The sequence below is a fragment of the Acetoanaerobium pronyense genome, from assembly GCF_017874355.1.
Lineage (GTDB): Bacteria > Bacillota > Clostridia > Peptostreptococcales > Filifactoraceae > Acetoanaerobium > Acetoanaerobium pronyense.
Map to the genome: position 1 here is coordinate 1 of NZ_JAGGLI010000007.1, position 57,671 is coordinate 57,671.

Below are 57,671 nucleotides of genomic sequence, written 5' to 3' on the forward strand. Positions count from 1 at the left end.
AGAAAATAGAAAATCCCTATTTTAGGGAAAATTATATTCCAAAAAATAGGGAAAATTATTTGCCGAAATTTATACAAAAATGCTTGCCGGTAACATTTTTCTTATTGGAATTCATATACAGGGACAAGTAGCTATAATTAACTCAACTTTCCCACCCTCAAATCATTCACAGATGTTGATATACAGATAAGAAGTTTTCTTAAAAAATAAATATTGCAATAAAAATGCACCAGTCTGTCTGATAGAATTAAGTTAACCAAAACCAAATTCAAGACAAGAAAGGTGCATGCATATATGATACAATACAACAACTCATCTGAACAGACTAAAATTGAATTGTTTAAAGCTTTTTCTACACTCGGCATTGCAAAATTACTGAAAGAATCCGGTATTCGTAAGGCGTGTGGTCACTCTGCCTATAGTGTTTTTAAATTTTTGTTTTCTCTCGTATTTCAAGGTAAGAACCTATTTCGATTTCTGGATTCTTCTCGTTCAGGCGAGGCTGTTTCAAAGAATACCTACTATAGATTCTTAAATGAACCCACATACAACTGGAATAAATTTTTATCTTTGCTGGCATCAAAAGTTATTCATGCCTTCTCACGACTCACTAGACGAGAGAGAGTCAAAGTACTGATTTTAGATGACTCTATCGTTACAAGAAATCGAAGCAAATCCGTTGAATTGTTGGCTAGGATTTATGATCACGTTACTCACAAATATCAAAAGGGATTTACTATGCTCACGCTTGGATGGTCAGATGGCTACAGTTTTGTTCCAACTGGATTTACACTGCTTTCATCAGCTAACGAGAAGAATCGTTATCAAGAAATTAATGACGACATCGACAAACGTACTAATGGTTATAAACGTCGAAAAGAAGCACTCACTCAAAAACCGGAAGCGGCTATAAAACTCATCAAAAATGCATTGGCTTATGGCATTGAAGCTGATTATGTTCTTATGGACACCTGGTTTACTAATGAGCCCTTAATCAAGTCAATCCTCAAAGAGGGGCTTGATGCCATTGGAATGGTTCGAAAAGGCAATGCAAGATACCATTATCAAAATCAAATGTACGATCTCAAAGAGCTTCGTAAATTCGTCATAAAAGAACGTGGTGGCAGTATACTTGGTTCCGTTGCAGTTACCACCAAAGAGGGGATTCCCGTTAGGATTGTCTTTGTCAGGAATCGTACAAACAAAAAAGAATGGCTGGCAATTTTAAGCACCGATTTAATGATCTCAGATGAGGAAATCGTAAGAATCTATGGAAACAGATGGGGTATAGAAGTGTTCTTTAAATCTGCCAAATCCTTTATGAAGCTTGGTTCTGAGTTCCAAGGGAGAAGCTATGATATGTTCATCAGCCATACAACTATTGTGTTTTGTAGATATATCCTTCTTGAATGGTTACGCCGTGAAGAGAATGATACTAAAACATTTGGTGAACTATTTTTCAGATGCTGCGAAGACATTCAAGATATAGAATATTCAACAGCCCTACAAAGCTTGATGGGGCTATTTGTTGAACACATCAAATCAACTACAACAAAAGGTAAAAAATTGGTTCAACGTCAACTTCAGCATTGGATTACCCAACAAGCTTCATATATCAAGGCTTTGTTTGCTGAATTGTGCTGGGAAAGTTGAGTAATTAATTTAAATATAGAAGGTTAGAGGGTGTTAAGTTTGTCTTTTCAATTATTTATTCTGATGGCAGTTGATTAAAAGTAATTGTAATGGGATAAATAAAGTGTAAGGAGGCTCTTATGACAACATATCTAAGAACAGCTTGGAATATTCTAAAATACATCTTAATTCATTTTATAATAATGGTTCTCTACATAATGGGAGCTAGTTTTTTTTATGGAATAAAAATGGGTATTGATGGTAGCGCTGAAGATATTGAAAATCTTGCAGCTAGTATGGCTAATCACACATCACTAGCAATTATTGTGGCGGCCGTAGGTTCATTTTTGATTTATAGGTATATGATGAAAAGAAGAGGTCTAAATTTATATAAAGAATGTAGATTTAGAAGGCTTACAAAGGGTCAAATAGTAGCATCTTGCTTAATTGGTTCAACTGTAATATTTTTGAGTATGATTATTCTTAATCTGACAGGGATTATATTTCCTCAATCTTTAGAAAATCATAGTAGTAATATGGGGTCAATAATTACGCCAAATACATTACTGATTATTGCAAGTGTGGGTATTGCAGCTCCTTTAATAGAAGAGATTTTATTTAGAGGATTGATATTTAGAGAATTAGAGAGAAAAACTACAATGAAATTGACAATTATTATTCAAGCTCTCCTATTTGGTATTTATCATTTGAATTTAGCCCATAGCACTATGGCAGCTGTAATGGGGATATTTTTAGGACTATCTTTGTACTGGACAGAATCTATATGGGCTCCAATTTTGATTCATCTTATTAATAACTTACTAAGCGCTGGATTAGAGCTCCTTGGATATAGTGGATTTGTAGAACTTTATCCACTAGTAAATCTAGCTATGTATGGGGCTGCAATATTCATAGTTCTTCCTTTAAGCTTGCGTTACCTTTATAGAACCCGTACTCCATGGGAGTCATATGGACTTAAGGATGAAATAGAGAGTGAAGTGGGAATATTACCTTTAGATTAATTAATAACTATCAAAGACTCAAAGTTCATAGTAATTACAGTGAACTTTGGGTTTTTTAGATATACTAAAAATAGGCTGATTTTCAAAGTAGATAATTCCTTTGATGGAGTTTAAATATGAAAATAATAGATTTCACACAGCGCTTTTGATGTTTGTGGAGTAATTTCTCTATGAAAGCTTTGGACGAAATATAATCAATAAAGTCAGAATATATTTTCGGAGGTTTTATGATACAAACTATAAATAAAAAACCATCAATAAAAAATTTAATGATAGTACTTATGATAACACTAAGCATTTACATTATTGAACTTTATTCTGTTTATGGAAGTAATCTATTAAGAAAAGCTCTTATATTTGAAAATCCTTATTATAATTCAATAAATTATTTGCTTTTTACAATATCTGGAATTTTCTATTTTTGTTTAGGAATTTTGACTGCTAAGTTAGATTTTTCAGTAAAACAAGATAGGGTGATTACGGCAATTGTCACTGCAATAATAACATTTATAATGGTAGTTTTTTTTAATGAGCCTTTTGGACTCACAGCTTTAGCAGATCCCGTTAGATTATCTCCTTTATTTTATATATTAGGCCTTACGTTATTATGGAGATGTTATATCTTAAATGATACTGCTAAAAAAGCAGCTCTAAAAAATTTGTTTATTATCCTCATAATAACAATAATTATTTTTATTGCTCAGATATATACAAAATCTGTCAGAACTGATATTAAATTCGGTGTGAATGCCTATGAAGGAATTATGGTTAAGACTTATTTGGCTTTTATAATATTTGCTCTTATATATATTGCAGCAGGGATGCTGACAAATTTACTTGATTTGTCAACTAAAGTTAATAGAGTTATATTATCGTTTATGATTGTTATTGTTGGAGTTTTATCTGTTTTTATTTTTAGGTATCTAATGCTATCAGGATCAACAATGATTCCATCTAGGTTAACTCCACTTTTTTATATTCTGGGACTAGTGTTATTTTGGAAAAAGACCAGTGAAAATATTTTATTTTCATAAAAAGACTATATGAATAACTCAAAAAAGGAGAATTTCACTATGAAAAATTTCAAAAGATATAGGTTTAGAAAAGCTAACTATATTATAGTTTTTATTGCCACATTTCTTTTTTATTTAATTAATATATTTGGAAGTATTGATTTTAAAACTATTTTAGCTTTATTAGTATCAGCTACTATAACGGCGGGGATATTGGGAACACTGACAAATCTCATATGGAAGAAAAGAGACTGAGCAATTTAATCTATTTTGGAATATGAACCTCCATCGACTAAAATAATAAGTTTATGAAACATCAAAAATAAATTCAATAATTGAAAGTTTTAGTTGTATTTTTATTATATAATTCTAATAGCTAATAGTTTTTCATTTTAAATACTTAAATTAAAAAGGAGGACTGCGTTTTGAGAAGATATATTATGACTGCATAGCACTGGCTATTGCAATTAACCCCAAAAATAAAAAATTGCTTTGGCCATTGCTATTCCTAATAAATACTATATTTTTAGGAGGCAGTTATGGGCTATATCAAAGCGGAGGAAATTCTTCCTACTGAAGTAATAGAGTTGATTCAAAAATACGTTGATGGTAAAAACATATATATTCCTCGAAAAGAAGATTCTAGAGAAAATTGGGGAACAAATACAAAGACAAAAAAGGAGCTTTATCGTAGAGACAAAGAGATATATAACGCGTATATCTCAGGATCTAAAACTTTAGAGTTAGCATCAAAATACTATCTTTCGGAAAAAAGCATCCAGCGTATAATTAGAAAAATGAAATCCATAAATTTGTAAAAAAGAGAGCTGATACATTATGTATTGGCTCATATTTTTTTATAAAAATTTATAAGGTAGAATACATTTATTTCAAAATGATAAGCTGTTTTTAGTAGATATATCAGAGCTATGATTCTAATCCTTAATTTATAAAATATTTCTAAATAGGATTTTTTAATGAAATCGTGGATCTTCTATTTACTAAATCCAATCTAAGGAGAAAATCTATATGACCACGCCTATATATTTTGCATAGCGCAGCTATTGCAAATAAAAAATTAATGTAATAGCTTGCGCATCCTAAGATTTTAGTTATAGGAGATGCGATATGGGCTATATTAAAAAAATAGAGTGCAGTATTATTTCAGAGAAATCTTTCAAGATAATCCACAACTGCTCAGGATGCAAAGGAAAGACAAATTATATTAATACTGAAAAGTTTAGAGTAAATGCAAATGGAAACAAGCTTGACGTTTGGCTTATTTATCAATGTGAAAAGTGCAAACACACTTATAATATATCTATATATGAAAGACAAAAAGTAAGTAGACTATCAAAAGAAGAGTATGGATTGTTTTTAGAAAACAACAAGGAGTTAGCTCAGAAGTATGGACGAGATTTTCAGTTTTTCACTAAAAACAAATTGGAAGTAGATTTAAAAGATATAGAATATAGCTTTATGGATTCTAAAGGTGAAAAACTCATATTTGATAAAATAATATTTGAAGAAGGACAAGAAATTATTATTGAAAATCCTTATGGACTAAAAATTAGAAAAGAAAAATTAGCATCAGAAATTCTAATGATATCAAGGAGCAAAACAAAGAAAATGCTAGATAATAACCATATAATACTTTTGGATTGTTCTCAAAAAATAAAAATAGAAATTATTAGGATAAAAGAATAGATTAAGTGCTAAGTAAATTTACAATTATCATACTAAAAGTCATAAACTACTAAAATGTTTTTCAGTAGCTTATGACTTTTTTAAATATCTTTAAAAATTTTTTTTTATGAAACCCTTGTAATACAAGCTTTCAACTAATCTTTCAAATACGTAGTTACAAAATAAACAAAACAAAGGTAGCTTTTAAATCTACTCTATACTAAAATAAATACTAAGTATTTTAGAAAAATCACTAAAATACTTTTTAAAAAAGCGTATTTCCACATTAAATATAATAGTTTCTAGGAGGAGTGCATGAAAAATTTGAAAAATGAAAATCAAAATCTGAACTCTGGAAAAAAGACAAAAATGTTAAAAACTAAGGGAATGACAATTTCAAAAAAAATCATTTTGTCTATTATAATTACTAATGTAGTTATTGTAGCCATAATTGCAGGAATGATGGGGTTTACTCTTGATAGAAATATTAGAGAAACTTCAAGAACCACAGCTGCAAATCTAGTTCAGAGTAATGTAAATAGTTTTGAGCAGGATTTTTTCAAGGTTGAAAGTGCAGTATCAGTACTTGCAAGCTCTATTGGACAAAGAGTAGATGTTGATAGAGTGCTACAAAATGATGAAGCATATATAGCTGAAATAAAATCTGATATTGTATCAGAGCTTCAGGCGGTAGGAGCTGACACAAGGATATCAAGAAGTATATATTCTTATTTTAATGTAGATATGTTCGGGCGAGAAATTGATATGTGGGTACTAAATGAGGGAGGGTCATATACACTTCAAGATTCGTTTGGACTTGAATATTACAGTGCAGAGTACTATGAATGGTACAATAAACCAATTGATACAAAAAAGGCTTTATGGACATTTCCATATATTTCGGAAGATGGAAATCTTATATCATCTTATGTAAACCCTATAATAAAAGATGGACAAGCTATAGGTATTGTAGGTATGGATTTTTATCTGGATGATATCGAAAAAACACTTAGTGAGATTACTCTATTTGATACAGGATATCTTTTTTTAATGCATCCTGATGGTAGGATAATATATCATCCGGAACTTGAAATTGAGACAAATATTACTACTGTAGGAGATTATAGCAGTATATTAGAAGAAATTAATGAAAAAAAATCAGGGGTTCTTACTTATGATGATGTAAGAGGTATAAAAACTATATCAGCTTACAGTCAACTGGAAAATGGATGGATTATAGCTTCAAATATACCTGAAAATGAGGTTTTTAAGTTATTAAGAACTATTTTAATTACAATGCTGATTATAGCTGTACTCGCTATAGCAGTATCAATTATAGTAGCTTCTATCATTGGAAGAAGTATATCAAAACCTATAATTGAGGTAGTAAGCGCAGTTGATAAAATAAAAGATGGTGATTTTACAGTATCAGTAAATACAAAATCTAATGACGAGACAAAAATACTTTCTGATAGTATCAATGAAATGATATCAAATGTAAAAAATCTAATAAAAAGTACTAAAGATGTGAGTATTACTATGGTCGAAGAAGCTTCAAGTCTTGCAGCTATGTCTGAAGAGGCTTCGGCTACAGCGAATCAAGTAGAAAATACTGTAAATGAAATTTCAAAAGGAACGAATGATGCTGCTATGGATTCTGAAAGCAGTGCAAATCTTGCATCTTCTATGGATGAAAAATTTAAGAGTCTAACAAAGAGCAGTGATGCTATGAGAGAAAATGCAGAGCAAGCAATGGAAATAAATAAAGAAGGGGCAAGCGTACTAAATCTTCTTAAAGAAAAGTCAGAGATTAGCATTACTTCAAATAAAAAGGTTTCTGATGCAGTAAACAACCTAGATGCAAAAACAAAACAAATATCTGAGATAATAAGTACCATTACTTCAATTACAGAGCAGACAAATCTTCTAGCTTTAAATGCATCTATTGAAGCTGCAAGAGCAGGAAATGCAGGAAAGGGATTTGCAGTAGTGGCAGATGAAATCAGAAAGCTTGCAGATTCATCAGCAATGGCTGCGAAAGAGATTGCTCAGATAGTTACAAATATTCAAAATGAAAGTAAAGAAACTGTTTCAGTGATAGGAGAAGTGGCTAAAATAACTGAAGAACAAGGTGAGGCAGTTGTTAATGTTGATGAAGCTCTTTCAAAAATATTTAAATCTGTAGAATCTATTGTAAATCAGATAGGAAACGTATCAAATCAGCTTATGGAAGTAGATGAAGACAAAAATAATATTGTCCTTGCTATAGACAATATTTCAGCTGTAACAGAAGAGATAGCAGCATCATCTCAAGAGGTAAGTGCATCTATGTCCGAGCAGACTAAAGCTGTTGAAGAGGTAGCAATAAGTGCTGAAAAATTAAATGAGCTTTCAAGTAGACTAAATGAAAATATAAGTATATTTAAAGTCTAAAATAGAGCTAGAAGATAAAAGAATAAAAAGAATAAATAAGCAAAAATCCCCTCTTGAGTAATTGTCTTGAGGGGATTTTAAATTTCTCTTTAAATTATTTGAACCCTAGACTTCTTCTATAGCCTTGAGGTGTTGTATTCATTTTTTTGCAAAAAACTCTATTAAAATAAGAAGGATCAGAGAATCCGCACTCAGCAGAAATCCTATAGGATGGATAATTCGTATTTTCAAGTAAGTTACAAGCATATTCTATTTTAAGATTAACGATGTAGTCTGTAAATGAAAGTCCTGTCTCTTTTTTAAATACAAAACTAAAATATTTTGGATTCATAAAAAGTTTATTTGCAACCATATCCAAGCTTAATTTTTCTTTGAAATTTTCTTTTATGTATTTTAAGGCATCATCTATAAATGGCTTTTGTGTTTCATTTATGTTTGTATCTACCAGTTCTACAGAAGCTGATATATTCTTTAATGAATTCTCGTATGAATCTATCATTCTCTTAAGCAAATCCTTAAAATCTCGAGGTTTGACAGGTTTCAAAAGATAGTCAAATACCTTAAGACCAATAGCTTTTTGTGCATATGAAAACTCAGAACAACCAGAAATTATAGAAATACAGGAATTTGGTAAAAATTTTCTGATTTCACTAATAGCAGTGAGTCCATCTATTTCTGAAATAATCAAATCAGTTATAATTATATTTGGATTATATTTTTTTGAAAGTTCAATTGCTTCCGAGCCGCAGCTGCAGGTTAGAAGGATGTCTTTAGAGTCAAGATATTCTAAGGCAATTTCTCTTAAAAAATCCTGTTCTAAAACTTCATCCTCTATAATCAAGACTACGTTCATAATAAACACCTCTGCTTCCTAAACAGGAATTGTAATTGAAACTGTACTACCTGAATAATCGGATTTTTCAATACTAAGGCCATAGCTATCACCGTAGTATTTTTTTAGTCTTTTATCGGTACAGCTAAATCCAAGACCGGATATCTTCTCTGAATTATTAATTTTATCAATCGCATCTTTATTAAAGCCATTTCCATTATCAGAAATTGAGATTAGTATAGTATTATTAGATAATTCACCCTTTATATGTATCTGTCCGCCATCTCTTTTAGGAGTAATTCCATGGACTATAGCATTTTCTACTATTGGCTGTATTACCATATTGGGTATTCTAAAGGATTTTATTTTGTCTGCAACATCAATTGTGTACTGGATTCTATTTTTGAATCTCGCTTTTTGTATGTATAGATATTTTTCGATATTGTCTATTTCTGATGCTATAGTATGAAGCTGATCAGATTGTTTTAAATTGTATCTTAATAAATCAGAAAGACAATATATAAGCTCTTCTGTTGTATGTGATTTTTCAAAGTATGCTATTCTGGCAATGCAGTTTAGAGTATTGAATAAGAAATGGGGGTTGATTACCAATGAGTTATTTTTTGCTTCTAAGTCTATGATTTTTTTTTCGAGCATATCCTTTTCTATAGACAGCAGAGTCATATTTGGACTATCGGACCTTAGAGTCTGAGATAAATCCAGAGAAATATTCTTCGCGATATGTTGACAAAGTTGCTGATGAATATTTATTTTATCTAAATCTGCAACTTTTAAAGCAGAAATAAGTTTTGCAATAAACTCTAAATCCAAATTTTTTTCATTATTCAAAGATTCTATATTTATCATATGTTTTTTATATTCTGTTTCTTTGGTGTAAACCTGTAAACCAGCTATATAACCGTAAGTATCTCCATCAAGGTTTATTGGAAGGGATATATTTTCCAGGCCATATTGGCACACAAAGCTTCCATCAAGTTTATTGTCCAGACGTTCTTTGTATTCAGGACAAACCTTAGACTCGCTTTCCATACACATGTATCTGCAAAAATCTGGAAATGGTATTAGTTCAAGAAGTATTTCCCCATCAGTATCCATTAAAAATAATGGAATATCTGATAACGACAAAATACCGCTATAGCGGTTATATAAATTTGAAACAATTAATTTTTTTAAAGGATTATCAGTAGTATTCATAGTATACTGCCCTTTCCAGAGTGCGATTATTAATCGAAAAACTACTAACTTAAGAAAAACAAAATGGTTATCTGTTATTTTAATATATTATATGATTAAAGTAAACTAAATCAAATATTGTTTAAGATACAGTTGTAAGTATGAAGAAATAAAAACAAGCTTTTTCAATAATGTTAAGAATTTTATAGATAAAAATCTATTTTACTTGTATACTGCTTTCGATTTTAGGAATTTGTGATTAGTGAAACAAAACGGCAGTAGGTAGAGTCATTCTATCCACTGCCGTTTTTATAAAAATATATAAGGACAAAGTTTATTGTCACCCAAGGACCGTTCGACTGATGATTTCATCTTGTACCTCTTTACAAAGTTCCACGAAGAAGGCACAGTATCCTGCCACTCGTACAATCAAATCCCTGTGAAGTTCCGGATGTTTCTGGGCATCGATTAAAGTAGCATTATCGACACAATTGAACTGTATCTGGCCATTACCCATGATGGAAGCGGTTCTCAAGAGGCCAATTAGGGCATTTCTTCCTTCGGGGTTTTCCAGAAATCCTTCGCTAATTTTGAAATTATGAGCCATACCAAGACTCATGGACTCAACATTCAGTTTGGAGACTGACTTGATAACAGAGGTTGGGCCTTTGGTATCTGCTCCCTGAGAAGGGCTCATGGCATCAGATAAGGGGGCGTAAGCTGTTCTTCCGTCGGGGGTAGCCCCTATCATTTCTCCAAGAGGGGTATTGAAGGATTGGGAAAGTGTACCGTGAATCTGACGTGCATAGAGAGATTGATAGGAATTCATCTTTCTTTCAGTATAGTCTATTATTTCTTTAGCAATCTGATCCGCATAATCATCATCGTTACCATATTTGGGAGCATTAAGACAATCCTTATGGAGTTGCTCATATCCCTTCCAGTTGGCATCCATGGCTTTCTTCATATCAGTTAAGGTATATTTTTTTTCATCGTAAACTAATTTTTTTATAGCTGCAATGCTGTCTACATAGGTGGCCAGGCCAGCGAAGATGGTACCAGGTCCATCGTATAGGACAGAACCACCTGCTGTCACATCTTTTCCTTTATCCATACATCCATCAATAAAGAGGGACATATAGGGAGTGGGGTTGACATCTCGGAAGACCTCCTGAATGATTATGGTTCCCCTGCAGTTCATATCAATCAAATAATCCAGCTGTCTTTTCACAGCTGCTTCAAAATCCTCAAAGAATTGAAAATCTTCTAAAGTTCCTGTATCCAACCATTGCTTATCCCCATAGGACCTTAATACTCCCTGGTTCAGAGCTAGTTCGATGGTGATTGGCCACTGTGTAAAGCCACCTGCTGTCCATTGATGGATTTTGCCGCTTTTCTGAGGTTCTACACAGCCCATGAGGCTGTAATCTCTGGCATCTTCGATGTTGTAGCCTTTGCTGAGCATCATCCTTATATGGGCGTCATCAAAATGACAGGCTGGCATACCACCCCCAGTTTGAATCAAATCCACAATTTTTTCCAGATACTTTTGGGGGGACAGGTTGTGGATGCGACAGGCTAAAGTAGGCTGATACACTTTAACTAGACGGACAGCCTCCATAATCAGATAGGATAGCTCATTGGTACCGTCCCCTCCATTCCGATGGAGACCGCCTACGCACATATTTATAAAGGGCATATAACCGGCGAAGTATTTGGCCGTTGCTCCTGGGGTATACCAAATCATTTCTGAGCATTTTAGCATAAAGCAGCCTATTAGCTCAAAGGCATGCTGCTCAGTAAGTGAACCGGACTCAATATCTCTTCTAAAATGCGGAAGCATGTACTGATCGACTCGCCCCAGGGAAGTGCTGCACTGGTTTTCCTCTAAAAGGAATAGCGATTGAATGGTCCATACCGCCTGCAGGGCTTCATGAAAAGTTTCTGGAGGGTTTGCCGGAACTTTCTTGTTTACTTCGGCTATTGTTTCCAATTCCTTTTTTCGGATAAGATTCTGTTCTTGAATAGCTAGAAGAGCAGCATAATCCGATAGTCTTTGAGAATAGGTTAGGACACCCTGGCAAATCTCGATGGAAGCTTGGTAAAACGCATGCTTTTCTTCAAAATTCTCAGAGGTATTATCGATTTCAGAAAGATGCTGTTCTGCTTCTTTTAAAACACCAAGAATACCTTTTTCAAAAAGAATAATGTCGTAGCCGGGGCTGGAATCTCCCCCGCCGCTAGTGACGTGGTAGGTCAAGTCAGTGATAGCTGCCTCTGCACCGTATTCCCAGATTCCTGCTTTACGGAGCTTGGTTTCGCAGGCTTCGGCTAGAGACTTTCCTTCCCAGAAGGGAAAGAGTTCTTCTATCATGATTTTTTTGTCTTCTTCGCTGATATAATAAGGGTCTTGAGGGCGGGTACTGATTTCATCTAGTTCTTCCTTGACCCAGCTCCAAGCAATATCGGGTGAAAAAGATCCGGCTCTCGGCTTTCCACAAGGGTGTCCGACAATTAGTTCTCCTTCCTGAATCAGCATAGGAGCAGTTTCACAAGCTAGGCGAAACCCTTTTGCCCGCTTTAGGTTTGCAGGAAGGTCCGGATAGTTCTTGGCTATTTCCGTAAAAGCCAGAGCACGGTTGATGGCAATACTAGGGGTCACTTTCAGATAAGCTTCTTTTAAATGATTCAAGCGATCAGTCATAACAAGATTCACGTTTTTCATATTTTTTCATCCTTTCATGAATTCAACAATTTATTGACTTTTTACCATACGTATAATCTAAAATCTATGTTATTTTTCCAAATTTATAGTATTTTTAAATTATAGTTTTATAGAAAAAAATTAACTCTAGCAACAATTATTATAAATTTCAATTAAATCTTCTTTAGTAGGGAGCTTAGGATTTGAAGCTGTGCATCTATCTTTTAATGCAGTTTCAGCCATTACTTCAATTTCTTTAGAGAAATCTTCTTCTTTTATTCCAATATCCCTTATACTATTTTCTATTCCAATGTTTTTCTTAAGTCTTTCTATTTCTGAAATTAGGCTTACTACTCCTTCTCTAGATGTTCGAGCCGGAAGGTTTAGGATTTTAGCGATATTTGAATATTTTTTTGATGAATACTCATCAAGAGTGCTTTTTAAGCCAGAGTTGAATTCAATCACAGATTTTAACATTAGGGCATTAGACCTTCCGTGAGATATATGAAATTTTCCGCCAAAAGCATGAGCGAGGCTATGATTTATTCCTAGACCTGTATTAGTAAATGCAATTCCTGCCATACAGGAGGCATTATGGACATGACTTCTTGCTTTTATATTATTTATGTCTTTATAGATTATTTCAAGGTTTTCGAATATAAGCTGAATAGCCTTTTCTGCCAGAGCATCTGTAAAGTCTGTTGCATCTTTGGATACATATGCCTCTAAAGAATGAACAAGAACATCTATACCCGTATCTGCAACTACTCTTGATGGAACATGCTGAATGCAGGTTGGATCTAATATGGCGATGTCAGGAGATATGTCATTATCTACGATACATACTTTTTCGTCATTAGATGTAATTACCGAAAAATCAGTGACCTCTGAACCGGTTCCACTTGTTGAAGGGATGGCAACAAAAGTAGGCTTTTTATACACTTTATTTTTGTTTCTAAAACCAGACTCGAAATAAAGTATAGCTTTAGCTGTATCTATTGCAGAGCCTCCTCCAAGAGCTATTAGGACATCGGCTTCACTTTCGCTGTATTTTTTTATTCCATTTGCAACAAGAGCTATATCAGGATCTGGATATATATCAGAAAATACTTCGGATTTGATTCCAGCTTCATCCAGATAGTCTATTGTTTTTTGAAGATACCCTAGGTCTTGCATTATAGCATCCGCTACTATAAAAGCTTTATGTCCAGATAAATCCTTTAAAAGACTTAATGCATTTTCACTGAAATAAATTTTGGGTTTTAATACAAAACTTCCTTTGATGATAATTACCTCCTAGTAGTTTGAATATTGGTTTTAAAGTTTTTCAATCAAAATCAAGCTATAGATTAAGTAAAGTATAATTTGTAAACTACAGATATTTGACTAAATAATAACATACATTAAATAACTTTTATTGAATATTAGTCATATAGTTTTTGGATTTATGGTACTTTGTTTTAAAAAAAATTGTACAAATTCTTTTTTATTGTAAAATAAACGGCATTTAAGGAATAAGTTGATTCTAAATACCATTCTTGATATAATTGGTAAAATATAAAACTAATAAGGATGCTCCCATAAGAAATGTAAATATTGGAATATAGGAGCATAATGTTCTGGTAATTTGACTTAAAATTTGAATAAACATGGTGGAATACTATATGAAAATGGAAGAAATTGTAAAAGAAAAGTTAAGAGCTGTTTTTAAGGATGATTCCTTAATTTTTGATAAGTCGCGTTTTGCTGGAGGGCTTACAAACTATAATTATATTATGGAAATAAATGGTCTTGAATATGTAGTTCGTGAGCCAGGCGGAATGACAAATGAAATGATTGACAGGAAAATTGAAAAAGTAAATAATACCATAGTATCCGAGATTGGAGTCAACTCTAGATGTATTTACTTTGATGATGAAACTGGAGTAAAGATAAGTATATATATAAAAAACAGTAAAAATATTGCGATGGCAAACCCTTGCGACTTTTCAAATATAGATGCAGTATCTAGTATTATGAAAAAAATTCATTTCAGTGAGAGCAGGTTTCCCAATTCCTTTGACTTTAAAACTGAACTTGAAAAATATGAAGAAATTGTGAAAGCTTTAAAAGGGGATTTTTTCTTTGATTATTTTGATTTAAAAAACTACCTTCTAAGCTTTATGAATGAAAATATAAAAAATCCAATATCTTTGCCTTGTCATAATGATACAGTGCCAGAAAACTTCATACTAGATGATAGTGGAGCCACATATCTTATAGACTGGGAATATTCAGGTATGAACGACCCCAATTGGGATATAGCTGCGTATATTTTAGAGTCTCATTTAGATGAGGACTCCATAGATTTTCTTATAAAAAAGTATTATGATAGGACTGCTACAGTTGAAGAAATTTTAAAAATAAAAAGTTATATACTAGCTCAGGATTTGCTCTGGACTGTGTGGGCTCTTATTAGACATTATAATGGCGATGATTTTTTGGAATATTGCTATATGAGATACGAGAGATTTAAAAAAAATATGGAAAAGATTATGTTGTCTAAAGATTATCCAATATTTGAAATGGTAAAATGTTAGAGATTTTATAACAATAAAATATAAGCTGAAATAGACAGGTAGTATAGTAGCTATCTGTCTTTTTTTCGGCAATTTATGAATATTATAGAAATTCAATAATCAAAAATGCATATATGGAATTTTCACAATAATATGACTAAAATACAATGTTATTAAAAAACAAAAGGATATTATCCATTAAAAGGGTGGGATTAATACCATGAAAAAAAAGCGTATTAAGATATCATTAATTTAATGTCGGAAAACGCTTTTAGAAAAACAAAATGGAAATGGGTTAAAAATCAAAATTTTAATGAGGGGGCTTTAAAATGAATGAAGCTATATCGGTAGTACAAGCAGCTAATGTAGACAGCTCAGCCGTTGCTGCCAAAAAGAAATTATCTTCGCAATTCTTTAAAAAAGGAATCACAATAGGACTACTTTCAGGACTTACATATGGTATGTTTTCAGCTTTCCTGACACTAGGAATGTCAATGGGAGTTTGGGCAGACTGGTATGGAGACAATACAGCTGGATTATCAGCATTTGCAATTGTATTTATAGTGGGAGCACTTGGTAGTGCAGTAAATGATATATGTAGTGCAGTATGGGCACTTATAAACGTTGGAATAAAAGGGAAATTAGGAGATTTTTTCAGGACTATAAACACGACACCAGGAAGAATGATTATGCTTGCGGCTCTTTTAGGGGGTCCTATAGCAAACGTTTCCTATGTTGTTGGTATACAGCTTGCAGGGTCTATGGCAATTCCGATAACTGCACTATGCCCAGCCATAGGTGCAATTTTAGGAAGAGTTTTATATAAGCAGGAATTAAACAAAAGAATGATGCTAGGAATTGTAATATGTGTCTCTGCTAGTGTAATGATTGGTAGTGTAGGAATTGGAGCAGATGCTGCAGATTCAGTAATACTTGGACTTATAATAGCATTTATTGCAGCTCTTGGTTGGGGATTTGAAGGAGTTATAGCTGGATATGGTTCTGCTATGGTAGATTCTGAGGTTGGAATCACTGTTCGTCAGGTTACTTCAGGACTAGCAAATCTATTTATTCTTCTTCCAATACTAGGAATATTTGGTGGAAGTATAATGCAGCCATTTAGCCTTGCAGGGCAGGCATTTACAAGCTCAAGTGCAATGATATGGTTTGTAGTATCAGGATTCTTTGCATTTATATCATTTATGTGGTGGTACAAAGGAAACAGTATGACTGGTGCTGCTCTAGGAATGGCAACAAATGGAACTTATTCATTCTTTGGACCACTATGCTGCTGGTTATTACTTGGAGTAATATTTGGAATGGAAGGCTGGGAGCTTAGCATGATAGAGTGGGCTGCAGCTACGATGATGGCTATAGGAATATTTGTAATAGCAGTTAACCCTATGGATTTATTTAAAAAAAAGGAGGACTCAGCAAATGAAGCCGCTTAATTTTGCGATATTGAAACACTTCACAAAGGTTGAAGATGCATGCGCTGAAGATGTTATCGAAGCACTAAAAGGTCAGTATGGAAGCTTTAAAGCATTAAACAAGAAAGAAGTTCTAAATGCAATGATGACAGCTGAGGCAAATGGACTTATAGAAGAAAGCAAGCTTGAGATGGATAAATCTGGAGAACTAAAAATATACTACCGTGCTCACCAAGAAGGTGAGGATGCGATAAACAAATATATTAAAGATTAATTATTAAGCCAATAAGATCTGAAAGGGGAAAATATGATGAAATATTTTGGAGAAGAAGCGTTAGGTCTTGTTGAAACTGTGGGAATGGTTCCAGCAATCGAAGCAGCGGATAAGATGTTGAAGGCAGCAAATGTTGAGCTTGTATCCTATGAAAATATAGGGTCTACCTTAGTTACTATTATGGTAAAAGGCGACGTTGGAGCTGTTAAGGCAGCAGTAGAAGCAGGAGCAATAGCAGCAGGAGCAATCGGGAAACTTACTGCTCAAAATGTTATGCCAAGACCTATAAAAGATATTGGACAGATAGTTTCCATATACGATATAGACAAATAAGAAGCTCAATTTATTAGCACTGCAAATCGCTAATTAATTAGAAAACATTGCTGTAAAAACAATAAAAACCTAAATTTGGAGGGCTGAAATAATTATGAAAACTTATAGCGCCTTAGGATTAATAGAAACTTTTGGAATTGTATATATACTAGAAGCGGCAGATGCAATGTGCAAGGCAGCAGATGTTGAGCTTGCAGGATTTGAAAACGTGGCATCAGGGTATATTTCGGTTCTTGTACGTGGAGATGTGGGGGCTTGCAAAGCGGCAGTAGAAGCAGGTGTGAGAGCAGTTGAAAACATGGGTTCAGAAGTCTATAGCTCAGTTGTAATACCAAGTCCTCATCAGGATATAGAAAAAATAATAGCACGTTATTCACTTGAAAACTTAGATATTTAAAGGATTTAAAAAGAAATAGGAAACGAAAAGGAGAGAAAAAAATGAATATTATAGACAATGATTTGCTCTCCATACAAGAGGCTAGAATACTTATAGAACACGCAAAGGAAGCCCAAAGTCTTTTATCTAGTTTTTCACAAGAGAAGCTAGATGCGGTTGTAAGGGAAATTGCAAAGGAGATAGAAAAGCACTCAAATGAGCTTGCGTTTATATCTCAAAGTGAAACTGACTATGGCAATACTTCTGATAAATATATCAAAAATAAATTTGTGTCAAGTTACGTATTTGAAAAAATCAAGGACATAAAATGCATTGGAATAATATCTGAAGATACACAAAACAAAACCATGGATATTGGAGTTCCAGTTGGAGTTATAGTAGCACTTGTCCCTTCAACTAGCCCTGTATCAACAGCTATATACAAGACACTAATAGCCATAAAATCAGGAAATGCCATAGTGTTTTCTCCCCACAAAAGAGCAAAAAAATCTGTGGGTAGAGCACTAGAAATAATGATTAAAAAAGGACTAGAGTTTGGACTTCCTCAGGGTTCACTATCATATCTTAAGACCGTTACTGAAGCAGGAACAAAAGAGATGATGAATCATAAGGATACCTCCATTATTATGAATACTGGAGTTTTGGAAATGCTAAGTGAAGGACAAAAATCTGGAAAACCTGTAATATACGGTGGCAATGGCTGCGTCCCAGCCTTTATAGAAAGAACCGCAAATATAAAGGACGCTGTGAGGGATATAATAAAGAGCAAGACATTTGACAATGGAGTTCTTTCCGGGTCTGAGCAATCAGTTGTTGTAGATAGCCCAGTAGCCATGCAGGTACAAAATGAAATGGAAAACCTTGGGGCCTACTTTATGACAGAAAAAGAATCAATGATGATTGGGAATATTCTGTTTGATTCAACGGGGAATCAAGAGGTAGAAACCATTGGAAAAACAGCACTTGAGCTTGCTAAAAGAGCAGGGATTAGTGTACCTGAAAATACAAAGGTTCTTGTATCTAAGCAAAAATATGTTTTTGAAAACAACCCATACTCCAAAGAAAAACTTTGTCCAGTTCTAGCTTACTACATAGAAGAAGACTGGATGAATGCCTGTGAAAAATGCATAGAATTACTCCTTAGTGAAAGAAACGGACACACCCTTTCTATTCACTCCAATGACCAAGAAGTAATCAAGCAATTTGCTCTAAAAAAACCTGTAGGAAGAATTCTTGTAAATACCCCTGGAGCCTTTGGAAGCATGGGGATTACAACAAATTTATTTCCAGCTATGACCTTAGGAAGTGGCTCAGCAGGCAAGGGTATGACTTCAGACAATATATCTCCCATGAACCTTGTATATATTCGTAAGGTTGGAGTTGGGGTGAGGTCTTTAGAAGATATAACTAAGGATAACCCTATAAATAAAGCTGTATATGAAACAAAGACTATAAATAGTGAAAATATAGACCATGAAGATGGACTCAAGGAAATACTGGAAAAAATATTAAGGGAAATAAACTAGAAAAATATTTCTTATAAAATTGCAATATAAAAAAGAACTGGAGGTAAGAATTTTGGATATTCGTGATTTTTCAAATAAGCTTGCAGAAGCAACGAAAAGTATGTCTGCAGAAGAACGAACATCTTTAATGAAGATTTTTGAAGGTATTTCAAAGGAAATTCAAAAAGATGAAGCTCCAAATCAAATATATAGAGCAAGTAGCAGTCAAACAGAGGCTCCAGACGGAATTACAGATCGTCTAAAGAAGCTTAAAGAAAACTATATGAAGTGGACACCAACAATAACTACACATAGAGCAAAGGCTATTACAAAAATAGTTAAAGAAAATCCTGGAATGCCTAAAGGACTGCTAAGAGCAAAGAGCTTTAAATACTGCTGTGAAACTGCTCCCCTTGTGATTCAGGACCATGAGCTTATAGTTGGAGCACCATGTGGAGCACCACGTGCAGGAGCTTTTTCTCCGGATATATCATGGAGATGGCTTGAGGCAGAGATAGATACTATAGGAACTAGAGCTCAGGATCCATTTTATATATCAGAAGAAGATAAAAAATACATGAAAGAAGAGCTTTTCCCATTTTGGAGTGGAAAATCAGTTGATGAATACTGTGAAGATCAGTTTCGTGAAGCTGGAGTATGGGAAATATCTGGAGACTCTTTCGTATCAGACTGTTCTTATCATGCATTAAACGGTGGAGGAGACTCAAACCCTGGATACGATGTAATACTTATGAAAAAAGGTATGCTGGATATTCAAAGAGAGGCAAGGGAGCACCTTGAAAAGCTAGATTATGCAAACCCAGAGGATATAGAAAAAATATATTACTATAAGTCAGTAATAGAAACTGCTGAAGGGGTAATGATATACGCTAATAGACTAGCTGACTACGCTGAAGAATTAGCTGCAAAAGAATCAAACCCAATACGTAAATCAGAGCTTTATAAAATAGCAGAAGTAAATAGAAGAGTACCTGCCCACAAACCAAGTACATTCTGGGAAGCGGTTCAGTCAGTTTGGACAATAGAGTCACTGCTAGTTGTTGAAGAGAATCAAACAGGTATGTCAATTGGCCGTGTTGACCAGTATATGTACCCATTCTTTAAGGCTGACATAGAAAGTGGAAGAATGAACATGTTTGAGGCTTTTGAGCTTGCAGGTTCTATGCTTATCAAAATGTCTGAAATGATGTGGGTTACAAGTGAGGGAGCATCTAAGTTCTTCGCAGGATATCAGCCATTTGTAAATATGTGCGTTGGTGGAGTTACTCGTGAAGGATTCGATGCTACAAACGATTTGACTTACCTTCTTATGGATGCAGTTAGACATGTAAAGATATATCAGCCATCACTAGCTACACGTATTCATAGCAAGTCACCGAAGAAATATCTTAAAAAAATAGTTGATGTTGTTAGATCAGGAATGGGATTCCCAGCTTGTCACTTTGATGATGTTCATATAAAAATGATGCTTGCAAAAGGAGTTTCAATAGAGGATGCACGTGATTACTGCCTTATGGGTTGCGTTGAGCCTCAAAAATCAGGAAGACTATATCAGTGGACTTCGACTGCATATACCCAGTGGCCTATTTGTATAGAGCTTGTACTAAACAATGGAGTACCACTTTGGTATGGTAAGCAGGTTTGCCCAGATATGGGAAATATAGATAGCTTCAAAACCTATGAAGAGTTTGAAAATGCTGTAAAAGAGCAGATAAAATACGTTACTAAGTTAAGCGGTATTGCTACAGTAATCACACAAAGAGTTCATAGAGAACTTGCTCCAAAGCCTTTAATGTCCATAATGTATGAAGGTTGTATGGAAAAAGGAAAAGACGTTTCTGCAGGGGGAGCTATGTACAACTTCGGTCCTGGAGTTGTTTGGAGTGGTCTTGCGACTTACGTAGATTCAATGGCAGCTATTAAAAAGCTAGTATTTGATGAAAAGAAATATACATTAAGACAGATTAATGAAGCTTTAAAGGCTGACTTTGTTGGATATGAGCAAATAAGAAAAGATTGTCTAGATGCTCCAAAGTATGGAAATGATGATGACTATGCAGATCTTATTGCAACAGACCTTGTTCACTTCACAGAGATGGAGCATAGAAAATACAAGACTCTATATTCTGTAATGTGCCATGGAACACTATCAATATCAAACAACACTCCATTTGGACAACTTACAGGAGCTACTGCAAATGGTCGTATGGCTTGGAGCCCTCTATCGGATGGAATCAGTCCAACCCAGGGAGCTGACTTTAAAGGCCCTACTGCAATAATCAAATCTGTATCAAAAATGTCTTGCGACAATATGAACCTTGGAATGGTTCACAACTTCAAGCTAATGTCAGGATTACTTGACACTCCAGAAGGAGAAGAGGGAATAATAACACTTCTAAGAAGTGCTTGCATGCTTGGAATTGGGGAGATGCAGTTTAACTACCTTGACAATAACACCCTTTTAGAAGCTCAGAAAAATCCAGAGCAGTATCGTGACCTTGTTGTTCGTGTTGCTGGATACAGTGCATTCTTCGTAGAGCTTTGCAAGGATGTTCAAGATGAGATTATAAGTAGAACCATGCTTACTCATTTTTAATAAATCCTTCACATTAAATTAACAAAAAATGATTTATAAAACCTGCATTTGGATAAGGACTATTGTCCAAATGCAGGTGAAAATACAGAATTAAACAGGAGTGCAGATGATATGAGCAATAACAAGCTAGGTTTACCAGAGCGAAAAGCAGTTATATTTAATATACAAAAATACAATATGCATGATGGACCGGGTATAAGAACCTTGGTTTTTTTCAAAGGATGTCCATTGAGATGTAAATGGTGTTCAAATCCTGAAGGATTAGAGAGAAAATACCAGGTTATGTTCAAAGAAAGCTCGTGTATTGATTGTGGCGCTTGTGTATCTGTTTGCCCTGTTGGGATTCATACTTTAGATGAAAATAAAAAACACATAGTAAATAGAAATATAGACTGCATAGGCTGCAATAAGTGCAAAGATGGATGTATAAAAAACTCGTTATCTATAGCAGGTGAAGTAAAAACAGTTTCAGAGATTTTTGAAGTAGTTGATGAAGATTCCGCTTTTTATGAAATGTCAGGTGGAGGAGTTACTTTAGGTGGAGGAGAGGTTACATCTCAGCCAGAATTTGCAACTAACCTTCTAATGGTTTGTAAAAGCGAAGGAATAAACACAGCGATTGAAACCTGTGGTTACTCAAAGATGGAAAATATAATGAAAATGGCAGAATTTACTGACCTATTTTTATATGATCTAAAGCACATAGACTCTGACAAGCACTATGAGCTTACAGGAGTAAGGAACGAGAGAATAATAGAAAATCTAAAAGAATTGCTCCACAAAAGGCACAATGTAAAAGTAAGAATGCCTCTATTAAAGGGAGTAAATGACAGCGAAAAAGAGATAAAAGGAATAATAGAGCTTTTAATGCCTTATAAGGATTATAAAAACTTTAAAGGAATAGATTTACTTCCATATCATAAGCTAGGAGTCCACAAATATAATCAGCTGGGAATGAAATACCCTATAGAAGGGGATTTTCAGCTAAGTATGGATGAACTGAAACAAATAGAATGCTGGATTAGCAAGTATAATTTTCCGGTTTGGGTTGTAAATCATTAAATTTTCACAATAAAGCTATGGAGGAAATAATATGGGAAATGTATTTGAAAAACCTATAGAGCGTATTATACAAGAATCTGTTCCAGGTAAACAGATAACAATAGCCCATGTTATAGCATCACCAACGGAAGGTATTTATGAAAGACTTGGGATAGATGAAAAAGGGGCCATAGGTATACTCACTATAAGTCCTTATGAAGCGTCAATTATAGCAGCTGACGTTGCCACAAAGGCAGCAGATGTAGAAATAGGATTCTTAGATAGATTTACAGGCTCCCTCATTATTACTGGAGATGTACAGTCAGTGGAAACATCCTTGGAAGCAGTGTGCTATGCACTTGAAAGCCTCCTTGGTTTTACAACTGTACCAATTACAAGGACATGAGAAAAAAGAGAATAATGATAGTTGGACCTAAAAATTCTGGGAAAACCACCCTTGTAAATCAAATAAATAATTATAAAGGGAAATTAAAGAAGACTCCAGATGTGATATATGGTGAAAAGACTATAGATGTACCAAGTGCATATATTGAAAATTCTTGGATGTACAAGCATCTAATAGCACTTTCTCAAGATGCATCATATATTATTTTGTTGGTTGATCAAACCAGTAAAGAGAAAATATATTCACCGGGATTTGCAAAAGCATTTAATTGTCCAGTAATTGGGGCTATAACGAAGATAGACTTAATGAAGGAAAATGAGGATATAGCTATTAATCTCCTTAAAGAAGCAGGGGTCTTAGAGCCTTATTTTAAAATAAGCACAGAGATGGGAATAGGAATTGAAGAATTAAAAAAACATTTGTTTTTAAAAGAAGAAGGTAAAGGGGGATTAATATGAGGTTTATAACCGAAGAAAATTTAAAAGTAGCATATAAAAAAGAACCTTTTACTACCTATGATACTAAAGCAGGGGAGAGGTTAACTCCTGGAGGGCGACAATTTCTTTTAGATAAAGGTATAAAGATATTATCTGATTCTGCATATAACAAAAATATAAACAAATTTAAAAAAGAAAATGTTGAAAAAGCAGATAAAATCAGTGAAGCAGTTGAAAATACATTATCTGAAAAGATATTTATAAATAAAGTGAAAACAATTGAAGCCTTGTTTCTTGTAACTGCAGAAGAACTTTTAGATAGAGATGTTTTTTTAGCTCAGCAGATAACCATACTTGGCAAACAGTTTGGGAATCTAGGGAAAGATAAGGATGCCCAAAATCATATAAGGCTTTCAGTAAAAGAATGTGAAGGGATAAATACGAAAAATCTGGATAAGGAATTAGGGGATTGTTTTGAAATCACAGAGTTTCATATTCAGCTTAAAAGAGGTAGAGAAATTGTAATTCTTCACAGGTTAAGATGCACACTTAGGGAACTGGAACCAGTGATTATACAGCTATTTGGAGAAACAGAATTTTCCAGTGAGACGATTGGCAAGGTTAATATATGTATAAACACCCTGTCTCAAATGATTTGTTCTATTTTTGGAGGTAAAGAATGTCAAAGAAAAAGCTAAACTATGAATACTGTGACCAGCTAGTTAGAGATTTTGAAACAGTTGTAAAAAAGCCAATAAAAACAAAATCTCCTTTATATTATACAGGTGTGGATTTAGGTACAGCATGCATAGTACTTGCGGTTCTTGATGAAAACTACAAACCTGTTGCAGGGGCATATAGATATGCAGATGTAGTACGTGATGGTATGGTTGTTGACTACATTGGGGCAGTAAAAATAGTAAGGGAGCTAAAGGAAGAGCTTGAAGAGAAATTGGGAGCAGAGCTGATATACTCTGCGGCTGCAATCCCTCCAGGAACTGATCTATTAGATTCAGGAGCTGTTAGAAATGTGGTTCAAGCAGCAGGATTTGAAGTTACCAGTCTTTTAGATGAACCGACAGCTGCAAACAAGGTACTAAACATCCAAAATGGAGCGGTTGTGGATATAGGTGGAGGAACCACTGGAATCTCAATACTTAAAGACGGCAAGGTAATATATGTAGCAGACGAGCCAACTGGAGGAACTCACTTTTCCCTTGTAATCTCAGGTGCCTACAACATGGAGTTTAAAGATGCTGATATCTACAAAAGAAACCCTAAAAATCACAAAGAGCTTCTTCCCACTTTAAAACCAGTGGTTGAAAAGATAGCTACAATAATAAATCAGCATATTAAGGGATTTGATGTAAATGAAATATTTTTAGTTGGAGGGACATGTTGCCTTGCTGGCATTGAAGATATCATAGAGAGAAAAACAGGAATCTTCACCCATAAACCGGAAAATCCAATGTTTGTAACCCCGCTAGGAATTGCCCTTGGATGCACAGATAAACCCTTAGATTAGGAGCTGTTTTTATGGAATATAGAATTATAAAATCTCCATCTAAATCAACACTGCAAATTATAATTAAGCGAACATCTCTAAACATAGAAATGAATCCAGATGAAATACATGCAATAGGCCTTGTTCAAGGGCGGATGATAGATATGATATGTGCAGTAGACATTGCAGAAAAATCTGCTGGAGTAACAGTTTCAGATGTCAAGGGGAGCTGTCCTCAAAATCTGATAATGATAGGGATATTTGGAGATACATCTTCTGTTGAATCTGCTATTTCAGAGATAAAATCCAATTTCGAAAAGGGGAATAAGCTATGCTAACTGCAAGATTACTCGATAGTATATGGGCAACTAGAAAAGCAGAATCATTAAATGGACTCAAATTCATGTTAGCAGAGATAATTGGTGGAAATGATAACGGTCAAAGACTTGTGGTAGTAGACACAATAGGGGCAGGTATAGGAGATAGTGTCATTGTATGTACTGGCTCAGCAGCAAGAAAAATGCTTTCAAACGATGACCTGCCAGTTGATGCAGCAGTTGTGGGAATAATTGATAGAGACTGTAATTTTGGATAGACTCAGGAGGAATATTAAATGACCCTTCTTGATATAGTAAAAAAATCAGGAATTGTGGGGGCGGGAGGAGCAGGATTTCCCACCCACGTAAAGTTGCAAGGAAAAGCAGATTATATCCTTTTAAATGGAGCGGAATGTGAACCCTTGCTTAGGGTAGATCAGCAGCTTATGGAAATCTTTCCAGCTGAAATAATAAAAGGACTTGAAGCTGCAGGAAGATTTATAGGGGCAGAAAAAGGGATTATAGGAATAAAAAACAAGCATAAGAAAGTAATCTCAATACTAAATGAAACCATTAAAAGCTTAAGCCTTGAAGATTTTATAGAGATAAAGGAAATGGCAGATGTATACCCTGCAGGAGACGAACAGGTACTTGTATATGAGCTAACAGGTAGAGTTGTTCCAGAGATGAATATACCTATTTCAGTAGGATGCGTAGTAATTAACTCAGAGACAGCCCTAAATATATACAATGCACTTGAAGGATTGCCGGTTACCCACACCTACATTACTGTGGCAGGGGATATCCCAAATCCTAAGACCATGAAAGTACCAGTTGGAACACCTATAATAGAAGTTTTAAAAAGATCTGGAATAGAATCCTTTGAAGATTACAGGGTTATTGACGGTGGACCGATGATGGGGCCTGTTATGAATGATTTAAATGGATATGTAACAAAGAAGACAAAGGGGTTCATAATCCTAAAAAAAGATCATCACCTTATTAAAAGGAAATCAATGGATATAGTTCAGGGAAAGAGAATAAACAGGTCAGCCTGTGAGCAGTGTCGCATGTGTACAGACTTATGCCCTAGATATCTTTTGGGACACGATATAAATCCCCATAAGATTATGACAGCACTTAATTATTCTTTAGATGATGGAAACCTTCAGTCAAGTGCTCAGCTATGCTGTCAGTGTAATCTCTGTGAACTATACTCCTGTCCAGCGGGACTTTATCCAAGGCTTTCAAATCTTTACTTTAAAACAAAGCTGGATGAGGAAAGGGTAAGACATATTCCGAAAAAAACTGATTATGCACCTAGAAAGTTTAGGGATTATAGACTTCTTCCAAGCAAGAGGCTCGTAGCTAGACTTGGACTGAAAAACTTTGACAAATACGCACCCCTTACTGAGGAAATCTTAGAACCTGAAATGGTCTTTATATACACAGGACAGCATGTAGGGAAAAAAGCAAATCCAATTGTAAATAAGGGAGACATGGTTCAAATAGGACAGCAAATTGGGGTTATTCCTGAAGGTGAATTAGGGGCTGCAATACACTCAAGTATTACAGGAACAGTAACAGAAGTTAATGAAGATTTTATTGCAATAAGGAGGAACCTAAATGCCTAAAGCAATAGGAATGGTAGAGTTTTCCAGTATTGCCAGAGGAATATATGCAGCAGATCAGATGGTGAAGGTTTCTGATGTGGATATAGTTACGGCAGGGTCCACATGTCCAGGAAAATTTATAGTGATTGTTCATGGTGATGTTGCAGCTGTTGACAACTCTGTTGATACTGGAGAGCAAATAGCAGGAGAGCATCTTGTTGATACACTACTTATACCAAATGTTAGTCCCCAAATATTTCCAGCAATAACAGGGACAGTGATGCCAGATGAAATCTTGGCCATAGGAATAATCGAATCTTTTTCACAGGCCACAATGGTGACTGTAGCGGATGCTGTCTTAAAGACTGCAATGCTTGAACCAATAGAGCTTAGACTTGGAAATGGTCTTGGAGGAAAATCATACTTTATATTTACAGGTGATGTTGCAGCGGTTAAAGCAGGAGTTGAGGCTGGAGAAGAGGTGGGAAAAGAAAGTGGCCTACTGGTGAATACAGAAATAATCCCATCTCCTTCAAATATACTTGTTGATACACTGCTTTAATATATAGACAAATTATAGCTATATATGAAAGGATGTGAAAATGTGAAGAAACTAATCTGTGGTAAAGATATTGAAAAAGCAAAATCTGAAGGCACTAAAACCATCTATATTGATAAAAACACTATAGTTACACCATCGGCTAAGGATATGGCAAAGGCCTTTGGCATTGAACTTTCTTCTCAGTGTATACCTTGTGAAGTAAAGTCTGCTGTTAAAAATCCAGATGGGGGAAAAAATGAACTAGACTCAGATATGATTTACAATCTTTTAAAGGGTCTAATGAGTAAGGGGCTCCTTAATGAAGTTCTGGAATCACTTGCAAATCCAAAGCCTTATACCTGTGAGACTGCAGGAAATGGAGTTAAGCTTGTAAGGGGAGATTCAGTTAAATTCGATGTGTTTGATACAGGAAATCCAAATGCAAAGGTTAGCTATCAAGAACTTATAAGCAAAGAGGAATCCTCTATGAGTGCAGGGCTTCTAACAATTGAAAACTCAGAATTTGACTGGAATCTAACCTATGAAGAGCTTGATTATGTAATAGAGGGAACCCTTACTGTAACAATAGATGGCAAGACATTAACTGCAAATAAAGGAGATATACTTTATGTACCATCAGGCTCAAATGTAACCTGGGGATCTCCTGATAAGGCAAAGATATTTTATGTTACCTATCCAGCGAATTGGGCAGACCTACTTTAATATAGGGGATATTTTCAGCTAAAGCTAGGGAGGACTAATCAATGCAAGCACTTGGTTTTATAGAAACTAAAGGACTAATAGCAGCTATTGAAAGTGCAGATGCGATGTTAAAGGCTTCAAACGTCAAGCTTTTAGAAAAGCAGTACGTTGGAGGAGGTCTTGTGTATATCTCTGTAACAGGAGATGTAGGTGCTGTAAAAGCCGCTGTAGAAGCTGGACAAGCAGTAGTAAAACAAATAGATGAAAATCTGCTTATTTCACATCATGTGATACCAAGGCCTCACGGTGAAGTTCAAAATATTATTTTGACAGAAAAAAAAGAGTTTAATGAAGAAATTGAAATTGAAGAAGAAAAAAATCAACATATAGAAGTTGATAAAATCATTATAGAGACTAAGGAAGATATTAATCAAGGAAGTATAAAGGGAAAAGAATCTTTAGATAAAGCAGTACTTAACTATGGTATTGAAAAAATAATTCAAGTATTAAACAGCTTCAAGGTTGTGAGACTTAGAAATCTTGCCAGACAATACAAGGAATTTGGAATAATGGGAAGAGGAATATCTAAGGCAGATAAAAAGATGCTAATAGAAGAGTTTAGAAAATACTATGAAAATAGCTTATCAATATAAAAATATCAAAAAAGGAGGGGATTTAACTGGTAACTATAGATAAGGACCTACGTTCTGTTCAAGAAGCAAGAGACCTTGCAAGACTTGGAAAGATAGCTGCAAATAAAATAGCAACCTACACAAATGAACAGATAGATAAGATTTTGCAAAGCATGGTAAAAGCAGCCAAAGAAAATGCAGTCTGCCTTGCTAAAATGGCGGTTGAAGAAACAGGTTTTGGGAAGTTTGAAGATAAGACCTATAAAAACCATATGGCATCAGTAATGCTATACGATTCAATTAAAGATATGAAAACCATAGGAATAATAAATGAAGATGTAAACCAAAAAACAATGGAAATTGCAGAACCTATGGGGTTACTTATGGGAATTGTTCCATCAACAAACCCAACATCAACAGCGATATTTAAAGCTATGATAGCCATAAAATCAAGAAATGCAATAGTATTTTCCCCCCATCCATCTGCACTGAAATGTACTCTAGAAGCAGTAAAGATAGTTCATGATGCAGCAGTAGAGGCTGGAGCGCCAGAAAATATAATAAGCTGTATATCATTGCCAAGCATACAGGCAACAAATGAACTTATGAAACACAAGGATATTGCACTAATTATTGCAACAGGTGGGCCAGGGATGGTAAAGGCATCATACAGTGCAGGAAAACCAGCCCTTGGAGTTGGAGCTGGAAACTCTCCAGCATATATAGAGAGAACTGCCAACATTGAAAAGGCAGTAAGAAATATAATGGCAAGTAAGACCTTTGACAACGGTACAATATGTGCTTCAGAACAATCAATCATAGTGGAAGAGTGCAATCGTGATGCAGTAATAGCTGAGTTTAAAAAACAAGGTGGATACTTCATGACAAGTGAAGAAACATCTAAAGTTTGCAAACTATTATTTAAAGATGGCCATACTATGAATGCTAAATGTGTGGGAAGAAGTGCAGATGTGATTGCTAAGGCAGCAGAAATATCCATTCCAGAGGGGACTAGAGTTTTAATAGGAGAGCAGTGTGGAGTAGGTCCAGACTATCCACTTTCCTATGAAAAGCTAACAACCGTACTTGGTTTTTATACAGTAAAGGATTGGCATGAAGCTTGTGAGCTAAGTATAGAGCTTCTTCAAAATGGGATTGGACACACTATGAGTCTTCACACAGAGGACAGAGACATAGTCCTTAAGTTCACTCAAAAACCAGCTGCTAGAATCCTTGTTAATACAGGAAGTGCCCAGGGCGGTACTGGAGCCAGCACTTCTCTTATGCCATCCTTCACGCTAGGGTGTGGTACATGGGGAGGAAGCTCAACATCTGAAAATGTAACTCCACTTCACCTTATTAATATAAAAAGAGTTGCCTATGGAATCAAAGACTGTGACACCTTGGCATCATCTGACATTACATTTGACTATCCAGAGCTTAAAAAAGAACTAAGGGATGAAAAGCAAAATGGACAACCTTCTTTCTCTCTAAACTCTAACTCAGAAGGTGATTCTGATGAAAAAATGATGAGCTTAATCAATGAGCTTATTAAGGCAATGAAGGGAGCAAATTAAGATGGAGAATTTTGAAGCTGTCTTAAGTATGCTTATAGAAGAAGTTAAAAAAAATCATTCCATTGAAAAAAGCTGTAGTGATATAAACTCAATTCCAGTAGGTGTATCAAATAGACATGTTCATCTGTCTGCTGAAGATATGAAGGCACTGTTTGGAGAAAATCATGAGCTTGTAAAACTTAAGGAGCTATCTCAACCAGGTCAATATGCTTGTAAGGAAACTATCACAATCTGCGGTCCAAAAGGAGCGATAGAAAAGGTTAGAGTTCTTGGACCAACAAGAAACAAGACTCAGGTGGAGGTACTTCTTGGAGATTCATATAAACTTGGATTAGATATGCCAATAAGAATATCTGGTGACTTAAAGGGCACACCTGGAATCACTTTAGTTGGCCCAAAAGGGTCAGTTCAAATAAAGGAAGGGCTTGTTGTAGCTCAAAGACATATCCATATGAACTGTAAAGACGCCAAGCGTCTAGGAGTTGAAGATGGAGAAATAGTTTCTATAGAAGTTGATGGCGAAAGGGGCGGCATTTACAGTAATGTTGCAATTAGGGCAAATGACTCTTCTTTATTAGAGTTTCATGTAGATACAGAAGAAGCAAATGCAATGAATATCAATTCTTTATCAAAAATTAAAATAAAAAAATAAGGAGGAATAAGAAATGAAATATGATGCATTAGGAATGATAGAAACAAAAGGTTTAGTAGGTGCTGTTGAGGCGGCAGACGCAATGGTGAAGGCTGCTAATGTTTACCTTGTAGGTAAAGAGCAAATTGGCGGAGGACTAGTAACAGTAATGGTAAGAGGCGATGTAGGAGCTGTAAAAGCTGCTACAGATGCTGGAGCTGCAGCTGCTCAAAGAGTAGGAGAGCTAATCTCAGTTCACGTAATCCCACGTCCTCACGTAGAAGTAGAAGGAATACTTCCAGTTTCAAAGCTAGGAAAAGAATAATTAATTTTATGAAAAAAAGGGTAGATTAATTTCTACCGGTAGTGTAAAATAATTTGTGTTTTATCCTCTGAATTGGGATAATCATAAGAAAGTTTGATGATTGAAAGAAAAGTTTTAAGAGTTAAATATAATCATCAATTTAAAAACATTGAAACATAACGACAAATAGGCTGTCAAGAGGCTTCATTTCTTGACAGCCTTTTAATATAAAATTTAAATCTTTATTCTTCCTTCAAAATAGATAGCTAAGTGATTTAATATATAATCCCAGTTTCTAATTCTGGATGTCCATTTCGAAGTAGAATCCAGCATTGCAAGGTAAAGGCTCTTGGAAAGAGCAGTATCACTAGGAAATATAGATTTGCTCTTCGTTACCTTTCTAAGCTGTCTATTAAAATTTTCCATAGCATTTGTAGTATAAATTATGGTTCTAACCTCTTGAGGATACTTAAAGTAAGAAGAAAGATGAGCCCAATTACTTTGCCAAGAATTCACACAAGAAGGATACTTTTTATTCCATTTTTCAGAAAATACATCTAAATTATGTTCAGCCACATCAAGGCTAGTCGCCTTATATACATCTTTAAGATCTTTTACAAGTTCTTTTTTATCTTTGTAATTAACATACCTCGTAGAGCTTCTTATTTGATGAATTATGCAGCGCTGTATTTCCGTTTTAGGAAAGACAGCATGAATAGCATCTGAAAAGCCACTTAAACCGTCTATCGACGCGATAAGGATATCCTTAACCCCACGATTTTTAAGTTCATTAATTACAGTAAGCCAAAACTTAGAAGACTCATTTTCCCCAACCCACATACCTAAAACATCCTTATTTCCCTCAATATCTATCCCAATAATGATGTATACGGCTTTTTTAGCAATTACACCATCTTGCTTAACATTGTAGTGTATGGCATCTAAAAATATTATTGGATAGATCTCTTGAAGAGGTCTGTTTTGCCACTCAGTTATTGTAGGTAATATTTTATTAGTTATTTGAGATACAAGGCCTTCAGAAACAGAAAAACCGTAGATATCTTGAACATGCTTTGATATATCTCTTACAGTCATACCCTTGCCATACATGGAAATTATTTGCTCTTCAATGTGAGAAATATCAGTTTGATACTTCTTAACAACCTTCGGTTCAAATTCACCATATCTATCCCTAGGGACATTTATTGGAACAGCGCCAGCTTTTGATTTAAGAACCTTTGTACTGTAGCCATTTCTGGAATTTAAAGCCGCCTGAGGCTTATCTCCCTTAGGGTAACCAATTTGACTTTCAAGCTCAGTTTCAAGCATCTGCTCAATGGTTTCACCAAGCATATCCTTAAGACTTTCATAGATGTCTTCGACAGATTCAGGTTGATAAAGCTCAATAAATTTTTTAATAGCTTCCCTGCGCTTTGGATCTCTTTTGATTTTAGCCATAATTAAAATACCTCCAGATTGATTATATTTTATCTCAATCCAGAGGTATTATCATACACAAAATTATTTACAGTCTCAATCTACCCTTTTTTCATCTTTATATTCCTGCATCTCAATTTCCAAATTCTTAATATGAGTTACATCAGTTACAGTACCTATGACCTTATGAGGTTTTTTATCCTTTGTCCACAAACTTATCTTTCCTCTATCATGATACCATGAGTATCCACCGTCTTTTCTTCTAATCCTATAAAGGGCATCCCAGCTATCGGTAATCCCAAGAAGATGATTTTCCATTTTTTTCATTGTAGAATCATAATCATCTGGGTGTATCAAATCGCATACATCATATACATAAGTTGGAAACTCTTCTACTGTGTAACCAAGCATGGTAGCCTTTTTGTCAGAAAAAACAACATTTCCTGATTGGACATCATACTCCCACCAAGCTATATTTCCAGCATCTAGAGCCATACTTAGACGTGACTGAGCTTTATCCAGCTTTTTTTCTTGATTTTTCATAGTAGTAATATTTACAAATGTCAATATGATGCCATCTATCGAATTGTGTTCGGTGCGATAGGGCTTTAATCTAGCTAGCCATGTATTGTTATCTGAATCTATGATTTCTTTTTCTATACCCTCAAGAGTATCTAAAACCTTATTTAAATCCTCTAAAATACCTTCATAATTTTCCATAAAGGATAGATGAGAAATTGGCCTCCCTATATCAGAATCTCTGATATTAGTGATTTGAGAGACAATAGGAGTCACCTTTCTTATACATAAATTTTTGTCAAGGTATAAAGCTCCTGTTGAAGTATTTTTTATAAGGTTATTAAGGTCGCTGTTTAACTTGCTTAGTTCTTCAATTTTGTTTTGATATTCATTATTTACAGTATAAAGCTCTTCATTTACTGATTGGAGCTCTTCATTTGTACTTTGTAGCTCTTCATTTGCAGCAATCAGCTCTTCGTTTGAGGACTGGAGCTCTTCGTTTGAAGTTTCAAGCTCCTCTATTGTAGCCTGAAGACCTTCTTTAGCAAATACTAATTCAGATTCTAATTGTTTGATAAGATAGTTAGAATCCGATTTGTAATCCACAAGCTCTGATTTTGAAGAAGTCACATGTTTTTCTTTAATAAAACTTACTAAAAAGAAATTTGAATCATGGACTCTTAATGAGTATCCTTTTAATGTAAGCAAACTATCATCTGAGCGAATGATAGAAACTGTCTCAAAACTAGAGCCTGAATGCTTATTTGTTTTAAGCTTTCTCAGCAAATTATTTACAAATATAGAAAGATCTTTTTTCATATTTGAGTTAAGATTTTTAGAAAACCTCCCAGGCTGAGTCTCAAGGAAGCTAGATACATTATTAATCACATGTACAATATTATCATAGGAGTCAATGATAATAGATGGAGGCATACTCACAGCAAGTACACTAGAGAGTAGTCTGTCTATTTTTACTGATGGAGGATAGTCATTAAAACTATTTAATTTAGTATTTTTAAATAAAATATTATCTTCCTTTTGTATAACAGAAGGTTTTGAATCTATAGGATAGTATCCCCCTGTCTTTTGGAATATTTTCCATTTGAAGTCAATTGTTTTTAGTGCAGAGCTCATCTCTCCTATTGATTCGCTACTGCCTAAAAATAAAAATCCATTTGGAAGTAGTGAGTAATAAAAGTTTTCCAACACTTTTTGTTGTTTTTCGCTTTTAAAATAAATAAACAAATTTCGACATGTAAGAAAATCAAGCTTAGAAAAAGTGGGATCCTTAAGCACATTGTGATTAGCAAAAACAATCATTTTTCTAATTTTCTCTTTGATTATATATCCATTATTTTTCTTAACAAAATATTTTTGAACCAGAGACTGGTCTATATCAAGAAGTAGGTTGTCTAGATAATATCCATAGGCAGCAACTTCTAAGGCTTTTTTGTCCACATCTGTGGCAAAGATTTTAACATCACAATTTATATTGTTTTTTTCCAGATATTCAGAGATTAATATTGCTATAGAATACGCCTCTTCACCAGTAGAGCAAGCAGCAGTCCATACCCTTATTTGATTTTTTGAGTAATCGAGATTAGGGAGCACATTTTTGCTTATACTTTCAAAAGCCTCGGTATCTCGAAAAAAGGATGTTACCCCTATTAATAATTCTGATTTTAAAACTTCCTTTTCTTTATCAGATTTATTTAAAAAATCAATGTATTTTTCAAGTGTTGTGCAACGGGTAACCCTAATCCTACGTTCAAGTCTTCTGGATATAGTACTTTCTTTATAATGTGAAAAATCTATTCCGCTATGATTTCTAAGAATCATATTAATTTTAGATATTCCATTCATATTTACAGAAAAGGTACTATCTGTAGAGAAATTATCAGAGAAAAAATTAGCCTGGGTATAGCTTAAAAGCTCTTTAGATATGTCCTCTGGAGATAGGACATAATCGACAAGACCTGTAGAAATGGCGCTTCTTGGCATTCCGTCAAATTTTGCGGTATTTTCATCTTGAGCGATGGTGATACCACCAGCTTCTTTGATAGCTTTTATTCCTAAGCTGCCATCGCTTCCTGTTCCAGAAAGAACTATTCCAATAGAATGACTTCCCTTATCCTTTGCCAAAGATCTAAAGAAAATATCAATAGGAAGCTTTAAAGAAGCATTTTGACTTTGGCTTTCTAAAATGAGTTTTCCATCAAATATAGAAAGATTTTTTTGGGGAGGGATAAGATAGATATTGTTAGGACTAGTAACCATTCCATCTTCAGCAACCTGTACAGGGATTGAGGTATGTTTTGAAAGAAGCTCCCTCATGAAGCTTTTGTAATCAGGAGAGAGATGCTGGATTACTATAAAAATCAGACCTGTCTCTAGGGGCATGTTTTTAAAGAGTGTTTCAAGGGCTTCAAGACCACCTGCTGATGCTCCAATGCCTACATAATATTGTGAATTAGAATTATTCATGTCTCACCTCATTTAAGATATTGTGAAAAGTTAACGAATTAAATAAATTATAATGTATTATTTTAGCATTAATTAAACAAAAAGGTATCACATATTCCTAATTTATGACATAATTAATTATACTCAAAATGTAAAGATTTTGTCTTAAGTTTATAAAAATAACTTTTAAAAAATCAAGTGAGGTTGATATGGATATTTTACAAAACTTTAAACTAACTTTTTATAACTACATAGGAAATCAACTTCTAAAAACTAAGTTTTCTAAGCTGCTTTCTAGTTTTGAAGGAATATATTTGGGAGATAGTCCAGAAACCAGCGAGATATCTATAATAGACTCACAAACGTTTTTAGAAAGCCCATATGCCTACAGTGAGCCATTTGAAGCCACATTGATTGTAGTGCTCAAAGAAAATGCAAAAGATAAGGATCTTATATTGGAAAAGGGAGGAGACTTTTTTTTATATGAAGATTCTTCTGAATCTGAGATAAGCCATAGATTAGAAATAATTAAGGAATACTTTAGTTATAAATATCAAGCTCAGCTATTGCAAACTATATTTCATAAAGCTGAAAACTCTATCGTAATAACCGATAGTTGTGGTGTGATAAAATACGCAAACCAGTACTTTATTTCCATAACCGGATATAGAAAAGAAGAGTTAATTGGAGCAACTCCTGTTCATATCAAAAGCGGTCTTCATGATGAAGCATTTTATAAAAATCTTTGGTGTGATTTGAAAAAAGGTAATGGGTGGAGCGGGATATTTGTAAATAAAAATAAGAATGGTAAATTATTTTATGAGGAAGCAAATATAACACCAATCTACAATAATGTGGGAAAAATCATAAGCTATCTAAAAATAGGAAGAGTTGTAGAAAGAGAGAGACTGCTCTCAAATGAGCTCAATAAGGAAATAAAAAAAGCCAAGGATATGATAGCATATATGCTTCCTATCAAATATAAAGATGAGAACCTTTCCCTAAACTCAAGGCTAAAGGCATACAATTATTTAGGAGGAGATTTTATAAGCTTTAATAAAATATCCTCCTCTAAATATATACTAAGCCTTATAGATGTAATGGGGCACGGAGCCTCTGCGACAATGATTGGTCTAAAAGCAATATCAGTTTTTCAGACTGCGATTTTTTATGAATCTATGACCAAAAGTATTTCCATGGTCAATGATGTAATCCTTGACATCAATAAGGATGAATATTTTATTACAAGATATATTTCTGGAGTTTTTATTGAAATAGACCTTGAGAAAAAAGTTATTAACTATATAAGCGCGGGGCATCCAGATTTTTATGTCAGAGACTCTAGTGGCTTAGTATCATATTCATCGAATAATATGATACTAGGAATAGCAAAATCCACTTCATTAAGAGTCAATACCATACCAATTAAGGATTCGAAGTATATATATGTCTACTCTGATGGTCTAATAGAAAACGGCAAAAATAATTTGGATTCTCAAATCGAAAATCTTGAAAATATAATATTTGAAGCAGAAAAAAATAAAGAACGATTTTTAAAAACCATTTTAAATAAAGCTATAGGTGATAGCGAAATTGATGATGATATCACTATGGCTATTTTGGAATTTAATTATTCTTTATAAAAACCATTCTTACAAAAATATTTTGGTCCTTTTCATATACATTAGAAACTGTTTTTAGACTTACTGATTTTTGATTTAGGTTAAATAGCAAGTCTTTACTTATATTATTCTCTGTTTTTTTAAATTCCTTAAAAAGGAAATAATAATCATCCTGAGAATCCTCAGAGACAAGCTCGGATAGGGTATGGTTAAGTACATCTGATATATCAAGATTGAGCATATCAAGAAGTGTTGAGTTTACTCTGACAACTATACCATCCAAATCACATATTGCATATCCAACTGGCGCTTCGTCGAATATAGAATAAAAATGACTTTGTTTATTTTCAAGTTCTCTTTGTATTCTTCGAAGCTCTTCATTTTGAATCTCAAGTTCTTGGTGAAATATGCTAACCTCTTCTGATATTATATCCATAAGCTCTGGAGAAAGATGGTTATTTTCATCTCCTAGGTCTTTAATTATATTCATTAATCTGGATTTAAATCTTTCAACTTTCACTTAATCACTTCCTAATTTATATTTCATCATTATATTGAGTTGTCCAACTTTACTTAAAAAATTATAGTTATATATTACCATAATGGCATGTGTTTTAGCCCTAGGAAATATTTTTGTTAGTTTTTAAGAAGCGATTTTTTGAACTTTATTAGCTTATCATACCGCCATCTATTACCACTGTAGTTCCTGTAACATACCGTGCATCATCAGAAACTAAAAAAGCTACAAGTTTACCTATTTCTTCTGGCTTACCTACCCTCTTTAAAGGGATAGATTCAATTAGTTCTTTGGTTTGCTCAGAAGGGTCTTCAAGCATATCCTTTGTCATAGCTGTCTCTATCATACCAGGGCAAATCGCAATAGCTCTGATACCATCAGGACCATGCTTGGTAGCAGTATCACCTGTAAGACCTATAACTCCATGTTTTGAAGCCGTGTAGGCAGGACTTGCTGTACCTCCTCTTAGACCAGCTATAGAAGCTATATTTATAATTACCCCATATTTATTTTCTAACATATTTTCAAGGGCATATTTAGTCCCCAAAAATACCCCTTTTAGATTTACGCTAATTATCTTATCAAAAGCCTCTTCATCAGTAGTAGGGAAGGTTTCTTGACCATCAAATATACCTGCATTATTTACAAGGATATCTATTTTCCCGTATTTTTCTATAACCTTAGATATTGCTTCCTTAAAAATCTTAGCATCTGAAACATCAGCTTCGAGAGAAACTCCTTTTCCACCATTTTCCTCTATCATACTTAGGGTTTTATCTCCCTTTTCTTTAGTACGGTTCAGTATAGCTACTACTGCTCCTTCTCTTGCAAGTTCTAATGCAATTTCCCTTCCGTTTCCCGAGCCAGCTCCAGTTACTATAGCAATCTTATCATTTAACTTCATGAAAATAGTCTCCTTTCTTCAAGCATAAAAATAGTTAACCTTCCTTATATAGTCTACCCTCTATACACTTTCTTACTCATAAATGAGAAAATCTGTAAAAATTCCTTTAATGATATTTTGTGAAAATTAATCCCCTTTGGGTATAAAAATAGTGATTGCTTTATAAATGAGGGGGATATTATGAATATTTTTAGATACTTAAATGCAAAAGGAGCTAAAATTCCAAATCATAAAGAACTGACCAAGGATTTAAAAGTAGAGGTGCTTGAACCGCCAAAATATCTTTATTATCCGATGGCAATGCATATAGGCAAGCCTTCAAGGCCTGCAGTTAGGGTGGGGGATAAGGTAAAGATTGGAACACTTCTTGGGGAAATAGAAGAAGGACTTTCTGCAAATATACATTCTTCAGTGTCAGGACAGGTGGTTTCAATTGGAGAGGACGAAGCCTTTAGAGGAAAGGGAAAATCCATTGTTGTAGAAAATGATTTTATGGATGAAAAGAAAAAATTAGAACCACTCTCTGAAACCATAACTCCAGAAGAATTTGCAAAAAGGCTTGAGGAGGCTGGAATCACTGGAAAAGGTGGAGCTGGATTTCCAGCTCATATCAAATATGATATGGAAAAGCATGAAACCGAATATTTGGTGATAAATGGAGCTGAATGTGAGCCGTATTCTACTACTGACCACAGGGCTATGGTGGAATATGCAGATGAGATAATAGAAATTACAAGTCTTATAATGAAGATTTATCACATTGATGAATCTTATATAGCAATAGAAGACAATATGAAGGAAAGCAAGGAAGCACTTGACAAAGCAATTATAAAAAAAGATGCGAAAAATATAAAGGTACACGAGCTTCCAGCTGTATATCCTCAAGGTCACTCTGCCCTTCAAATTGAGCAGGTCCTTGGCATTGAGATTAAAGAAGGAGAGCGCTCTGGAGATGTGGGAGTCCTTCAGTCAAATGTATCCACAATAAAAGCTATTTATGATGCAGTATTTAAAGACGACCCTCTTTATAAAAGAATAATAACAGTGACTGGTCCTATGATTAAAAATCCTAAAAATCTTATGGTAAGGATAGGGACGAAAGTAGAGGATATAGTAGAAAAATGTGGTGGGTTTAATGAAGGGGAGAGGTTAAATATCAGCGGAGGGCCAATGATGGGCAAGTCCTTTGATGACCTTTCCCTTCCAGTAGACAAGGATACTACAACCCTACTTTTTCTAAAAAAACACCTTATAGAAGAAGAAAAGCCCTGTATCAGATGTGCAAAATGTATATTACACTGCCCAGTTAGTATTCAGCCTATAAGAATCAGTAATGCATATAGAGAAAGAGAATATCATCTTGGAAAACCCCTCAAATCTGAGTCCTGTATAAACTGCGGAACTTGCAGTTATATATGTCCATCAAAGATAAATCTTCTTGATGACATACAGAAACTAAATAAAGAGCTGGAGGAAAAAGATGATGAGTAAAAAATTTAGCCCACCTTTTATAAAATCAAGTTTCACTAGCAGAAACATAATGCTGGATGTAATCATAGCCCTTGTCCCTGTATCGATGATGGCTGTAATAAATTTTGGGATAAGAAGCCTTATGATGATAGTCCTTGGAGTAGCCTCAGCTGTTTTTTTTGAATATGCTTATCAAAAGACCATGAAAAAAGAAGTTACTATAAATGACCTTTCTGCTGCAGTCACAGGTTTACTTTTGGGACTAAGCCTTCCATCTACTGCTCCACTTTGGGTAGTAGTGTTTGGAACAGCAGTTGCTATACTTTTTGTTAAACAGCTTCCTGGGGGAATAGGAAAAAACACCTTAAATCCAGCTGTTTTTTCAAGGGTACTTATAAAAATCCTATTTACACCTCAAATTACAAACTGGGTGCTTCCTGGTCCAGATGCGGTATCTGCTGCTACACCTCTTAGCTTTATTGGAAATGGAAGTAAAAGTATTCCAGCTATGGCCCCTTCTTTTTATGATGTGTTTATGGGAAATATAGGTGGAAACGTGGGGGAAATGGTAAAATGGGCAATAATCCTAGGATTTGCCTATCTTGTAATTCGAAAAGTCATCGATTTTTGGATTCCAGTAGCAACCCTTGGTGGTCTTTTTCTTACTACCCTTTTGTTTGGAGAATCTGACTACAGCTTTGCTCTTTATCACGTGCTTTCCGGAACTGCCATGTTTGCAGCTGTGTTTATGGTTACTGACTATACATCTGGTCCTCTCAACAAAAAAGCCAGAATATATTATGCTTTAGCTATAGGGATACTTACAGGAATCATTAGATATGTTTTTGATCTTCCAGGAGGGATTGGTATTGCAATGCTCACTATGAATCTAATGGCTCCTATCCTCGATGCTGTATGCACACCACGAGTTTTTGGTCACAAGGGAAGAATCATTCCTTTATCTGCTGTATTTAGAAGGTAAAAATCTAAAAATTATATTTTATCAGAGAATCAGCTGGGTTAAATAATGTCATATGCAAAATACGTATTAAACAACTAAAATCAAAGCATATAGTTCGTGATAATACGAATTATATGCTTTATTTTTTTATAAAATATTTAGAAAAACCCTTGATTTATAAAAAAAAATCATTTAAAATATACATGTAGATACGAACTATATTAATACAATTTTACAAATCATACGCAATTATTCTTAGGAGGTTTAGTTTGATGGATATGGCAACTAAAGGCAATGTGGGTCTTTTAGAGAGAACCTTTAAGCTTTCCCAGCACGGCACTGATGTAAAGACAGAAATTTTAGCAGGTATTACAACTTTTATGACTATGGCTTACATACTTGTGGTAAACCCTCTTATCCTTGCAGATGCAGGAATGGACAGAGGAGCAGTATTTGTTGCAACAGCACTTTCCGCTGCGATTGCTACTTTTATTATGGGATTTTTAGCTAACTATCCATTTGCACTTGCACCTGGTATGGGGCTTAATGCATTCTTTGCATACACTGTAGTACTTACAATGGGATATACATGGCAGTTTGCTCTTGCAGCTGTTTTTATAGAAGGAATAATCTTCATCATACTTACATTTTTTAATGTCAGAGAAAAAATAATAGACGCCATACCAATGGGCCTCAAAAACGCAGTTAGTGCCGGTATAGGTCTTTTTATAGCTTTTATAGGACTTGCAAATGTAGGACTTGTAAAGTCAGGAGGAGCAATCCTTGAAATCGGAAACCTTAGAGATCCTCTAGTAGTACTTACTCTTGCAGGGCTTGTACTTACAGCTGGTCTTCTTGCTAGAAACATAAAAGGAGCTTTCCTTGTAGGTATGCTTGTAACTACAGCAATAGGTATGGGAATTGGAATAGTAGCACTTCCTCAAGGATTTATCGCTGCTCCTCCATCACTTTCTCCTATATTTGGAGCACTTTTCCAAGTTGAAACTGCTAGCATATTTAGCATCCAAATGGTAATAGTAGTATTTACATTCCTATTTGTAGATTTATTTGATACAGTTGGTTGTCTTGTAGGACTTGCAGCTAAGACAAAAATGCTTGATGAAAACGGAAAACTTCCAAAGGCTAAGCAAGCACTTTTTGCTGATGCGGTTGGAACTACAGCAGGAGCTATACTTGGTACATCTACAGTAACTACATATATCGAAAGTGCATCTGGAATGACTGAAGGAGGAAAGACAGGACTTACAGCTGTTGTTACAGGAATCCTGTTTTTAGTATCACTGTTCTTTGCACCTATATTCACTGCAATACCATCTCAGGCTACATCACCTGTACTAATACTTGTTGGAGTGCTTATGGCTTCATCAATGCTTGAAATAGATTTTCATGATATGACAGAGGCTATACCAGCGTTTCTTACAATAATCATGATGCCCCTTGCTTACTCTATAGCAGAAGGAATCATGTTTGGAGTAATATCTTTTGCTGGAATTAAGCTTCTTGCAGGAAAAGGCAAGTCAGTTACCCCTGCTCTTTATGTCCTTGCAGTAGTATTTATATTCAAGATAGTTGTTGCAGGATAGTACAATTAAATATATGACCCGCTTATTTAGTAAAATAAGTGGGCTTTTTTTTACAATAAAGTATGAAATTATCCATTTTAGTTACCCTTTTAAGGAGTGGTTTTATGAAAATAAGAGTAATTATATCATCAGAAAAAGAAAAAGAGATAATGCTTGGAGCAAAAGAAATCACAGATATAATGGGTTTTGATATTGGTTATACGGATATAGGAGGCTCTAGTTTCGAGGATTTAAAAAATGAAATACTAGAGTGGGAAAAAGATACAGAAATATATATAGTGACAGCAGCAGAGAATCTAGAACTTCCAAAGCTGATTGCTCAAAATACAAAAAGGCCAGTGATTGCAGTACCTATAAAAACAGAAAAATATAAGTCACTTGAGCTGCTTGAGAGTGTAGTAAATATGGGAAGTGAAGGCCCATACTGTACAGTCGCTATAAATGGAGCTGCAAACTCAGCACTTCTTGCCTGTCAGATGATAGGAGCAAAAGATGAAAAAATGTACGAAAGACTTGAAGAATATAGGGAAGAACTAAAAAATATGGTAGCTGAAAAAGAAAGACTTCTCCTTGAAAAAATCTCAGCTGTATAAAAATATCGAAAAGAAAAAAGCATTAGGTCGTATTTTATGAATTATAAATTGGAGGCTAATTATGAAAATGCTTTATGAAGGCAAGGCAAAGCAAGTTTTTTTAACAGATAAAGAAGGGGAATACATCGTTCACTTTAAAGATGATGCAACAGCTTTTAACGGAGTGAAAAAAGAAAAGATAACGGGAAAAGGCGAGCTAAACAACGCCATATCATCCCTTATATTTGAGATGCTTGAAAAAGAAGGAATCAAAACTCATTTTATAAAAAAGATAAACTCAAATGATATGCTGGTAAAAAAGGTAAATATACTACCCCTTGAAGTAATCATAAGAAATCTAAGTGCCGGGTCACTTTCCAAAAGACTTGGTCTTGAGGAAGGGATAGAGTTTGAGGAGCCTGTATTTGAACTTTGCTACAAAAGAGATGACCTAGCAGACCCTATAATAAATGACGACCATGCAGTGATACTTGGCCTTGCATCAAGGGTAGAAATAGAGCAAATCAAAAAAGAAACCCTAAAGATAAATGAACTACTAAAGACATTTTTCCGAAAAGCAAATCTAAGGCTTATAGATTTTAAGATAGAGTATGGCAGGACAGATGATGGAGAGCTTCTTCTTGCAGATGAGGTTTCTCCTGATACATGCAGACTATGGGACATACATACAAATGAAAAGATGGACAAGGATAGATTTAGAAGAGATTTGGGATCTGTTATAGAAGCATATCAAGAAGTATTAGAAAGGATAAAATAAAATGTGCGGAATAGTAGGAGTATACTCAAAAGAACCTGTAGCAAGAGATTTATTTTATGGACTAAACACCCTTCAGCATAGAGGACAGGAAAGCTGCGGACTAGCAGTATCCCATGGAAAAGATATGCACTGCCACAAAGGTATGGGGCTTGTTCAGGAGGTATTTAGAGAAGATATTTTAAAAACCCTTACTAAAGGAAATGTAGGAATAGGACATGTAAGATACTCTACAGCAGGAGGAAGTACTGAGTTCAATACCCAGCCACTTCTTGGATTTTCCAAGGGAAATAGAGTAGCAATGGCCCACAACGGAAATCTTATAAACAGTCAGCTACTTAGGACTAGACTTGAAGAAGACGGGATGATGTTTCAAACAACTATAGATTCCGAGGTAATACTCTACCTGATATCAAGATATTATAACGGAGATATGGTAGAAGCTGTTGAAAAAACAATGTCCTATATCAAAGGGGCATACTCGGTTGTAATACTTATGGAAGATACCCTTGTGGCCTTTAGAGATCCATACGGGTTTAGACCTCTTGTGATGGGAAAAAGGGGAGACGACTATATATTCGCATCTGAGACAGGAGTTATTGACGTACTTGGAGGAGAGTTTGTAAGAGATATAGAGCCAGGAGAGATAGTGATAGTCAAAGATGGAGAAATGAAGACTCATATCACTTCGCAAATAGCACCAATGTCATCTTGTATCTTTGAACATATATATTTTGCAAGGACAGATGCCATACTTGATGGCGTAAATACCTATGAATTTCGAGTAAAGACAGGAGAAATCCTTGCAAAAGAGCATAAGGTTGATGCAGATATAGTAGTTCCAGTTCCAGATTCAGGATGGCCAGGAGCCATAGGATTTTCAAAAGAATCAGGAATTGAAGTTAAAGAAGGACTTGTAAAAAATAGATATATGGGAAGAACATTTATAAAGCCTACCCAAAAAGAAAGGGAAATAGCTGTAAAACTAAAGCTAAACCCTATAGCTCAGGTAGTAAAAGGTAAAAAAGTGGTACTAGTGGATGACTCTATAGTAAGGGGAACTACATCAAAGAGACTGATACAAAGTATTAGAGCAGCTGGAGCAAAGGAAGTTCATATGAGAATCACATCCCCACCAGTTACTCACCCTTGTTACTTTGGAATAGATACCCCAAGAAGGAAGAGCCTTATTGCAGCAAATAGCACAGTAGAAGAGATAAGAGAAGAGATAGGAGCAGACTCACTAGGATTTATATCGATAGATGGACTAAGAGAAGCAGCAGGAAAAGACTATAAATTCTGTAAGGCCTGCTTCGACGGAGAATATCCCTTGGACCCATGCGTCCTCTAACCCGAGCCACGGGGACGTATCTAGTGTCCCACTCACCCGAGACAAGGGGACGTATCCATTGTCTCGCTTAAAAAGTTTTGAATTTTACACCTAGGAGGGTTTTTATATGGATAAATTAACATATGCTCAGTCTGGAGTAAATATAGACGAGGGAAATAGAGCTGTAGAGCTTATGAAGGAAAAGGTTAAATCTACTTATACAGACGGAGTAGTAGGAGATATTGGAGCTTTTTCAGGAGGATTTTCCCTAAAGGCATTTATGAATATGGAGGAGCCTGTGCTATTATCTGCCACAGATGGAGTAGGGACTAAACTCCTTGTTGCCCAGATGATGGATAGCCATGCTACAGTTGGACAAGACCTTGTGGCAATGTGTGTGAATGACCTTATATGCCAGGGTGCAAGACCCCTATTTTTCCTTGACTATATAGCAACAGGAAAAGTAAGTGCAGAGAAGGTAGCAGGCATAGTTGCAGGAATTGCAGATGGATGCAAGATGGCAAACTGCGCATTAATCGGTGGAGAAACTGCTGAAATGCCAGATCTTTACAAAGAAGATGAATACGACCTTGCAGGATTTGCAGTTGGGATAGCAGACAAAAAAAAGCTTATAGACGGCAGCAAGGTAAGTGAAAAGGACGTGATTGTAGGCCTATCATCAAGCGGAATCCATAGCAACGGATACTCTCTAGCTAGAAAGCTTTTCTTTGACAAGCTAAATCTAAACCTTGATGACCAGTTTGGAGAAGCAGGGAAAAAAATAGGAGATATGCTTCTTACACCAACTAAAATATATGTAAATACGGTTATGGAAATTTTGGAAAAATTCGAAGTGAAGGGTATAGCTCACATCACAGGAGGAGGACTTCTTGAAAACGTACCAAGAGTACTAAATGATGACCTTGATGCCCATATATACAAAGATTCTTGGGATATGCCAGATATATTTCAGGGAATAATAGACCTGAATATGATAGAAGAGGAAGAGCTTTACAGAAGCTTTAACATGGGAATAGGAATGGTTCTTATTGCCAGCGAAAGTGATGCCCAAGGAATATTTGATTTAGTAAACAGCAAAAAAATAGATCAGGCTCATATCATAGGTACGATAGAAAAAGGTTCAAAAAAGGTAGTGTTAAAATGAAAATCTGCGTAATGATATCAGGTTCAGGAACCAACCTTCAGTCCCTTATAGATGCTAGTAAGGAAGGATTCTTTAGATCCAAGATAGAGCTGGTAGCATCAAACAAAGAGAATGCCTATGGACTTGAAAGAGCTAAAAATGAAGATATAGAGACCTATATTATAAAGTCAGAAGAAGAATTTATAAATAAACTTCAGGAAAAAGATATAGACCTTATTGTAATGGCAGGGTATTTAAAGGTTATAGGAACAGACCTTATAGAAAAATATAAGGGCAGAATAATCAATATCCACCCATCCCTTCTTCCAAGCTATGGAGGAAAAGGGATGTATGGTCTTAAGGTACATGAAGCTGTGCTTAGAAATAATGAAAAGATTACAGGAGCAACAGTTCACCATGTCACAGAAGATGTAGACGAAGGACCAGTTATAATAAGCGAATCGATTTATATAGATTATGAAAAAGTGAAATCCCCTGAAGACCTTCAAAAAGAGGTACTAGAGATAGAACACAACATACTGAAAAAGGCGATTAAGCATTTAGAAAAACTTTAAAAAATATGAGGTGGTTATTTTGAAAAAGGCACTCTTAAGCGTTACAGATAAAACAGGTATAGTAGAGCTTGCCCTTGAACTTGAGGAGATGGGGTATGAGATAATATCAACAGGTGGGACACTTAATGTAATACTTGAAGGTGGAGTCAAAGCAAGATCAATAGATGACCTTACTAAATTTCCAGAAATCCTTGATGGAAGAGTAAAAACACTTCATCCAAAGGTACACGGCGGAATACTTTTTAGAAGGGATGAGCAGAGCCACGTAGACACAGTTGCTGAGCAGGGAATAGACCCTATAGATATGATTATTGTTAACCTTTACGACTTTGAAGGAACATTAAAAAGCGGAAAGACCCATGAAGAAATAGTTGAAAATATAGATATCGGCGGCCCAAGCATGCTAAGGTCAGCTGCAAAAAACTATAAGGATGTTGCAGTAGTTACAGACCCAAGGGATTATGTGGAAATCATTGGAAGACTAAAAACTGGAACCCTTGATGAAAACTATAGGAGAACCCTTGCATACAAAGCATTTTCAATCACAGCCTACTATGATTCGATGATAAGCAGATACTTTGCAGGCCTTGAAAATGACGTATTCCCAGAGAAGATTACCATAGGGCTTTCAAAGGATGGAGACCTGAGATATGGTGAAAATCCTCATCAAAATGCAGCATTATACAGTGATAGCTTCACTAAAAACCTAATGAGCAATATGGAGCAGCTTCACGGAAAAGAGCTTTCATTTAACAACCTAAATGACTTAAACACTGCCCTTGAACTGGCGGCTGAATTTGAAATGCCAGCTGCAGCGGTAATAAAACACGCCACACCTTGCGCAGCTGCCTATGGAGAGACTGCCTATGAAGCATTTACAAAGGCCTATGAAGCTGACAAACTTTCAATATTTGGTGGAATTGTTGCCATCAATAGGGAAGTGGATGAAAATACTGCAAAGGTAATGAAGGACATATTTTTAGAAATAGTTGCCGCACCATCATATACTGATGAGGCCATGAAAATCCTTACTGAAAAGAAAAACCTAAGAATACTTAAAATAGATTTTAATGCATCTTCATCAGAAAAAGATATTAAATTCGTAAACGGAAAAGTATTAGTTCAAGACAGTGATAAAAAAGAATTTGAAAAATTTGAGACAGTTACAGATATGTCTCCAACAGTAGAGCAGAGCAAGGATATGAAATTTGCGATGGCGGTTTGTAAGCACGTTAAATCAAATGCAGTGGTTATTGCCAAGGATGGAGCTACCCTTGCCATAGGCGGAGGACAGACATCTAGGATTTGGGCCCTTCAAAATGCAATTAGAAATAGCGAAGGAAAAAGCTTTGAAGGTGCAGTTCTTGCATCGGATGCATTTTTCCCATTTGATGACTGCGTAAGACTTGCAGGAGAGCACAAAATAAAAGCTATAATCCAGCCTGGAGGAGCAAACAAAGACAGTGACAGCATAGATGCCTGCAATGAACTAGGTCTAGCTATGGTATTTACAGGAACAAGACATTTTAAGCACTAGGGACAAGGGACAAGGGGACGTATCTATTGTCCCACTTAACAAGTAATCCATACTAAAACTTTCTAAAATTTACTGGAGTAAATTCAATAAACTAGATTTTGAAAAGTCGCTTAAATCAATGGCTGCAGCATTTTGCAACAACCTAAATATATTTAAAATAGGAGGGGTCTATGGACGTCCTAATTATCGGTTCGGGAGCTAGAGAACACGCTATAGCATATAAGCTAAAACAAAGCAAAAAAGTAGAAGATATATATGTGGCACCAGGAAATGCAGGGATTGCTCAGATTGCTACCTGCATTGATATAAATGCAAATGATGATAGTGAGCTTCTTAAATTTGCCTACGAAAACCAGATTGACCTGACCATAGTTGGGCCAGAAGATCCCCTATGCGCAGGAATAGTTGACCTTTTTGAAGCCCATGACCTAAAAATCTACGGTCCCCATAGAGTGGCAGCAGAGCTTGAGGGGAGCAAGTCATTTGCCAAGGAATTTATGATAAGAAATGATATTCCAACTGCAAAATACCTAAAGACAAAAGATCTTACTGAAGCAAAAAAAGCCTACAAGGATATGCTTGAAGGCTCAATATACAAAAAAGCTGTAATCAAGGCAGATGGATTATGCGCAGGAAAAGGTGTACTTGTTGGAGAAAGCATAGAGCAGGGATATGAGTTTTTAGAAGACGTACTAAACTCAAATGTATTTGGAGATACCCATGTGGTTATAGAGGAGTATCTTGAAGGAACAGAGGCATCTCTTCTTTGCTTTGTAGATAAAGGAACTATTATTCCCATGCCTACAGCAAAGGACCATAAAAAGATATCCGAAGGGGAAAAAGGACCAAACACAGGTGGAATGGGGACCTTCTCTCCAAATCATATTGCCGATGCATATATGGATGAGATGATGGAAAAAGTTGCAATCCCTTTTCACAAAGGTCTTGAAAAGGAGAATATGTCTTATAGGGGAATCATATTCTTTGGCATTATGCTCACATCTGAAGGGATTAAGGTACTTGAGTTTAACACAAGATTTGGAGATCCAGAGACCCAATCAATACTAATGAGACTTGAAACAGACCTTCTTGATATATTTACAGCATCCCTTGAAGATAAGCTAGATACCCTTGTTATAAAATGGTCAGATAAAAAAGCACTAACCCTAGTACTTGCATCACAGGGCTACCCTTCAAAATACGAAAAGGGCCTTAAAATCACAGGACTTGAAGAGGCTGAAGGAACTATATTTCATGCAGGAACTAAAAAGTTAGGACAGGATATAGTTACAAACGGAGGAAGGGTACTTTCCCTTACTACCCTTGGAGATACACTCGATGAAGCTTATGAAAAGGCATATTATATGGCAGACAAAATAGATTTTAAAGGAAAGACCTTTAGAAAGGATATAGGACCTATGGTAAAAAGAGTATATACCTGCAAGAAGGACAAGTTCGACCTTGAAGCGATGTCGCTTTTAAAAGAGCTTAAAGAAAGCTACGGCATCAAGTTAGAAAGCATAAAACCTTATCAAAGATATGATATAGAAGGTCTTACAGACCTTGAAATAGAAAAAATCAAAGGAACTATACTTAGCGAGCCTCCAGTTGATGATATTTATACAGGAGAAGAGGCATTCAAACTTGAAAAAACTTTAAAAAACCCCCTTGTAGTTCAGTTTCATAAAGGGCAGTACGACCAAAGGGAAGATGGACTTCTTCAATCAATTGCAGTGGCACTTTCAAAGGAAGATGTAAAGGCAAGATCAAGCAGAGTATTTGAAATAACTGGAGACATTACTGAAGATGAAATGAAAATTATTAAAAAGCATCTAATCAATCCGGTTGACCAAGAGCAGGGTGATATGAAGCTCCCTTCTATTCTTTCAGAAGATGAGATTCAGATAGAAGATGAAAAATCCATAGAAGGATTTATTTCTATGAATGAAGAAGAGCTTGACGCTTTTTACAATGAAAACAGCCTTGCCATGAAGCTAGAAGATTTAAAATTCTTTAGAGACTACTTTAAAAACGAAGAAAAAAGAGACCCAAGCAGAGCAGAGCTTGCAATAGTTGATACCTACTGGTCTGATCACTGCAGACACACCACATTCAACACAATAATAAAGGATATTAGATTTAGAGAAACAGCAAATTTAGCTATAGAGAAAGCATTTTTAAAGACCTATGAAGACTATATAAATATGAGAAATGAAACCCACAAGAAGGACAAGCCGGTAAGTCTTATGGATATGGCAACTATAATGGCTAAGTCTATGAGAGGGAAAGGCGAGCTTGAAGATCTTGAAGTTTCAGATGAGATTAATGCATGCAGCGTTAAGATAAAGGTAAAGGTAAATGGGGAAGATGAAGACTATCTTCTTATGTTCAAAAATGAAACCCACAACCACCCTACAGAGATAGAGCCCTTTGGAGGAGCATCTACATGCCTAGGTGGAGCTATTAGAGATCCACTTTCAGGAAGGTCTTACGTATATCAGGCAATGAGAGTCACAGGATCTGCAGACCCAAGAGAGCCCCTTTCATCTACACTTGAAGGCAAACTACCTCAAAAGAAGATTACGACTGAGGCAGCAAGGGGATATAGCTCTTACGGAAATCAAATCGGGCTTTGTACAGGACTTGTAGATGAGGTTTATCACCAAGGATTTAAGGCAAAGAGGATGGAAGTTGGAGCAGTAATTGGAGCCGCTCCTTTAGAAAACGTAAAGAGGGAAAAACCAGCATCAGGAGATGTAATAGTCCTTATTGGTGGACGTACAGGAAGAGATGGAGTAGGTGGAGCAACAGGTTCATCAAAGGAGCAAACAGAAAAATCCATAGAAATATCATCAGCAGAAGTTCAAAAGGGAAATGCACCTTCAGAGAGAAAACTTCAAAGACTATTTAGAAACGAAAAAGCGGCAAAGCTTATAAAAAAATGTAATGACTTTGGAGCAGGGGGAGTATCTGTTGCAATTGGAGAGCTGGCAGATGGACTACTTGTTCATTTAGATAAAGTGCCTCTAAAGTACAAGGGCCTTACACCTATGGAGATTGCCATATCAGAATCCCAAGAAAGAATGGCATGTGTACTTGACCCTAAGGATTTAGAAGAGTTTTTAGCACTTTGCCATGAGGAAAACATTGAAGGCACAGTGGTTGCATATGTAACAGATGAAAATAGACTCGTTATGAAATACAAAGACTCTGTGATTGTAGACATTAGCAGAGAGTTTTTAGATAGCAGTGGAGTTACATCTTATCAGGATATAGAGATAGATATTCCAGCTTCAGTTAACTTTATAGAAGGAAAAGATATCAGTAATATAAAAATTGCACTACTTGATAAAATGAAGGATTTAAATACCTGCAGTAAAAAAGGACTTGTAGAGAGGTTTGATAGCTCTATAGGAGCAGGGTCTTTATTCATACCTCTTGGTGGGAAGAATCAGCTTACCCCACCCCAAGGTATGGTATCTCTAGTTCCATCATTAAAGGGAGATACAACCACAGCATCTATAATGACATATGGATACAATCCATATCTTAGTGAAGAGAGTCCATTTCATGGAGCTTACTATGCAGTTATAGACTCAGTGAGTAAGATAGCAGCTATAGGTGGAGATGTATCTAAGGTTAGACTGTCATTTCAGGAATACTTTGAAAAGCTTGGAGAAGACTCACTTAAATGGGGCAAGCCTTTTGCAGCACTTTTAGGGTCTCTAAGAGCTCAGATGGATTTAAATATCCCTGCAATTGGTGGCAAGGACTCTATGTCTGGAACATATAAGGATATTAATGTCCCTCCAACCCTTATATCATTCGCAGTTACTACTTCGGATATAGATGAAATAATTTCAGGAGAACTAAAACAATCAGGTAGCTATATAGGAGTTATATCTACACCTGTGGATGAAGATGGACTTCTTGATATGGATATATTTAAAGACAACCTTAAGCTTCTTAAAAATCTTAAAGCAAAAGGCAAGCTACTTTCTGCATATGCAGGAGGACATGACGGCCTTCTAGGAGGACTATCAAAGATGGCTGTTGGAAACTCTATTGGACTTGACATTAAGGACCTTGACTACAAAGAAGCATTAAAGCCTATATATGGTTCATTTATAGTAGAGCTTAGTGAAGAAGATAACTCAGTTACTGAGCTAGGAGTTACAATAGATGAAAAGATAATCAAGATAGGACATGTGGTTGAGATACCTCTTGAAGATATAAGAGAGTCTTACGAAAGAACACTTGAGAGCATATTCCCAACAGGAAACATGGAGGCAAAAAAAGATATATTTGACTATGAAGCTATAGGCCAAAGCGCTAAATCACTATCAAGGGCGAATATAAAAATTTCAAAGCCAAATGTAATTATCCCGGTATTCCCAGGATCGAACTGTGAATATGACAGCGCTATGGCATTTGAAAAAGCAGGAGCTACCTCAAAGATTCAGGTATTTAAAAACCTTACTTTAAAAGATATAGAAGAGTCTATACTTGAGCTTGAAAAATCAATCAGAAGCTCTCAAATCCTTATGATACCTGGAGGCTTTAGCCTTGGAGATGAACCAGACGGCTCAGGAAAATTCATAGCGGCAGTTCTTAGAAACGAAAGAATAAAAGATGCTATAAACGAGCTACTAGAAAGAAATGACGGCCTCATCCTAGGAATATGCAACGGATTCCAGGCCCTTATAAAGACAGGATTACTGCCTTATGGAGAAATAAAAGAGCTGGATGCAAGCTCTCCAACCCTTACCCACAACGAAGTGGGAAGACACGTAGCCCAGTTTGTAAAGACCAAGGTAATGAGCAATAGTTCACCTTGGACAGTAGGGATGAATGTAGGAGAAATCCATGATATTCCAGTATCCCATGGAGAAGGAAGATTCATAGGAAGTGAAGAATTCATCAAAAAGCTTTATGCAAATGGACAGGTTGCATTCTCATATGTAGATGAAAGTGGAGCCCTTTCCATGAACAGACCATTCAATCCAAACGGCTCATTTGGAGCAATAGAAGGAATCACAAGCCCATGCGGAAAGATACTAGGTAAGATGGGCCATACAGAAAGAGTCCAAAAAGGCCTTTACAAAAACTACAAAGTAGATACAAAACAAAACCTATTTGAAAACGGAGTATCCTACTTCAAATAACCCCACCGGGACGCGGGGACGTATCCACTGTCCCGCCCAATCACCAAAAAAGCTGACCAAAAATATTAAGCCCGCAAGCCTCTAGATTTATCCATGAGCTTGCGGGCTTTTTCTTTTGTCTTTTGAGACGCGGGGACGTATCTATTGTCCCACTTTTCACCTTTTCCGACCCTAAATCCTTGACATTATTCCGAGCGCGGCATAATATTAAAGAGAGGTGAAAAGTAATGAAATATATTACAGCTAAAGAAGCTAGTGAAAGATGGAAGATAAGTGACAGAAGGATTAGAGCTCTTTGTAAAGAAGGCAGAATAGAAGGTGCTTTAAAAATAGAAGGCAGATGGCTTGTTCCAAATGAAGCCTCAAAACCAGTAGACGCTAGAGAGTCAAATAAGAAAAAATATTTAGGATTAAATTATGACTTCACCTATATAGACTCACTTAAAAATAAAATTGATAGCCATAGACCTTTTTCAAAAAGATTGATAAACTCGCTTCATGAAAAACTAATAATTGAATGGACATATAATACAAATGCAATAGAAGGAAATACTTTGACCATGTCTGAGACTAAAGTTGTTCTTGAAGGTATTACAATTGGCGGAAAGACCATGAGAGAGCATCTTGAAGTTATTAATCATAAAGAAGCGATACTATTTGTTGAAGATTTAATTTCAAATAAAGAATCCCTGTCAGAATGGAATATAAGAAATTTGCACGGACTTATTTTAAAAGGAATCGATAATGAAAATGCAGGAAAATATAGAAAGGAAAATGTGGTTATTGGTGGAGCAAAGCATATACCACCCAAAAACTTCGAGATAGAAGACTTGATGAAACGTCTAATCCTAGAATACAATAACGAATGGTATAAATATCATCCCATTGTTAGAGCTACTTTGCTACATGGGGAATTTGTAAAAATCCATCCATTCATAGATGGAAATGGAAGAACATCAAGACTATTATTAAATTTTGAACTAATGAAGAACGGATATATACCCATAATAATAAAAAATGAAAACAGAGCAAAATATTATGAAGTGCTTGATGAAGCTCATACTACAATGAATTACAAACCATTTATAGACCTAGTATCAGACTTAGAAATAGAATCTCAAAGCCTCTGGTTATCAGTAATATAGAGCCACGGGGACGTATCTATTGTCCCACTCAATCACCAAAAAGCTGACTTAGATCAAAATCTAGGCCAGCTTTTTTCAGCCACAGAACAATTTAGACTTATGGAAAAACTAGTTTTTCCAGCTTTTATCTTAAACTTAATCTGAGAATGTTATAGTAACTTATAAAAATGGTATAATATAAACAACAATCAATATTTCCAATATATAGAAATTTCCAATAAAATAATGAAGAAACCAAATTGGATTGGAGGAATAAAAATGGCAGTAAAAAAAGAATATCTTGAAATAAGTCTAAAAAATGACTTCAAGGAAGTATATAAAGCAGAGTCGGAAGGGGCTTTCAATGAGAGTATAAAGACTTCACTAGCAATAGCTGCTTTTATAGAAAAAAGAGTTACACTTGCAAGAGCAGCGGAGTTAGCAGATAAAGACCTTGATGAATTTATAAAGATACTTTCAAGATATAATATAAATTGGATGGATTATACCGAAGAAACTATGGAAGATGATGAGCAAACTCTAGCTGAGTTGAGAGGTATTCACCATGATTAAGGTAATGTGTAATGCAAGCCCTATAATAGGAATGTCTATTTTGGGAATGCTAAATTTACTCTATAAAATGTTTGATGTATATATAACTGAAGAAGTATATAATGAAATAGTTTCAGGGAAAACTGAAGATGCTATCGGAAAAAAAGAAATTGAAAAAGCTATAAACTTAGGTCAAATTAAGATATATAAAGTAAAAGATCAGAACCTAGTAAATAAGCTTTACGGTCATTTGCATAAAGGGGAAATAGAAACAATTATTGGAGCAAAAGAGCTGGATTTAAATTATGTGATAATAGATGAAAAATCAGCAAGAAGCTTAGCGAAAAATTTTTTTCTTAAGCCAATTGGAGTAGTTGGTGTATTGCAAAGAGCTAAAGAACTCAATTTAGTAGAAGAAATTAAGCCATGTATAGATATTCTTAGAAACAGCGGATTTAGAATATCTGAAAAACTATACGAAGATTTGCTGAAAAAATTAGGGGAATAGAACCGCGGGGACGTATCTGTTGTCCCGCTGCCTAAAAAAAAGAACCGCTTGTTCACCTTTTTATCAAGCTATTATCATTAGTTTTCTAAGGGGGATTGTCATGCCACGAATTCCAAGAACAAAAAGCGCAACGGGAATATATCACGTGATGGTCAGAGGAATCGACAAAAGAAATATCTTTCTAGACGATCAAGACAAAACAGTGTTTTTAGAAAAACTTGAAAAAGCAAAAGAGAGATCCCAGTTCAAATTATATGGATATTGTTTAATGAACAACCACGTTCATCTACTCATTCATGAAGATGAAGACTTAGGAAATACAGTTAAAAAAATTACAGTGGGCTATGTTCAGTGGCATAATAATAGACATCTAAGGACAGGACACCTCTTTCAAAATAGATATAAAAGTCAAAATGTGGAATCAGAACCATATCTTCTAACCGTATTAAGATACATACACCAAAATCCAGTGAAAGCAAATATCACAAGGAGTCCAGAAAACTATAACTGGAGCAGTTACAACGAATGCATAAAGTCTTACAAAGGTGAGCAATCTTTTTTAGATACTGGTATAATAAGAGAGTATTTCAAGACAGCATCAGACTTTGAAGAATATATGAATGTAAATACCGAGGAACAATTTTTAGATTACGTAGAATCGAAAAAATACACAGATGATTCATTAAGAGACTTAATAAAAAGAGATTTTGGCATAGACACCTTAGAAAATTATCCCACTAAGGAGCGAAATGAAATTATAAAAAATATATATTCAAACGAGGGAGTAAGTATTAGACAATTATCAAGAGTGCTAAATTTAGGGCGATCAACAATAGAACGGGCTATAAAATAGGACGGGAGTGGGACGCTGGATACGTCCCCCTGTCATGGAATGGGACACTGGATACGTCCCCTTGTCACTGAGGAGTGGGACAACAGATACGTCCCCTTGTCATTCTCGTCCCCTTGTCATTCTTGTCACTGTCATGAAAGGAAGATAATATGAAAATAAAAATTGCTGGGCTTGGTCCAGGAAGCATAGACAACATAAGCTTTAGAGCTTATAAGCTATTAACATCAGATGAAAAAATATATATAAGAACAAAGGATCACCCTGTAATCAAGGAGCTTAAAGATATGGGGATGAAAGGTACATATCTAGATTATTTTTATGAAGAGAACCCTTCTTTTGAAAAGGTCTATGAAAATATAGCGGCCTTTCTTATCGAGAAGGCTAAATCAGAAAATGAGATAGTATATGCAGTGCCAGGCCATCCATATGTTGCTGAGAGTACAGTTACTATACTTGAACAAATGGCGAAAGATGAAGGTATAGATGTAGAGGTTTACCCGTCTATGAGCTTTATAGACGCCATGTTTGCAGCTGTAAAAAGGGACCCGTCAAATGGATTTGAGCTTATGGATGCATTTACCATAGATGAAGATAATATAGAAGTGAATAAAGACCTTGTAATTACTCAGGTATATGACGATATGACCGCATCAGATGTAAAGTTGAAATTAATGGAAGTTTATGACGACGAGCAGGAAATCCTC

At 35.2% G+C, this 57,671-nt stretch carries 51 protein-coding genes and 1 pseudogene (1 of these 52 running past the window's edge); 44 read left to right on the top strand and 8 right to left on the bottom strand.

The genetic code is table 11. From position 1 onward, the window contains the following. The first annotated feature begins 294 nt into the window (after positions 1 to 294). The 7 genes from J2Z35_RS04245 to J2Z35_RS04275 all read left to right on the top strand — a co-directional run bounded on the left by J2Z35_RS04245 (position 295) and on the right by J2Z35_RS04275 (position 7,786). Positions 295 to 1,653: an IS4 family transposase gene (locus J2Z35_RS04245; protein WP_209659746.1), complete on the top strand. Its 1,359-nt coding sequence runs from the start codon at positions 295 to 297 to the stop codon at positions 1,651 to 1,653. Between the two features lie 119 nt (positions 1,654 to 1,772). After that, positions 1,773 to 2,654 carry a CPBP family intramembrane glutamic endopeptidase gene (locus J2Z35_RS04250; RefSeq protein WP_209659748.1) on the top strand — a complete coding sequence of 294 codons (882 nt, stop codon included), beginning with the start codon at positions 1,773 to 1,775 and terminating at the stop codon, positions 2,652 to 2,654. Positions 2,655 to 2,881: 227 nt separating this feature from the next. Then, the gene (locus tag J2Z35_RS04255; RefSeq protein WP_209659750.1) at positions 2,882 to 3,688 is read left to right on the top strand and encodes a hypothetical protein; all 807 of its coding nucleotides are present in this window, start codon (positions 2,882 to 2,884) and stop codon (positions 3,686 to 3,688) included. A 39-nt stretch (positions 3,689 to 3,727) separates the two neighbouring features. After that, a complete protein-coding gene (locus J2Z35_RS04260) occupies positions 3,728 to 3,922 on the top strand; it encodes a hypothetical protein (RefSeq protein WP_209659752.1) in 195 nt (64 codons plus the stop codon). Positions 3,923 to 4,206: 284 nt separating this feature from the next. Then, positions 4,207 to 4,485, top strand: a complete 279-nt coding sequence (locus J2Z35_RS04265) for a CD3324 family protein (RefSeq protein ID WP_209659753.1) — start codon at positions 4,207 to 4,209, stop codon at positions 4,483 to 4,485. A 310-nt stretch (positions 4,486 to 4,795) separates the two neighbouring features. After that, positions 4,796 to 5,374 carry a DUF1062 domain-containing protein gene (locus J2Z35_RS04270; RefSeq protein WP_209659755.1) on the top strand — a complete coding sequence of 193 codons (579 nt, stop codon included), beginning with the start codon at positions 4,796 to 4,798 and terminating at the stop codon, positions 5,372 to 5,374. Between the two features lie 294 nt (positions 5,375 to 5,668). Next, positions 5,669 to 7,786, top strand: coding sequence for a methyl-accepting chemotaxis protein (locus J2Z35_RS04275; protein WP_209659764.1), 2,118 nt, complete (start codon positions 5,669 to 5,671; stop codon positions 7,784 to 7,786). Between the two features lie 94 nt (positions 7,787 to 7,880). On the opposite strand, the gene J2Z35_RS04280 is transcribed toward J2Z35_RS04275, so the two are convergent. From J2Z35_RS04280 to J2Z35_RS04295, 4 genes are all read right to left on the bottom strand, one after another. Next, complete coding sequence (locus J2Z35_RS04280) at positions 7,881 to 8,639, bottom strand: response regulator transcription factor (protein ID WP_209659766.1); 759 nt, start codon at positions 8,637 to 8,639, stop codon at positions 7,881 to 7,883. 18 nt (positions 8,640 to 8,657) lie between these two features. Beyond that, positions 8,658 to 9,833: a histidine kinase gene (locus J2Z35_RS04285; RefSeq protein ID WP_209659768.1), complete on the bottom strand. Its 1,176-nt coding sequence runs from the start codon at positions 9,831 to 9,833 to the stop codon at positions 8,658 to 8,660. Positions 9,834 to 10,152: 319 nt separating this feature from the next. Next, entirely contained in the window at positions 10,153 to 12,537 is a 2,385-nt protein-coding gene (cutC, locus tag J2Z35_RS04290) for a choline trimethylamine-lyase (RefSeq protein ID WP_209659769.1), read from the bottom strand. A 126-nt stretch (positions 12,538 to 12,663) separates the two neighbouring features. Continuing rightward, positions 12,664 to 13,806 carry a 1-propanol dehydrogenase PduQ gene (locus J2Z35_RS04295; RefSeq protein ID WP_330623380.1) on the bottom strand — a complete coding sequence of 381 codons (1,143 nt, stop codon included), beginning with the start codon at positions 13,804 to 13,806 and terminating at the stop codon, positions 12,664 to 12,666. A 374-nt stretch (positions 13,807 to 14,180) separates the two neighbouring features. Between J2Z35_RS04295 and J2Z35_RS04300 the strand changes: the two genes are divergently transcribed. The 21 genes and pseudogenes from J2Z35_RS04300 (at position 14,181) to eutM (ending at position 31,356) form a co-directional block, all read left to right on the top strand. Then, positions 14,181 to 15,095 (top strand): choline kinase family protein, encoded by a 915-nt coding sequence (locus J2Z35_RS04300; protein WP_209659777.1) that lies wholly within the window; start codon positions 14,181 to 14,183, stop codon positions 15,093 to 15,095. A 308-nt stretch (positions 15,096 to 15,403) separates the two neighbouring features. Continuing rightward, entirely contained in the window at positions 15,404 to 16,525 is a 1,122-nt protein-coding gene (locus tag J2Z35_RS04305; RefSeq protein WP_209659779.1) for a hypothetical protein, read from the top strand. Next, a complete protein-coding gene (locus tag J2Z35_RS04310; protein WP_209659781.1) occupies positions 16,512 to 16,778 on the top strand; it encodes a hypothetical protein in 267 nt (88 codons plus the stop codon). The genes J2Z35_RS04305 and J2Z35_RS04310 overlap by 14 nt, the downstream gene beginning before the upstream one ends. Positions 16,779 to 16,814: 36 nt before the next feature. Continuing rightward, positions 16,815 to 17,111, top strand: coding sequence for a BMC domain-containing protein (locus tag J2Z35_RS04315; RefSeq protein ID WP_209659783.1), 297 nt, complete (start codon positions 16,815 to 16,817; stop codon positions 17,109 to 17,111). 94 nt (positions 17,112 to 17,205) lie between these two features. Then, positions 17,206 to 17,508 (top strand): BMC domain-containing protein, encoded by a 303-nt coding sequence (locus J2Z35_RS04320; RefSeq protein WP_209659785.1) that lies wholly within the window; start codon positions 17,206 to 17,208, stop codon positions 17,506 to 17,508. Positions 17,509 to 17,549: 41 nt separating this feature from the next. Next, the gene (locus tag J2Z35_RS04325) at positions 17,550 to 19,034 is read left to right on the top strand and encodes an aldehyde dehydrogenase family protein (protein WP_209659787.1); all 1,485 of its coding nucleotides are present in this window, start codon (positions 17,550 to 17,552) and stop codon (positions 19,032 to 19,034) included. A 52-nt stretch (positions 19,035 to 19,086) separates the two neighbouring features. After that, positions 19,087 to 21,630, top strand: a complete 2,544-nt coding sequence (gene cutC, locus J2Z35_RS04330; protein WP_209659788.1) for a choline trimethylamine-lyase — start codon at positions 19,087 to 19,089, stop codon at positions 21,628 to 21,630. Positions 21,631 to 21,678: 48 nt separating this feature from the next. Continuing rightward, positions 21,679 to 22,692, top strand: a complete 1,014-nt coding sequence (gene cutD / locus J2Z35_RS04335; RefSeq protein ID WP_330623378.1) for a choline TMA-lyase-activating enzyme — start codon at positions 21,679 to 21,681, stop codon at positions 22,690 to 22,692. Positions 22,693 to 22,723: 31 nt separating this feature from the next. Further along, complete coding sequence (locus J2Z35_RS04340) at positions 22,724 to 23,077, top strand: BMC domain-containing protein (protein WP_209659790.1); 354 nt, start codon at positions 22,724 to 22,726, stop codon at positions 23,075 to 23,077. Further along, positions 23,074 to 23,535, top strand: coding sequence for a EutP/PduV family microcompartment system protein (locus tag J2Z35_RS04345; RefSeq protein ID WP_209659792.1), 462 nt, complete (start codon positions 23,074 to 23,076; stop codon positions 23,533 to 23,535). The genes J2Z35_RS04340 and J2Z35_RS04345 overlap by 4 nt, the downstream gene beginning before the upstream one ends. Next, positions 23,532 to 24,212, top strand: a complete 681-nt coding sequence (locus J2Z35_RS04350) for a hypothetical protein (protein WP_209659794.1) — start codon at positions 23,532 to 23,534, stop codon at positions 24,210 to 24,212. The genes J2Z35_RS04345 and J2Z35_RS04350 overlap by 4 nt, the downstream gene beginning before the upstream one ends. Next, entirely contained in the window at positions 24,194 to 25,039 is an 846-nt protein-coding gene (gene eutJ / locus J2Z35_RS04355; RefSeq protein WP_209659796.1) for an ethanolamine utilization protein EutJ, read from the top strand. Before J2Z35_RS04350 ends, eutJ begins: the two co-directional genes overlap by 19 nt. 11 nt (positions 25,040 to 25,050) lie before the next feature. Continuing rightward, positions 25,051 to 25,356 (top strand): BMC domain-containing protein, encoded by a 306-nt coding sequence (locus J2Z35_RS04360; protein ID WP_209659798.1) that lies wholly within the window; start codon positions 25,051 to 25,053, stop codon positions 25,354 to 25,356. Further along, positions 25,350 to 25,613: a EutN/CcmL family microcompartment protein gene (locus J2Z35_RS04365; protein WP_209659799.1), complete on the top strand. Its 264-nt coding sequence runs from the start codon at positions 25,350 to 25,352 to the stop codon at positions 25,611 to 25,613. The genes J2Z35_RS04360 and J2Z35_RS04365 overlap by 7 nt, the downstream gene beginning before the upstream one ends. Positions 25,614 to 25,631: 18 nt before the next feature. Further along, positions 25,632 to 26,969, top strand: a complete 1,338-nt coding sequence (locus J2Z35_RS04370) for a 4Fe-4S dicluster domain-containing protein (RefSeq protein ID WP_209659801.1) — start codon at positions 25,632 to 25,634, stop codon at positions 26,967 to 26,969. Further along, the gene (locus J2Z35_RS04375; RefSeq protein WP_209659803.1) at positions 26,962 to 27,510 is read left to right on the top strand and encodes a BMC domain-containing protein; all 549 of its coding nucleotides are present in this window, start codon (positions 26,962 to 26,964) and stop codon (positions 27,508 to 27,510) included. The genes J2Z35_RS04370 and J2Z35_RS04375 overlap by 8 nt, the downstream gene beginning before the upstream one ends. A 42-nt stretch (positions 27,511 to 27,552) precedes the next feature. Then, positions 27,553 to 28,212 carry a cupin domain-containing protein gene (locus tag J2Z35_RS04380; protein WP_209659804.1) on the top strand — a complete coding sequence of 220 codons (660 nt, stop codon included), beginning with the start codon at positions 27,553 to 27,555 and terminating at the stop codon, positions 28,210 to 28,212. Positions 28,213 to 28,253: 41 nt separating this feature from the next. Further along, a pseudogene (locus J2Z35_RS14925) lies at positions 28,254 to 28,517 on the top strand (BMC domain-containing protein); the annotation flags it as partial. Positions 28,518 to 28,879: 362 nt separating this feature from the next. Further along, on the top strand, positions 28,880 to 30,400 hold the full coding sequence (locus J2Z35_RS04390; RefSeq protein WP_330623381.1) for an acetaldehyde dehydrogenase (acetylating): 1,521 nt from the start codon (positions 28,880 to 28,882) through the stop codon (positions 30,398 to 30,400). Between the two features lies 1 nt (position 30,401). Beyond that, positions 30,402 to 31,052, top strand: coding sequence for a phosphate propanoyltransferase (locus tag J2Z35_RS04395; RefSeq protein ID WP_209659807.1), 651 nt, complete (start codon positions 30,402 to 30,404; stop codon positions 31,050 to 31,052). A 13-nt stretch (positions 31,053 to 31,065) separates the two neighbouring features. Beyond that, positions 31,066 to 31,356, top strand: a complete 291-nt coding sequence (eutM, locus tag J2Z35_RS04400) for an ethanolamine utilization microcompartment protein EutM (RefSeq protein WP_209659809.1) — start codon at positions 31,066 to 31,068, stop codon at positions 31,354 to 31,356. A 213-nt stretch (positions 31,357 to 31,569) separates the two neighbouring features. On the opposite strand, the gene J2Z35_RS04405 is transcribed toward eutM, so the two are convergent. Both J2Z35_RS04405 and J2Z35_RS04410 read right to left on the bottom strand, forming a co-directional pair. Continuing rightward, entirely contained in the window at positions 31,570 to 32,793 is a 1,224-nt protein-coding gene (locus J2Z35_RS04405) for an IS256 family transposase (RefSeq protein WP_245330755.1), read from the bottom strand. Between the two features lie 75 nt (positions 32,794 to 32,868). Then, positions 32,869 to 35,775 carry a chemotaxis protein CheB gene (locus J2Z35_RS04410; RefSeq protein WP_209659811.1) on the bottom strand — a complete coding sequence of 969 codons (2,907 nt, stop codon included), beginning with the start codon at positions 35,773 to 35,775 and terminating at the stop codon, positions 32,869 to 32,871. Positions 35,776 to 35,963: 188 nt separating this feature from the next. Between J2Z35_RS04410 and J2Z35_RS04415 the strand changes: the two genes are divergently transcribed. Then, the gene (locus tag J2Z35_RS04415; protein ID WP_209659813.1) at positions 35,964 to 37,397 is read left to right on the top strand and encodes a SpoIIE family protein phosphatase; all 1,434 of its coding nucleotides are present in this window, start codon (positions 35,964 to 35,966) and stop codon (positions 37,395 to 37,397) included. Here the strand turns inward: J2Z35_RS04415 and J2Z35_RS04420 are convergent. Both J2Z35_RS04420 and J2Z35_RS04425 read right to left on the bottom strand, forming a co-directional pair. After that, on the bottom strand, positions 37,381 to 37,896 hold the full coding sequence (locus J2Z35_RS04420; protein ID WP_209659814.1) for a PAS domain-containing protein: 516 nt from the start codon (positions 37,894 to 37,896) through the stop codon (positions 37,381 to 37,383). The genes J2Z35_RS04415 and J2Z35_RS04420 overlap by 17 nt on opposite strands. A 148-nt stretch (positions 37,897 to 38,044) precedes the next feature. After that, positions 38,045 to 38,797 carry an SDR family NAD(P)-dependent oxidoreductase gene (locus J2Z35_RS04425; RefSeq protein WP_209659816.1) on the bottom strand — a complete coding sequence of 251 codons (753 nt, stop codon included), beginning with the start codon at positions 38,795 to 38,797 and terminating at the stop codon, positions 38,045 to 38,047. Positions 38,798 to 38,977: 180 nt separating this feature from the next. Here J2Z35_RS04425 and rsxC point away from each other — a divergent pair, with 180 nt between their 5' ends. The 15 genes from rsxC to J2Z35_RS04500 form a co-directional block, all read left to right on the top strand. After that, positions 38,978 to 40,288 (top strand): electron transport complex subunit RsxC, encoded by a 1,311-nt coding sequence (rsxC, locus tag J2Z35_RS04430; RefSeq protein WP_209659818.1) that lies wholly within the window; start codon positions 38,978 to 38,980, stop codon positions 40,286 to 40,288. After that, a complete protein-coding gene (locus tag J2Z35_RS04435; RefSeq protein ID WP_209659820.1) occupies positions 40,278 to 41,249 on the top strand; it encodes an RnfABCDGE type electron transport complex subunit D in 972 nt (323 codons plus the stop codon). The genes rsxC and J2Z35_RS04435 overlap by 11 nt, the downstream gene beginning before the upstream one ends. Before the next feature lie 251 nt (positions 41,250 to 41,500). After that, the gene (locus J2Z35_RS04440; protein ID WP_209659920.1) at positions 41,501 to 42,832 is read left to right on the top strand and encodes an NCS2 family permease; all 1,332 of its coding nucleotides are present in this window, start codon (positions 41,501 to 41,503) and stop codon (positions 42,830 to 42,832) included. A 104-nt stretch (positions 42,833 to 42,936) separates the two neighbouring features. Then, positions 42,937 to 43,425 carry an AIR carboxylase family protein gene (locus tag J2Z35_RS04445; RefSeq protein ID WP_209659823.1) on the top strand — a complete coding sequence of 163 codons (489 nt, stop codon included), beginning with the start codon at positions 42,937 to 42,939 and terminating at the stop codon, positions 43,423 to 43,425. A 61-nt stretch (positions 43,426 to 43,486) separates the two neighbouring features. After that, the gene (purC, locus tag J2Z35_RS04450; RefSeq protein ID WP_209659825.1) at positions 43,487 to 44,182 is read left to right on the top strand and encodes a phosphoribosylaminoimidazolesuccinocarboxamide synthase; all 696 of its coding nucleotides are present in this window, start codon (positions 43,487 to 43,489) and stop codon (positions 44,180 to 44,182) included. Between the two features lies 1 nt (position 44,183). Continuing rightward, a complete protein-coding gene (gene purF, locus J2Z35_RS04455; RefSeq protein WP_209659827.1) occupies positions 44,184 to 45,530 on the top strand; it encodes an amidophosphoribosyltransferase in 1,347 nt (448 codons plus the stop codon). A gap of 106 nt (positions 45,531 to 45,636) precedes the next feature. Then, on the top strand, positions 45,637 to 46,674 hold the full coding sequence (gene purM, locus J2Z35_RS04460) for a phosphoribosylformylglycinamidine cyclo-ligase (protein WP_209659828.1): 1,038 nt from the start codon (positions 45,637 to 45,639) through the stop codon (positions 46,672 to 46,674). Beyond that, entirely contained in the window at positions 46,671 to 47,228 is a 558-nt protein-coding gene (purN, locus tag J2Z35_RS04465; RefSeq protein ID WP_209659830.1) for a phosphoribosylglycinamide formyltransferase, read from the top strand. The genes purM and purN overlap by 4 nt, the downstream gene beginning before the upstream one ends. A 16-nt stretch (positions 47,229 to 47,244) precedes the next feature. Continuing rightward, positions 47,245 to 48,765 carry a bifunctional phosphoribosylaminoimidazolecarboxamide formyltransferase/IMP cyclohydrolase gene (gene purH, locus J2Z35_RS04470; RefSeq protein WP_209659922.1) on the top strand — a complete coding sequence of 507 codons (1,521 nt, stop codon included), beginning with the start codon at positions 47,245 to 47,247 and terminating at the stop codon, positions 48,763 to 48,765. A gap of 170 nt (positions 48,766 to 48,935) precedes the next feature. Further along, positions 48,936 to 53,930 (top strand): phosphoribosylformylglycinamidine synthase, encoded by a 4,995-nt coding sequence (locus tag J2Z35_RS04475; protein ID WP_209659832.1) that lies wholly within the window; start codon positions 48,936 to 48,938, stop codon positions 53,928 to 53,930. Between the two features lie 227 nt (positions 53,931 to 54,157). Further along, positions 54,158 to 55,075, top strand: a complete 918-nt coding sequence (locus J2Z35_RS14930) for a Fic family protein (protein WP_209659834.1) — start codon at positions 54,158 to 54,160, stop codon at positions 55,073 to 55,075. Between the two features lie 258 nt (positions 55,076 to 55,333). Beyond that, entirely contained in the window at positions 55,334 to 55,627 is a 294-nt protein-coding gene (locus J2Z35_RS04485; RefSeq protein WP_209659836.1) for a UPF0175 family protein, read from the top strand. Next, positions 55,620 to 56,114 carry a DUF3368 domain-containing protein gene (locus J2Z35_RS04490; RefSeq protein WP_209659838.1) on the top strand — a complete coding sequence of 165 codons (495 nt, stop codon included), beginning with the start codon at positions 55,620 to 55,622 and terminating at the stop codon, positions 56,112 to 56,114. Before J2Z35_RS04485 ends, J2Z35_RS04490 begins: the two co-directional genes overlap by 8 nt. Positions 56,115 to 56,214: 100 nt before the next feature. Beyond that, a complete protein-coding gene (locus J2Z35_RS04495; protein WP_209659840.1) occupies positions 56,215 to 56,967 on the top strand; it encodes a transposase in 753 nt (250 codons plus the stop codon). Between the two features lie 149 nt (positions 56,968 to 57,116). Next, positions 57,117 to 57,671 carry the 5' portion of a MazG nucleotide pyrophosphohydrolase domain-containing protein gene (locus tag J2Z35_RS04500; RefSeq protein ID WP_209659842.1) on the top strand. The gene runs 516 nt beyond the window's last position, so the window shows 555 of its 1,071 coding nt (coding positions 1-555); it begins with the start codon at positions 57,117 to 57,119; its stop codon lies off the right edge, out of view.

Excerpts from the sequence above, each read along its gene's own strand:
- J2Z35_RS04245 (WP_209659746.1), top strand. The coding sequence starts at position 295 with ATGATACAATACAACAACTCATCTGAACAGACTAAAATTGAATTGTTT.
- J2Z35_RS04250 (WP_209659748.1), top strand. The coding sequence starts at position 1,773 with ATGACAACATATCTAAGAACAGCTTGGAATATTCTAAAATACATCTTA.
- J2Z35_RS04255 (WP_209659750.1), top strand. The coding sequence starts at position 2,882 with ATGATACAAACTATAAATAAAAAACCATCAATAAAAAATTTAATGATA.
- J2Z35_RS04260 (WP_209659752.1), top strand. The coding sequence starts at position 3,728 with ATGAAAAATTTCAAAAGATATAGGTTTAGAAAAGCTAACTATATTATA.
- J2Z35_RS04265 (WP_209659753.1), top strand. The coding sequence starts at position 4,207 with ATGGGCTATATCAAAGCGGAGGAAATTCTTCCTACTGAAGTAATAGAG.
- J2Z35_RS04270 (WP_209659755.1), top strand. The coding sequence starts at position 4,796 with ATGGGCTATATTAAAAAAATAGAGTGCAGTATTATTTCAGAGAAATCT.
- J2Z35_RS04275 (WP_209659764.1), top strand. The coding sequence starts at position 5,669 with ATGAAAAATTTGAAAAATGAAAATCAAAATCTGAACTCTGGAAAAAAG.
- J2Z35_RS04280 (WP_209659766.1), bottom strand. The coding sequence starts at position 8,639 with ATGAACGTAGTCTTGATTATAGAGGATGAAGTTTTAGAACAGGATTTT.
- J2Z35_RS04285 (WP_209659768.1), bottom strand. The coding sequence starts at position 9,833 with ATGAATACTACTGATAATCCTTTAAAAAAATTAATTGTTTCAAATTTA.
- cutC (WP_209659769.1), bottom strand. The coding sequence starts at position 12,537 with ATGAAAAACGTGAATCTTGTTATGACTGATCGCTTGAATCATTTAAAA.
- J2Z35_RS04300 (WP_209659777.1), top strand. The coding sequence starts at position 14,181 with ATGAAAATGGAAGAAATTGTAAAAGAAAAGTTAAGAGCTGTTTTTAAG.
- J2Z35_RS04305 (WP_209659779.1), top strand. The coding sequence starts at position 15,404 with ATGAATGAAGCTATATCGGTAGTACAAGCAGCTAATGTAGACAGCTCA.
- J2Z35_RS04310 (WP_209659781.1), top strand. The coding sequence starts at position 16,512 with ATGAAGCCGCTTAATTTTGCGATATTGAAACACTTCACAAAGGTTGAA.
- J2Z35_RS04315 (WP_209659783.1), top strand. The coding sequence starts at position 16,815 with ATGAAATATTTTGGAGAAGAAGCGTTAGGTCTTGTTGAAACTGTGGGA.
- J2Z35_RS04320 (WP_209659785.1), top strand. The coding sequence starts at position 17,206 with ATGAAAACTTATAGCGCCTTAGGATTAATAGAAACTTTTGGAATTGTA.
- J2Z35_RS04325 (WP_209659787.1), top strand. The coding sequence starts at position 17,550 with ATGAATATTATAGACAATGATTTGCTCTCCATACAAGAGGCTAGAATA.
- J2Z35_RS04340 (WP_209659790.1), top strand. The coding sequence starts at position 22,724 with ATGGGAAATGTATTTGAAAAACCTATAGAGCGTATTATACAAGAATCT.
- J2Z35_RS04345 (WP_209659792.1), top strand. The coding sequence starts at position 23,074 with ATGAGAAAAAAGAGAATAATGATAGTTGGACCTAAAAATTCTGGGAAA.
- J2Z35_RS04350 (WP_209659794.1), top strand. The coding sequence starts at position 23,532 with ATGAGGTTTATAACCGAAGAAAATTTAAAAGTAGCATATAAAAAAGAA.
- eutJ (WP_209659796.1), top strand. The coding sequence starts at position 24,194 with ATGTCAAAGAAAAAGCTAAACTATGAATACTGTGACCAGCTAGTTAGA.
- J2Z35_RS04360 (WP_209659798.1), top strand. The coding sequence starts at position 25,051 with ATGGAATATAGAATTATAAAATCTCCATCTAAATCAACACTGCAAATT.
- J2Z35_RS04365 (WP_209659799.1), top strand. The coding sequence starts at position 25,350 with ATGCTAACTGCAAGATTACTCGATAGTATATGGGCAACTAGAAAAGCA.
- J2Z35_RS04370 (WP_209659801.1), top strand. The coding sequence starts at position 25,632 with ATGACCCTTCTTGATATAGTAAAAAAATCAGGAATTGTGGGGGCGGGA.
- J2Z35_RS04375 (WP_209659803.1), top strand. The coding sequence starts at position 26,962 with ATGCCTAAAGCAATAGGAATGGTAGAGTTTTCCAGTATTGCCAGAGGA.
- J2Z35_RS04395 (WP_209659807.1), top strand. The coding sequence starts at position 30,402 with ATGGAGAATTTTGAAGCTGTCTTAAGTATGCTTATAGAAGAAGTTAAA.
- eutM (WP_209659809.1), top strand. The coding sequence starts at position 31,066 with ATGAAATATGATGCATTAGGAATGATAGAAACAAAAGGTTTAGTAGGT.
- J2Z35_RS04405 (WP_245330755.1), bottom strand. The coding sequence starts at position 32,793 with ATGGCTAAAATCAAAAGAGATCCAAAGCGCAGGGAAGCTATTAAAAAA.
- J2Z35_RS04410 (WP_209659811.1), bottom strand. The coding sequence starts at position 35,775 with ATGAATAATTCTAATTCACAATATTATGTAGGCATTGGAGCATCAGCA.
- J2Z35_RS04415 (WP_209659813.1), top strand. The coding sequence starts at position 35,964 with ATGGATATTTTACAAAACTTTAAACTAACTTTTTATAACTACATAGGA.
- J2Z35_RS04425 (WP_209659816.1), bottom strand. The coding sequence starts at position 38,797 with ATGAAGTTAAATGATAAGATTGCTATAGTAACTGGAGCTGGCTCGGGA.
- rsxC (WP_209659818.1), top strand. The coding sequence starts at position 38,978 with ATGAATATTTTTAGATACTTAAATGCAAAAGGAGCTAAAATTCCAAAT.
- J2Z35_RS04435 (WP_209659820.1), top strand. The coding sequence starts at position 40,278 with ATGATGAGTAAAAAATTTAGCCCACCTTTTATAAAATCAAGTTTCACT.
- J2Z35_RS04440 (WP_209659920.1), top strand. The coding sequence starts at position 41,501 with ATGGATATGGCAACTAAAGGCAATGTGGGTCTTTTAGAGAGAACCTTT.
- J2Z35_RS04445 (WP_209659823.1), top strand. The coding sequence starts at position 42,937 with ATGAAAATAAGAGTAATTATATCATCAGAAAAAGAAAAAGAGATAATG.
- purC (WP_209659825.1), top strand. The coding sequence starts at position 43,487 with ATGAAAATGCTTTATGAAGGCAAGGCAAAGCAAGTTTTTTTAACAGAT.
- purF (WP_209659827.1), top strand. The coding sequence starts at position 44,184 with ATGTGCGGAATAGTAGGAGTATACTCAAAAGAACCTGTAGCAAGAGAT.
- purM (WP_209659828.1), top strand. The coding sequence starts at position 45,637 with ATGGATAAATTAACATATGCTCAGTCTGGAGTAAATATAGACGAGGGA.
- purN (WP_209659830.1), top strand. The coding sequence starts at position 46,671 with ATGAAAATCTGCGTAATGATATCAGGTTCAGGAACCAACCTTCAGTCC.
- J2Z35_RS04475 (WP_209659832.1), top strand. The coding sequence starts at position 48,936 with ATGGACGTCCTAATTATCGGTTCGGGAGCTAGAGAACACGCTATAGCA.
- J2Z35_RS14930 (WP_209659834.1), top strand. The coding sequence starts at position 54,158 with ATGAAATATATTACAGCTAAAGAAGCTAGTGAAAGATGGAAGATAAGT.
- J2Z35_RS04485 (WP_209659836.1), top strand. The coding sequence starts at position 55,334 with ATGGCAGTAAAAAAAGAATATCTTGAAATAAGTCTAAAAAATGACTTC.
- J2Z35_RS04490 (WP_209659838.1), top strand. The coding sequence starts at position 55,620 with ATGATTAAGGTAATGTGTAATGCAAGCCCTATAATAGGAATGTCTATT.
- J2Z35_RS04495 (WP_209659840.1), top strand. The coding sequence starts at position 56,215 with ATGCCACGAATTCCAAGAACAAAAAGCGCAACGGGAATATATCACGTG.